The organism is Glaciecola sp. KUL10, from assembly GCF_003203515.1.
Classification (GTDB): Bacteria; Pseudomonadota; Gammaproteobacteria; order Enterobacterales; family Alteromonadaceae; genus Glaciecola.
Genome location: NZ_BGNG01000003.1, coordinates 288358 through 346028, shown reverse-complemented (window position 1 = coordinate 346028; position 57671 = coordinate 288358). Strand labels below are relative to the sequence as shown.

The following is a 57671-nucleotide window of genomic DNA, read 5'->3' as shown; positions in this document are numbered from 1 at the left end:
AGCCATGAGCAAATAATGATGTAACGCTTCTTTAACCATATCGCTCGGACATAGTCCAAGACCATATTAATGGTCTGTTGTAAATCTTGCATTAAAGTACGACTCTCTTAAAACCAGGCTTCTGGTATAATTACAATGTCGCCAGGCAACATATCGATATTCTCTTTTATATCGCCATCTTTAATCAAATCAGCAATGTTTATTTCAAAAACTTTTTGCTTGCCCTCAATCACCCTTACCAATTTTGCATTATTTCCGTTGGCAAACTCAGTTAATCCGCCAACAGCAATCATTAGATCTAAAAGGGTCATGTGTTGTGTATAATTTACTGCCCTGGGGTTTGTCGCTTCGCCAATAACTCGAACTTGCTCACTAAAAGGGCCAGCAAAGCCCGTGACGCTTACGGTGACTCTCGGGTTGTTGATATATGTTGAAAGTTGCTCTTCTAGTTCTCTAGCAAGCGTAGTGGGTGTTCTGCCTGCAACTTCAATGTCTTCGACCAATGAAGTGGTGACTTTACCATCTGGTCGCACAATAAAGCTCCCAGAGATTTCGGGGTTTCGCCATACAAAAATCGTAAGTTGGTCACCAGGCCCTATAAGATACTCGTATTTATCAACGTCAGTGGTGAGTGACGCTCTTGTTGTCGCTTGTGGAAGCGAATTGCTGCTACAAGCCCCAAGCGCAAATATTGCAACCAAACACGAAATACTGACACTGTAAAACCTTTTTATCATTCCCTAATTTCCTAACATCTACTAGATGATTTAACGAATAAAAGTATGAATATTAAAATCAAACGTTTACCCAACGCATATTCCAATTATAATATGTGCTCTTCCTTCTAAGTTTACTACTAAATTTGCGTGAAGGTATAGTGTAACAAGGCAGTTTTTCAGTTTATTAGGATACTTCAAAAAGCATGGCGAAAAGTAAACGACGACAAAGCAACAGATTAAACGCATTAGTTTTTGTGGAAAGTCTTTTAATAGCATACGTGTGTTACATCGCTAACTTCCTGCTAACAAACTTACAAGTTACCGCTAAGCCAAGCTCAGACACGCTTGTAGTCAACATTTTAATCATTACCGTTACCGCCTTAATTTGTGGCCTATCAGTGGGGCTTTATGAGTCGAAATTAAGAGAGACTTTTAGAGGAATTGTTAGGCGCTTATTTGTTAGCCTTGGTTTAACATGTTTGCTTGTTTTTATCATCAGCGGGTTCTTGTTTACCGATAGCGCGATGCCTGCTATCTATATTCCTCTATGTATTGCACTAAATCTGATTAGTTTGGTTTTATTTCGATATTTCATCGACCGTATTGGCATCGTCGGTATGGGCAAAACTCGAATTTTAGTATTGGGTGCTGGCACAAGAGCGTCGATAATTGAAACTCGCATGCGCAGAGACGTTGACCGAATTGCGTTTGAGTTAGTCGGGTTTGTTCCTATCGCTGGAGATGACCGCGAAAACGGAATTAAAAATGAAAGGATTATTCACGCTAAAATTGATGATTCTTTTCGTCAGTTTTTAATCGACAACGATATTGAAGAATTGGTTATCGCTTGTGACCAGCGCCGAGGAACGCTTCCCGTGTCCATTTTATTTGATTGTAGGTTAAAAGGCATTGAAGTGACCGACCTACTCGATTTTATGGAACGCGAAATAGGGCAAATTGTCGTCGAGTTAATGTACCCAAGTTGGGTGATCTACTCAAAAGGCTTTCATTCTCAGCATAGCATTAGAGAGTCACTTGATAACGTTTTGAACATTTCACTAAGCATGATTATTTTGTTTTTCACATGGCCAATAATGTTGGTGACCTCACTCATTATATACTTGGATGATGGTCGAAGAACCGGTGCGTCTGTATTCTACAAGCAAGAACGAGTTGGGAAGGATGGTAAGCTTTTCAATATATTAAAATTCAGAAGCATGAGGCCTGATGCTGAGAAAGATGGCGCAAAATGGGCAAGTAAAGACGATAATAGAGTAACTTCCATCGGCAACTTTATTCGCAAATACAGAATAGATGAGCTACCACAGCTATTTAACGTTTTGAAAGGTGAAATGTCATTTGTCGGTCCGAGGCCTGAGCGGCCTCAATTTGTTCAACAATTAGTGAAAGAAGTCCCTTATTACAATCAACGACATAATGTAAAGCCGGGACTCGCTGGATGGGCGCAATTAAATTACCCTTATGGCGCAAGTGTGAAGGATTCATTAGAAAAATTAAAATTTGATTTGTTTTACGTAAAGCATCAGAGTCTCTTGCTCGATATTTTGATTCTTATACGAACAGTTGAAATCGTATTATTTGGTAAGGGTCGATAATTAATGAGTTTTTTAGATGAGAGAATAAATGCAATGACGGTTGACGTTGAAGACTATTTTCACGTATCCGCATTCGAGTCGGTCTTTACTCCAAGCGATTATAAAACGTTGACGCCCCGCGTTGGTGATAATACCCATCGATTAATAGATCTATTCAACGAACACGGAGTAAAAGCGACCTTTTTTACACTAGGCTGGGTGGCTGAAAACTGTCCTGATGTTGTCAAAAGAATAGTTGATGAAGGGCACGAGCTCGGTAGTCATGGGTCTAATCATAAACGCACTAACACTATGACCTTCTCTGAAGTGAAGGAAGATATTAAACGGTCAAAAGATATTCTTGAAGAAGTTTCGGGAAAGCCCGTTAAAGGGTATCGAGCGCCTAGCTTTTCAGTCGATACATCTAATGAATGGGTGTTTGATATTTTGGTTGAACTTGGGTTTGAGTACTCATCTAGCACCTATCCTATTGAGCATGATTTATATGGTGTGCCTGATTGGCCTAGGTTTCCGCATGTGAGGAAAGAGGGAATATTTGAAATCCCTGTGCCTACTATTCAAGAAAAGGGCAAAAATATTGGTATTGGAGGCGGTGGTTATTTTAGACTTTATCCATATTGGTTGTCCTCCAGACGCATACAAAAATATATGATGGATACCGAACAACCCTACAACTTCTATTTCCATCCGTGGGAAATAGATCCTGAACAACCTCGTGTAAAAGGCGCGCCATTTAAGTCCAAATTGAGACATTATGTAAATTTAAACGTGATGGAAAAGAAACTTAAAAAACTATTAAAGGATTATAAATGGACCAGTATGCAAGAGCTTTATCTATCCAAATAGAAGTGTTCGCATAATATGATAGTAGATGCCAAAAAGGATGATTCGGTCGCATGGGACTCGTATGTAGATAGGCATATTCAAGGTTCATTTTGCCATCTATTTGGATGGCGAAATGTTATTGTTGATGCCATTGGGCACAAAGCGCATTATTTAAAAAGCGTTGATTCTGCGGGTAATATTAATGGCGTTCTTCCTTTGGTGGAGATGAAAAGTCGATTGTTTGGTCACACGCTAACATCTACACCATTTTGTATGTATGGTGGTGCGTTAGCTGACTCTGCTGAAGTGCAACGAGCATTAGAAAACAAAGCGAAAGAAATGGGCGCAAGCTTAGCGGTAGACTATGTAGAATTGCGTTACCAGACCCAACAGCAACAACTGATTGAAAATGGTTTTGTTGAAAAGTCTGTCCATAGTTATTTTGAGACGGATATTGCTAGTAATGAAGACGATATCCTGACTGCAATTAAGAAAAAACAACGTGCAGTAGTGCGTCATTCACTTAAGAATAACCTGTCTTGCAGAGTCAACCAAGATGTTGATTGTCTTTACCAGATTTATGCGACAAGCGTACGCAATTTGGGAACGCCTGTTTTCTCTAAATCATTGTTTAATGCATTGGTAAAAGAATTTGGCGAAAATGTAGATATATTGACGATTTACTCGGGTGATAAAGCTTTATCAAGTGTAATGAGTTTTTATTACAAAGATATGGTCATGCCATATTATGGTGGTGGATTAGCTGAAGCCCGCCAGGTGAAAAGTAACGATAATATGTACTATAAATTAATGTGTCACGCGGCTAAAAGAGATAAGAAACGCTTTGACTTTGGGCGCAGTAAAAACGACTCAGGTGCATTTAAGTATAAAAGAACATGGGGGATAGAGCCTAAGCCATTGTATCACTACTATCATTTAGTTAAGTCAGAGCAACTTCCTAACTTAAACCCTAATAACCCTAAATATCAGAAATTGATATCAATTTGGCAAAAGTTACCTCTCTGGGTTTCTAAATTAGTTGGTCCCTACCTTTCAAAATATTTGGGTTAAATGTGAAATCGTCAAAGCCATCGCTTTTATTGCTTATTCATCGGATTCCTTATCCTCCTAATAAGGGGGATAAAATTCGCTCTTTTAATATGCTGAAAGCTTTGAGCTCACATTACGAAGTCCATTTAGCGACTTTTATTGACGATCCTAGCGATGAGCAATACAAAGATGAGCTATCAAATTGGTGTGCGTCATTTAAAACAATAAAGCAAAATAAATCATGGTCTAAAATAAAAGGCCTTTTAGGCTTTTTGACTAATCAAGCCATTACTATCCCTTATTACTCTGATCACAACCTAAGTGCTTGGGTAAAACAAAAAGTGCAGGATGAAAATATTCAACGCTGTTTGGTTTTTTCAGGAGCAATGGCTCAATATGTTGAACCACTTAACGATATGCTCGCCAAAACAATTGTTGATTTCGTGGATGTGGATTCTGATAAATGGGCGCAGTATGCTAGAAACAAAACCGGAATAAAATCATGGTTTTACAATAGAGAAGCGAGACTGCTCGCAAAGTATGAGTGTTATATTGCAGAAAAATCCTTTGCAAGCTGCTTTGTATCAGACGATGAAGCACTAATGTTTAGAAGCATGCTACCAAATAGTACTCGCTCAAAGGTTTTTGGTATCAGAAATGGCGTAGATACAGAATATTTTGATGAAGAAACTGCTGTCAATAATGCGCTGATCATCAATAAAAAATCAATTGCCTTTACGGGGGCTATGGATTATTGGGCAAACGTCAATGCTGTTGTCTGGTTTGTTGAAAATGTTTGGTTACAGATCATTGAGCATCATCCTGATGCGGTTTTTTATGTGGTAGGTTCAAAGCCTTCCGCTGAGATTTTAAAATTGGACGGTCTCAATAATGTCGTGGTTACCGGAAGAGTTGAAGATGTGCGACCATATATCGCGAAAACAGCTTTGAGTGTTGCTCCTCTTCAAATCGCGCGAGGGATTCAAAATAAAGTACTAGAAGCCCTCTCCATGTCTAAGCCAATTGTACTTACAAGTATGGCTGCCGAAGGCGTAAAAAGCGAATCGCAAGAAGGATATTGGATCGAAGATTCTCCTGATAATATGGCAACGCGCATTTCTCAGACGCTCAATGGCGACTTCGCATTATGTTTTCCCAATAATCGTCAATATGTACAAGAACACTTTTCTTGGGAGACTGAAATGTCTAAGTTCAGGGATTTAATTGAACAGGGAGTTCAACAATGAACGCACTTATGGACAAAAAGAAGCAGATTTTGATTCAGTTTCTTATATTCGTTTCAATTTGGCTATTTGCGTTTTGGGGAGCTTTATCCAGTGCGGTAGATGTCTGGCTCTCCTCAGAAACATATAAACACTGCTTTTTTATTTTACCTCTTTCTCTTTACTTAGTTTACGAACGGCGAGAAGAACTGCGTTTGGTAAGTTTCGCGCCCAATTACCGAATGGCTATGCCTTTACTATTTGCTTTCTGTTTGAATCTTGTAGGAGAGCTTCTCGGTTTAAATTTGGTTACTCATGGAGCAGCATTCATAGGACTAGTGAGTATAATTTGGCTTTGCTTTGGCAATGACTTTGTAGGACGGTTTTGGTTCCCTGTTTTGTTTTTAGGATTTGCTGTCCCTTTTGGAGAGGAGTTAGTTCCCGCTTTGCAGGATATAACTGCATATATGACGGTAGAGCTAGTGCGTTTATTTGGGATCCCAATTTACCGAGACGGATTATATTTATACGTGCCAAATGGCACCTTTTTGGTGGCCGAGGCTTGCGCCGGAATCCGCTTTCTTATTGCGGCTTTTGCATTGGGAACACTGTTTTCCTATTTAAATTATAAAACAAAATGGAAATTTTATGGTTTTATAGCAGTGTCAATAATAGTACCAATAATAGCCAATGGTATTCGTGCTTTTGGTATTGTTGCAATCGGATATTCTACGAACATGGAACATGCTGTTGGTGCAGATCATTTAGTATACGGATGGTTCTTTTTCGCTTTTGTACTGCTTTTATTATTTGGGTTGGGGCAGTTAGGCCGTGAGAAAACATTGATCTCAGTTCACCCTGATGAAAAAGATGGTGAGCTTAGTACGATGTCGCTCAAACCTATATTTATGCTTGTCATAATATCTTTATGCTTTCCTATTTATACGCATATGATCAACAGTTATGAACGAACTGATGCCACTGATGTTTTATCGAATGCGATTAGCAAGTACCCAGACGCAAAACCAGAGTTAATGACATGGGCGCCAATGATGGCAAGCCCTCATGAAACATGGTCGGGTAAACTCAACGGGCACGATATCTACGTGGCTTATTATCATGCGGATAACAATGAGCATGAGTTGGTTAGTGGCCTTAATCGATATTTTAACATCGATATTTATACCCGAAAAAACGCCAGCGTAGAGCAAACTCCTTTTGGAAAGGTTAACCGCGTGAGCATAGTTGATGTGTCAGGGAAACAAGTAGAGCTCTTTTATTGGTTTAGTGTTGATGAAAAGCGGTTTTCAGGATCATTGTCTACCAAAATTGCTCAAGCGAAAAGTAAGTTGGCTGGTCACCGAGGCAGTGGTCACTTGATAGCTATCGCATCTGAGGATTTAGATGATATTAGTTCATTATTTGAATTCGAGAAACGCGGTGGCTTAGCTGATGTCAAATGATGTTAAATGTTCAAAGCCTTTGCATGTTACGCATGTTGTTTATAGATTTAGCGTGGGTGGGTTAGAGCAGATAATTAAAAATACAATTGCGACAATGCCAAGCGAAATAAAGCACTCGATTGTTTGTCTGACTTCAGCTGATAAAGAGTTTGTTAAGTCAATTTCAAAGCCTGTTGATATAATAGAGCTCAACAGGTTGGATGGCCAACGCATAAACACGTTCAAGAAAATGTATCATGCACTAAGGGCATTAAAGCCAGATGTTTTGCATACCTATAATTTAGCGACAATTGAATTTCAATTACTTGGCTTGTTACTGGGTATTCCAACGCGACTGCATGCAGAGCACGGCAGAGATCTTGCTGACCCGGATGGGACAAATAGCAAATATATTTGGTGGAGAAAGCTGTTTTCTCGTTTCACTCATTACCACGTTGGAGTAAGTAATGACTTGTTTCAATGGTTAGTGTCTTCTGTACAGATTCCCGATAGAAAAGCCAAGCTTATATATAACGGCATAAACACAGAGGTATTTTTGCCCCTGAAGAAAACTAACCCCGAGCCACTGAAAAGGTTTACCTTTGGGCATGTTGCGAGGTTGGATGGTATCAAAAATCAGGCCAATCTAATCAGGGCATTTGCCCGAGCATGTAAGTTATCTTCAGCATTTTCAAAGCACTGCCGCTTGGTACTTGTAGGAGACGGTGACGAAAAGCAGAGCTTATGCACTTTAATTAAAAATTCATCTGTGTCCGATAGTGTAGAGATGTGGGGGGCGCGTTCGGAGATGCCTTGCGTCTATCAACAATTCAACACTTTCGTATTATCGTCGGATGCCGAAGGAACACCTATGTCAATGCTTGAAGCAATGGCGACAGGTCTGCCTATATTATCGACAAATGTCGGTGGCATACCTGAGGTAGTTAACGATGATTGCGCTTATCTTGTTCCGCCCAATGATTCTGAAGCGCTTGCTAAGGGCTTTCTATATTTGTTCGAAAATAGACAAACATGTTTGCAGATGGGATGTGCTGCACGAGAACGTGTTATCGAGCGATTTAGTCAAGCAAAAATGAATAACGAATACCTTTCAATTTATAAAAGTAGAATTTAAAGATGTGTGGTTTAAGCGGTTATATTTTATTAAGCAAAAAAGCTAAAGCAACGCCTGAAATATTGAAGGAAATGAATGCGAAAATCGCACATCGAGGCCCGGACGCTGATGGTTTTTACTTTGACAATCAAGTTGGTTTGGCGCATCGACGACTATCGATCATAGATGTTAGCGCAGGGCAGCAGCCGATGCATAGCCAAGACAACCGTTACGTGGTGGTCTTTAATGGTGAAATATATAACTATTTAAGTGTCAATAAAACACTCGAAAAACGGGGTTATCAGTTCCAAACTCATAGTGATACCGAAACAATCCTGAATGCTTATGATGCGTGGGGTAAAGAGTGTTTAGAGCATTTAAACGGTATGTTTGCATTTGCAATATGGGACAAGCAGGAGCAAGTGCTATTTATCGCGAGAGACCGCATAGGTGAGAAACCACTTTTTTATACGATAATAGATGACACGCTGTTTTTTGCATCTGAACTAAAAGCGCTCAAAGCCCATCCGTCTTTTGATTTTGATATGTGCCCTAAGGCGATTGAAGATTATATGACGTTTGGTTATGTGCCAGAACCTAAGACCTTATACAGGCATTCAAATAAGTTATGTAGCGGCCACTATTTTTTAGTCGATTCAAGCACAAAAGAGATCAATCCAGTTGAGTATTGGGATGTACCTCATGGTGATGCAGAATTTGAAGCGCCAAGTGACGAAGAGACAATAAGCCGTTTGAAACAAGTGACAGACCTAAGAATGATGTCTGAAGTCCCTCTTGGGGCCTTTCTATCCGGCGGTGTTGATTCTAGCGCAGTCGTTGCGATGATGTCTCAATTACAAGATGAGCCAGTTAACTCAATTGCAATTGGGTTTGACGTTCCTGAAGTAAATGAATCTGAGTTTGCAGATATCGTTGCTAAACGTTATCAAACAAACCACACCTTAGAAGTTGTCGATCATGAAAGCTTTGAAATCGTTGATCGCCTTGCTGAAATGTATGATGAACCCTTCGCTGATAGTTCTGCTTTACCTACTTTTAAAGTATGTGAAGCCGCTAGAAAAAAAGTGACGGTTTGCTTGTCAGGCGATGGTGGCGACGAGCTATTTGTTGGTTACCGTCGATACCGCTTACATGCAAATGAATCGAAAGTAAGAGAAAAGCTTCCTCTGTGGTTGCGCAGAGTGATTTTTAAGCCACTTGCTTTTCTTTACCCCAAATTAGATTGGGCTCCTAGATTCCTTAGAGCAAAAACAACGTTTCAGTCACTCGCGTTAAGTCACAGTGAAGCGTATTTAAATAGTATTAGTAAGATTCGTTTAGACGAACGCAAATCACTATATTCCTCAAGTTTTAAACAAAAGCTCGGTGATTATTGCTCGGTGCAAGTATTCAAAGATCTTGTTAATGGGAAAAGCTTTTCAGATCCCATTAAAGAAGCACAATACTTAGATCTCAAAACATGGATGCCAGGGGATATATTAACCAAAGTAGACAGGGCTAGCATGGCAAATAGTTTGGAAGTCAGGGTGCCTATGCTAGACCATACCTTTATAGAATGGGCTTTTGCCTTGCCAACGACATTTTCACTAAAAGGCAAAAATGGTAAGGCAGGGCTAAAAAAAGCGCTGGAGCCGCACCTTTCTGAAGATAACCTGTATAGAGAAAAAATGGGCTTTAGTATTCCTCTGGCTGAATGGTTAAGAGAGCCTCTATATCAGAAGCTTCAATCTGCACTTAATGAGCCTGACTTTGTCAATCAGGCTTTGTTTGATGTCCAAAAAATTGATATTTTATTGGCTAATCACAAAAAGGGTAACCATGATCATTCAGATGCACTTTGGTCTTTATTCATGCTTTCTAACGTTATTTGCAGTGATGCAAAATTGAAAGCATCGCGCGCCTGAGTGTACTTTTGAATATCTTAACAATCTCCAGTCTGTATCCAAATAACGAAGATCCTAAACACGGTATTTTTGTAGAAAATAGACTTCGTCATTTACAAAAGCACTTTCCTGATATCCAAGCGACGGTTATTGCTCCAGTGCCTTGGTTTCCTCTCAAGTCTAAATGGTTTAAAGAGTATGCTAAGTTCGTCGATGTCAAACATGCTGAAGTTCGGCATGGCGTCAACATTTATCACCCGCGATATTTGGTGATTCCAAAAGTTGGCATGTTATTAACACCGTTTTTTATGGCAGTGTCATTGATTATTTGTTTAGCTAAACTTAAACGAAAGGGATTACAGCCAGATTTAATTGACGGGCATTACTTCTACCCAGACGGTGTTGCTATTGCAATCGTAGCGATGTTTTTTAAGTTGCCTTTTACTTGCACCTCACGCGGAACTGATATTAATTTAATCGCGGATATGGCTTTACCGCAAAAAATGATTAAGTGGGCAATTGGCCGAGCTGAGAAATCAATCGCGGTTTGCCAAGCCTTGACCGATAGGTTAAATGAGTTAGGCGCGAAGCAGCCGGTCACGCTTAGAAATGGAGTGGATTTAACATTCTTTTCTATAATAGACGAAGACAAACGAGCACAAGCAAGAAAACACCTAAACCTCGAAATAGGGCCAGATCAATATATTCTGTTGTCAGTAGGCTGGTTAATTGAAAGAAAAGGGCACTATTTAGTCATTGAATCGCTGAAGTATCTCCCTAATGCTGTCCTGTTTATCGCAGGAAATGGTCCAGATGAATACAAGTTACAAGCCAGTGTTGCAGCATTAGGGCTCGAAAATAGAGTTGTGTTTTTAGGGTCGCTCGACCAGACAACGTTGAGGCGGTATTATCAAATCAGTGATGCCTTAGTGCTTGCATCTAGCCGAGAGGGATGGGCTAATGTGTTATTAGAATCCATGGCATGTGGAACACCTGTCGTCGCGACGAATATTTGGGGCACACCTGAGGTGGTTCAAAGTAAAACTGCTGGTTTATTAGTGGAACGCTCTTCAAAAGCTATTGCAGAAGGTGTTAAGGCGCTCTTGGCCGAGTATCCAAGTCGGCAATGCACACGAGAATATGCAGAACAGTTTGACTGGTATTCAACTAGTAAGGGGCAACACACTATTTTTGAAGCAATAATGGCACAGAGAAAGTCTTGAAATGAAAATCTTATATCACCACCGCATTGCATCAAAAGATGGTCAATATGTGCACGTTGAGGAAATAATTAATGCCTTAAAGCTACAGGGACATGAAATCATTTTGGTGGCGCCAAAAGTAGCTGAAAACAGCGAGTTTGGCAGTGACGGTGGTTTTGTCGATACGCTGAAGTCTAAACTTCCACAATGGCTTTATGAGTTAGCGGAGTTCACGTACGCGTTTTACGCATTTATAAAATTAAGTATCGCAATTATCCGATATAAGCCAGATGCTATTTATGAACGTTATAATTTATTTTTGCCGGCAGGAATTTGGGCAAAAAATTTATTTGGCTTGCCATTCTTACTCGAAGTCAACGCGCCTATATACGAAGAACGTAAGAAATATGACGGCATTGCATTAGATGGGCTAGCCAAGTGGAGTCAAGCATATTGTTGGCGTCATGCTGACAAGATTTTACCAGTGACTGACGTGCTAGCTGATTATGCGAGAGAGCTTGATGTACCCGAATCACAAATAGTTGTGATCCCAAATGGGATTAACCATGAGCGTTTTTCTGACAGCCTATCAAAGCCTGATAATTATGATAAAGATGAAAGTATAGTCATTGGATTTGTGGGATTTGTGAGAGCATGGCACGGATTGGATCGAGTCTTAAGTTTAATGAAAGAGCTAGAAGAGGTTTCGTGCAAATTATTAATAGTGGGTGATGGACCCGAAGTCGAAAAGCTGGAAGCACAAGCTCAAACCTTAGGTATGCAGGAAAAACTCTACGTGTCAGGTATTGTTGAAAGAGATGAAATGTTCAAATGGCTAAACATCATTGATATTGCACTTCAACCAGATGTAACACACTACGCCTCCCCGCTGAAAATGCTTGAATATATGGCTACTGGTAAAGCAATCATTGCTCCTGACGCTCCTAACATCAAAGAGTTGCTCACAAATAATTACAATGCACTGCTTTTTAATAGTGATGATTCAGAGGCACTTCAACTTGCGATAAAAAGTCTCTGTAAAGATGAGAACTTGCGCAATGAATTGGGTTGCAACGCTGCGCTTACCATTGAGCAAAAGTCGCTTACTTGGCAAGCCAACGCTTCTCAAATTGTTTCCCTATTTGCGGAATGTGAATAATGATCAGGTTAGTCTCTATAACTACCTTTTTGCTTTTTAGCTTTTTACAAAGTCAGATGATTTTGCGCTTAAAAACAATCAAATTGTTGTAGATGGAAAAATTATAAACTCTCTCGAAGAAGTTGAAACTCACATCAAGCCCGGCAGCCGAATTTATTTGGGGCCTGGCCTGTATAGTGTTGGCATCATAATTAGACACGATAATGTCGTTTTATCTGGAATGGGGGCGCATTTTGTCGCAGCTACCAAAGAGGGAAAAGCCACCTTCGTGGTGAAAGGCAATAACGTATTAATTGAGGATGTAGAGTGCTCCCAAGTTAGAGTTAGAGACCAAAATGGCGCATGTATTAGACAAGAAGGACGTGACCTGACTCTAAACAATGTTTATTTCCACAACTCTGAACAGGGTGTCTTACAAGCTGGAAACACAGGTTCATTGACTATTCGAAATAGCAGATTTGAAGCGCTAGGTAATCGAGGTAGAGCGCACTCTGTGTATTCTAATGGAGAAATGCTAACAATAATAAACACGAAGATTATTGGCAGTAAAGATCAAGCACATGCTGTGAAAAGTCGTTCTAAAGTCACGCGTATTATAGATTCTATTATTAGCTCTGGTGACGCAGATGACAGCCGATTGTTTGATATTTCATCGGGTGGAGAGTTCGAAATTGTTGGATCGGTTTTGTATCAGGGGCGTAACACTGTTAATAGCCAATTGATTGGTTTTGGATTAGAGAATATTGGCAGACAAAGGCGCCAAATAATTAATGTTCGTAACAGTGTGATTCTTGCGGAGCGTCCGAATGGGAATATTTTACTTGGGATAAGAGATAACTTGCCTAATTTGTCTGTCGAAATAAATAATAACTTGATAATTGGCAGTTTTTGGGATGTGAATAGAATAAACAAAGAAGATAATTTTCATTTCGAATCCCGCAAATCTATTGGTCTAAAAGACGACGCCTTTCCTACCTTAGGTTTGTTACAAGCTGCTCATCTAGGGCTGTTTGAATGATCAAGCGTCTATTATTGATCTTTTCGATTTGCTTGTGTATCACCCTTTTTCTCGGGTGGCAATATCAACAAAATATTGCAAGGTTGCTTGTAGGTGGAGCAAAATACTTTGAACTAAATACCCCTAAACAAAGCGGATTTAGACACTCAATTTACTCGATAGTTAATGATGCTTTGAGGTCTGTTCCTTTTCTACCCGCTACATCAGTTGAAATTGTAGATAAACTCTATTCGAACTTTGAGAGATTGGAGCAAAGCTTTTCAGCTTTTGAACAAGTGAATGTCGCTACCGCCGAAGAGTTTTTAAATGCGTTGGACAATGCAAAAGCAGGTCAAAGTATCGTTGTGGCCCCTGGGGTTTATAAATTTGAAGGCCGCCCGATTGTGCTCAGCAGTCAGCGGTCCTCACTCCCAATTGTAATAACTGGGGTTAGAAGCGGCAATGTAGTGTTTGAACTAGACAAGATGGTTGGGTTCGAGATCAGAACTCAAAATTGGCATATTGACGCCATTATATTTAAAGGCATTTGCGATATCGATTCTCACTGTGAGCATGCCTTTCACCTTAAGGGCGATGCTGACAACGTCACGTTTACTAATAATGATTTTGTTAATTTTAATGCTGCTATAAAAAGTAATGGCGGTGTGATTGATAAAATTGGGACAACCAAGTTTCCTGATTTTGTGACCGTGCTAAACAACCGGTTTTACAACGAATGGCCAAGAAACACAGGCCTACCTGTTACTCCGCTCGATATTGTTGGCGGAGATTTTTGGAAGATAAAAGACAACTTTATAGCAGATTTTTCAAAAGAATTAGGCAATGGAGTAGCATATGGTGCGTTTTTAAAGGGCGGTGGGCGACTTGGCTCGTTCGAAGGAAATATAGTGGCATGCAGTTACAATGTTCCTATATATTCTATACGTGACACTCGGGTCGGGTTATCTTTTGGTGGCGGTGGAACCGGCGTCGACTTTTGCCAATCTGAACAGTGTGAATTCGAACACCAAAACGGCAACATGCACAATAACTTAATTATGAATTGTTTAACTGACGTATCTATTTACGTGAACAACTCCGATTCCATAACTATTAAAAACAACGTCCTATTGAACTCTTTAGGAGTGGATGTTGCTCTTGAAAGTGACAATATAGTGTTTGAAAATAATACATTACATGGAAGTATTAAAAACAAAACAAAAAATTCGCCTATCGAAGCAAATAATAATCAATTTCTTAACTTTTTTGAGTCGTTTTTAGAGGAGCGCTAATATGATCGACAATTTTGTGTTTTTAATTGTTTTTGTGCTCCTCCCTTATCTGTGTTGGCAAGCAATGAAATTAGACGATAAAGAACAAAAAGGAAAAGAAAAACATCAAGGTAAGACTACATCAAGAGTTGAAAAATAAAGATGCGTGATATAGTTCTTTTGATATTGCTTCCTTATCTGGTTTTTGCCGCGATTAGAAAGCCGTTTATAGGCTTGAGTTTGTGGCTTTTTACTTCATTAATACCAATTCAAACATGGACATATGGGTTCGCGACAAGTATTCGTTGGAATTTCCTATTTGCTTTATGCACTATGGGAGGGTATTTAATAATGAAAAACAAACCTGTAGTCAAGAAAGATTCGATTTACACCTTACTGGTTTTCTTTTTTTAATTGCGACCTTATCATCCATTTTTCACAACAGTCTCGATGTCTTGGTCCACGACGGTTACACTACTCTTTTTAAGTCACTGTTATTCTTAATTTTTGCTTCGCTGATTGTCAATTCAAAGCTTCACTTGCAGGCTCTAATGTGGGCTTGTGTTTTGTCCGTGGCTGCAACAGCCGCCAAACAGGGTATCAAAGTTGCGGTAAGCGGAGGAAACCACGTTGTCTACGGAATGAGTTCTACATTTAATGATAATAATCTTTCGGCTTTTGCTACATTGATGACTATTCCAATGTGCCTATATTTAATTTCTCAACACAAAAACTCTAAAATATTCGTGTTAGGTTTAATTGGTGCAATTTGTTCCAGCATTATCTTTGTATTGGGTAGTGACTCAAGGGGAGGGCTGCTGGGCTTGCTTGTGCTATTTGGTTTTTATTTTTTAAAAAGCAAGCATAAGTTCCTACTCTCAACAATTGCATTAATTCTTGGTGTTTTCGCACTTGGATTATTGGATGACGAATGGTTTGACAGGATGCAAACAATCACAGAAGCGAATGAAGATAGCTCATTCCAAGGGCGACTTATCGCTTGGAAACTAAGTATTTTACTTGCAATACAATCTCCCATATGGGGAGCTGGATTTGACTCTGTCGCATATGGGCCTGTATGGCAGGGTGTTATGGGATATTGGAACCTTGTGAGTTTTATTCCATCTCCGTACCCTACAAAGGGGCATGTTGCGCACAGTATATATTTTCAAGTTTTGGGCGATTTGGGTTTTGTTGGCTTTTTTCCTCTTTTTTTGGCATAATAATGACGGCCTACCGGCGATTTAAGTCTTATACGAAACTTTCAATACCAAATAACAAATCCGATTGGCTATCTGAAGCCAGTGTTTATCTCCGGCTTGCGCTTGTGTGTTATTTAGTTTCAGGAGCAGCGTTAAGTGTTGCTTATAACGAAATGACACTTCTTTTAATTGCACTAGCAATACGCTTCAACGCAATCAAAGAGCCTTTTGCTGCGCATGTCAAACCCATTAAAGGTGGAACGCGTGTTTAAAATTGTCAATGATGCACTAACCAATATTAGACAAAAGCAGTTTAGATTTAATAGTAGAAAAATTGAAAAGTGCAAATTTGAACTTGGAAATTTATCGAAAGTTGATTTCGACGTAACTGTTGTCTCACAACTTCATCATTCTGCAATATATATGGGAGTGATGGCGCTTGTAAGCTTTATAGAATCGATTGGCCTTAAGGTTAAGTTGGAGCTTTTAGATGACGGCTCTTTAACTGAAAAAGATAAAGCACTTTTAAATAGAACTTTTGACAACCCAAACCTCACTCACATAAACAAAATTAATCTTGAGGGTTGTCCTAGTGGGGGAACATGGGAACGTCTGTGTCATATTCTCGAGTTATGTGCAAACTCATACGTTGTTCAAGTTGATAGTGACACCTTTAGCTCTGGGGGGTTAAAGCAAGTACGTGAAAACATCCTACACAATAAGGCGTTTACAATTGTTGGAGAGCATTGGCAGAAGCCAATTAGTCCTGTAGAAATGTCAAACCTTGCTCGCAGTTGGAATGGAGAGCATGTTCAAGTAATGGCTGAATCACTCTTTGATCAATTGCGAAGCATAAAAATGAATAAATATATAAGAGGGTGCTCTGCCTTTGCTGGATTTCCGAAGGGGTGTAATTTAAGAGAAAGCCTTTCATCTTTTTCACATGAAATGGAATCGAATCTTGGCGAGAATAAATGGCGGCAGTGGGGATCCGAACAGCTCTCTAGCAACGTGATGATTTCTTTGTGCGACCCAAGTGAAGCTCTACCATGGCCTGAGTATCAAAATTTTGGTTTCCCGTGGATCAAAGGGTTCAACCAGAGTAGCTATGAATTAATTCACTTTATAGGCAGTAATCGTTATGCCAAGGGGGTTTACAGCCGTCGTCTTAAGCAGTTTTTAGCGACTCACCAAGTTGGTTTAAAGTAATGGCATATATTTATATTATTATTCCCGTTTTCAACAATTTAGAAACTACTCAGAGGTGTTTTGATGCGCTTGATAAATATAGACAGCAAAATCCCCTTTTTAAAGTAGTCTGTGTCAATGATGGAAGTGACAATGAAACAAGTGATTATTTAAGGTCAAAGACTTCGTACATTCTAATAGAAAATAATAGCAATCAAGGTTATTTAGACTCTACCAATAAGGGCTTATCTTTTGCTATTAGTCAAGATGATTGCGATAGTATTTTATTATTTAATAATGATGTGTATGTTAACGGGAAGTGGTTGCATCGGTTAAATCAACTTCTTTCTAAAGTTGAAATTGTTGGTTATTTTGGTCCTAGCGAAATGCCAGAGGGACGAAGTGAGTATCAGTTAGTTAAACGGCTTGAGTTTTCTTGCGCGTTGTTTAGCAGAGAAACAGCAAAGGCAATAGGTCTTTTAGACCCATCTTTTTCCAATGGTTACTATAGTGACGATGATTATTGTCTAAGGGCCTTACTACTTGGGTTTAAGCTTGGTCAAGCCAGAAATACTGATAAAATCGAGCATCTATGCGGCTCTACTATTGGTAAGAAAAGAACTGAAAAACTAGTACAAGGTGCCAAGGTCTTTAAAGCGAAGTGGAGTGCAGAGCAAAACGAAATCACGCAAGCTTTTTTAAAAGATACGTTTTTTGATTATTCTGAAGTGGAATTAAGTGTGAGGCAGAACAGAGTTAAATCGCACTGGTTGTATACTTACCTGCGTGATAAAAAAGATTTTATCAAAACATGGTTAGATGTTAAACGAAGCGTAATAAGACTTAATATTCCTCAAACTATAATTGAAAAGAAAATTATTTTTATTCACGTACCGAGAACGGCAGGGAGCAGTATGGTACAGAGTGGCTTTGAGGAAGTCTTTGGTCATGTTCCATATACTTGGTATTTGAAACGTGATTATGCATTTTCAAAAAGAGCCTTTTCATTTGCTTTCGTTCGAAATCCTTGGGATCGAGTTTATTCTGCTTACCAATATTTGTCTGGTGAGAACTTAAACGGTGTTGATAGAGTTTTCTTTGATAAATACGTCAAACAATTTAATGGCTTTGAGGACTTTGTGTTAAACGGTCTGCAGCAAGGCGTAATTCAAGAGTTTATGCACTTTATACCTCAATATAAATTTTTGGTAGATGCTGAGGGTAATTTGGGCGTTACTTATGTGGGACGGTTTGAAACTTTGAATGATGATTTTCAAACAGTCTGTAATAAATTAAATATAGACTGTACACTCAAGAAGGTGAATGCTTCAAATAAAGGGAGTTATCGACTGGCATACTCGCCTGACGCGAGAGATAAAGTTTTGCATATTTACCATAAAGATATAGAGATGTTTAACTATGAATTTTGAGTTTATCTTCAAACTGCATAGATACGCTCCCTTCACCTTATAGCGGAATTAAAGGGTCTAAAATAGTGAAAATTTCTTGTGTGTTCTTAACAAATACAGTTAATGATGACATTCATACCATGACGCAAGAGGCTGTAAATAGTTTGAAAGAAACTTGCTCTGCTGAGTTTGAGTTGAGTATCGTTGTCGTTGAGAGTAATCAAAACTCGGAGTATTTTTACGAAGGGGTGACAAAATTACTATGCCCCCAAAGCCCTTTTAATTTTAATAAGTTTTTGAATTTAGCTATAAAAGTAATAGACGCAGATTGGTATTTATTGTGTAACAATGACGTACTGTTTAACAAAGGTTGGATGGAGAACTTGTTTGGTCTAGTTAGAGCAAACCCATCAATTCATAGCTGGAGCCCATCCTGTGAATCGTGTAATAGTCAAAATTACTTGAAGGATAAGTATCCAAATAAATCACTCCTGATGGGATACACGCCGAGACAAGCCTTGTCCGGCTGGTGTATTTTAGTAAACAGTGCAGCTATGAAAAAGATTTATCCATTAGACGAGCGTTTTGACTTTTATTTTGCGGACAATGATTACGCGATGACCTTGCGAGCTCATTCTATCAAACATGCGCTAGCCTTTGATTCACACGTTACTCATTTAGAGCACAAAAAGGTTTCTAAAAAAGTTACACTTGCTTCACATAATTTGTCCAGAGATAAATTACCTTGGTACCTAAGAAGTAAACAGCACACTTGGCTATTCGAAAACCCAAAAATGATCGATGGATATACAGTGTTCTCTCAAAAATGGGGCTTGTGGTATATATTGAAATTGAAGTGTTTGATTAATGATTTTCTATTTTTGAAACTTAATATTGATGTTTTTTCGAAAATCTTTTTTCGTCCCAAAGCCAATTAGCCTTGAGAAAGCAGAAGAAGATAAGAGAGTAAATTATGGAAGATAACCAAGATCCCTTGTACCGAAGTTCAGAAAGAATTGAAATGAACTCTTTCATTCCTGATAAGGTAGCAACCGTATTAGAAATAGGCTGTGGTGAAGGAGCATTCGGTGCACTTTTCTTAACTAATGCAGAAAAGTGGGGAATTGAACCTAATGAAAAGTCAGCGTTGCGAGCAAGATCAAAGTATGACCACGTTTTTTGTGGTTTTTATGACGATTTTAATGAAAGCCTACCGAACCAGTATTTTGATTTGGTAGTTTGTAATGATGTCATTGAGCACATGGTAGATCACGATCAATTTTTTGATGATATCAAGAAGAAAATTAAACCAAATGGATGTCTCATCGGTTCAATCCCTAATGTAATGTATTTTAATAGCTACATGAAGCTCGTAGCTTTAAAAGATTGGCAATATGAGAACAGTGGTGTTTTGGATCGTACGCATCTGAGGTTTTTTACTTTTAAATCGTTGTTTCGAACATTAAAGGAACATCAATTTAAGATCGAAAAGTTTGAAGGAATCAATAGTCTTTTTAATTCGAATAACCGTTTTCTATCGAAAATTCTTGCTTTTCTCTCTATTGTTTTGAGCTTTGGTTATTACAATGAGGTTAAATATAAACAGATTGGTTTTCGTATCTCCTTACCTAAAAATATCGATAGTCAAAGTTGAAACTCATTATGAAAAAAGATACACAAATAATCGCTTTTTACTTACCTCAATTCCATAGTATTCCAGAAAATGACAAGTGGTGGGGAGAGGGGTTTACAGAGTGGACAAATACAACAAAAGCAAAACGATTATTTCCCAAGCATCATCAACCTAGAACTCCTCTAAACAATAATTTTTATAATTTGCTTGAGCCTGAAACTTTGCGCTGGCAAGCTTCTTTGGCAAAAAATTATGGGGTCTCTGGTTTTTGTTTTTATCACTACTGGTTTAATGGAAAGCTTTTACTCGAAAAGCCCGCTGAGCTTCTATTATCAAATCCTGATATAGATATGCCATTTAGTTTTTGTTGGGCAAACGAACCTTGGACAAGAGCGTGGACTGGTGGTGACAAAGATGTGTTGATTGAACAGAATTATGGTAGTTATGATGAATGGGATGCTCACCTCGAATATCTCATGCCATTTTTTTTAGACCCAAGATATACAAAACTCGAGAGTAAACCGATATTCACAGTGTATAGCACCTCTACAATTCCCAACTGTGACATAATGCTAGAATACATGAACAAACAAGCGATTGAAAAATATGGTTTAAAAGGAATTTATTTTATTGAAATGATGAATACCTATCAAAACCGCCCTTGTTCAAACGAAACGAGTGCCGTGATAGAGTTTGAACCTATGAATACAATACGTTGGGAGAAATCAGTCTTCAATCGAGGCGTTGGGAGTATACTCAAGCTGTTTTTTCCTAAGTCTAAACCCAACCTCCTTAGCTATGATTCAATTTGGAGAAAGATAATAGATAAAAAGCCGAGAGGGGACAAAAAGACGTTCCCAGGTGCTTTTATCGATTGGGATAACTCTGCTAGAAAAGCAAATAATGCAACAATTTTATTGGGTGGTTCTGTACGAAAGTTCTCTAAATATTTTGATATCAAACTGTCGAAGGCCAGAAATGAATACGAGGCGGAGTACATTTTTATTAACGCTTGGAATGAATGGGCAGAAGGTACCTATTTAGAACCAGACGATAAAAATCATTTAAGTGTTCTAGAAGCAATCAATTCTATTGTTAAAAATAAAAAGTAGAGATTAGCCTTACACAGTTACAAAGTGCTCATCACTACAAAAATACTTTAGTTGCGCAACACTTTTGCGGCAATGAGAGTGTGACTCATTAGAAGTCTCACTGCCCTTAATTAATTACACTAAAATACTCCAAAGCTTCCTAATTAGTTTCTCAAAACGATTAGCTATAAAGATTCTAGCGTTGGCGCCCTTCAAATAATTATGCTGCTCCATCCACTTAAGGTTTGAATAGCTATAAGCAGCGTTGTTGCGAACTCTAAAAAGGTTTACATTATCAGGTAAGCCCTCTTGTAGGCTTCCATCATATTTATGAAGATATTTGCTATCTACTATATACGACCTCCAATTCTTGCCTGTTATATGTCCCCAATTTCCTGAATGTTTATTGTTTTTTATCCTTGTATCTATTCGTAACTGGGTTTGTTCGGCAGAGCGAAACTGAAAGTGCATAACCGCTAATAATTGCTCTGCTTGCTTTAAATAAGGTGGGTTTGATTTGACGTAATCTGCTGAAAGACGTTTTTTATGCTCAAACCGAAAAACTCTTGGCTCTCCATAGTTGATTAAATAGTAATTGCGCTGCTGCGTGGCTGGAAGTTTGGGATTAAAAGCAAATGATTCTTCGTTGTCTGAGAAGTAAAATTGCGCAGATTTGGTCGCAATCATATTACTACCATGTTGAATCGCGCTTTCAATAATAGGAAGTAAAGGCTCAGCATACAGCTCATCAGCGTCTAGAATGGCAAACCAATCTCCGGTTTCAAAGCACTTTGAAAATTCATATACCGTTTCGTATTTTAAGTTGTCAGAAAAAGGCTTTTCCAATTTGTTGACAGAGACCATCGACGATTCGAGACTTTTAGCTAATTCATATGTGCCATCAGTTGAACCGTTATCAAAAATGTAAACGTGCTCAAAAGAACCAAACTTTAGTAGAGACTCAAGAGTATTTTGAAGTATATCAACTTCGTTTTTTACTAGCATGAAGCCATATATTCGCATTCTAATTCCTATCGTGAAGCTCTCTTTTTACTGTTGAATAACTTGCTGATACGACTAAGTTTAAAGTTTAGAAGTAAATCATGCGCTTTGTTTGGAAGTAACCTAGCAGAAAAACTTGCTGGGCTCACCTGTACTATTGACCAAAACAGGAGGCCGCTAGTGACTACATAAAATGAAGCGCCGATCATCACCTCTAAGCCGAATTGTAAATAAATATTATCATTGCTAATTGGTATAGCAAACAAGCCGACAAAAATTACACTCGATAATAAGCAAGGTAGAAACGTCGCCGTGAGTAGCTTAATAATGTCTATTGGTAGTATTCTACAAATCATCAAATAACTTAAGGTCAGTGTGATGGCTCCAACGCCAATTCTCAAAATCACAAATGTGTAAATATCTACAATATCAAGGGTGATGTAGCCAACAACTAATAAAACAATACTGACAAGATCGATTATCATAGAAAGAAATATTTTATTTGCTGCGTCATATAAGATTAAAAATATTGGTTGCACTGCAAATGGAAACATCAAGAAACCGAGTAAGCCAATATACTCGCTCAATGACATCCACTTTTCACCTAGTACAACCGTAGTGAAACTTTCAGAAATGGCCATTAGACCAACAAAAAATGGTGTTAGAATCATGTAGATAAAAAATATCGATTGATATGTTTTAGCTTCCAGTTCTGTTGGTTTCTCTTTTAGCTGAGATAAATAAGAAAATATCGGCCCCATCGCAGGTTGGAGAACTTCTCCCATGGGCATAATCGCGAAACGTTTCGCAACCGAAAAGTTACCTGCTCCAGTATCACCAAAGAGCTTGGTTATTAATAACAAGTCTAGTTGAGAACGAGTAAAAGAGATTATATTACGGATAAACATTTTATATGAAAATGCAAACATTTCCTTTTTGATTTTGAAATTAAAACTAGGTCTGTAATCAACCAAAATATAACTTAAGCAAGTAGAAAACGCGCCATTAATGATGGTTCCTATCACTAGCGCGTAATAGTTTTGAAATGTAACGGCGCAAATTATAGTGACAATGGCTGAAATAACCTTAGCAAGAACCGCAATTTGGTTGGTCTTGTTATAATCAATCTTCTTTTCAAGCTTGACGGTACCGATGTTATAAAATTGTACGATAAATTCGTTAATGCATAAAAAGATTAAGACTACGGCTAAATCTGGTTTTTCTAGTTTTAATGAAATGAAATATGAAGACAGGAGTAATATAAAAATGACAGAGCTTCGTAGCATTAGCTGTAGCGTCCAAGCGCTGTCGTAATCTTCTTTTTTGGGGTTGCTATGTAAGATCAGGTATCGTTTAACTCCAGATTCTGACAAAACATTAAAAAAGCCAAGAATTAAAAAACCAATGGCAACAATTCCAAAGTCATTTGGGCTTAAGTACCTAACTAAAATGAGGGTACTAATGGTTCCTAGGGCAGTTATTGCAAACTTTGAAACTAAGTTGATGGCGTAGGCAGAGATGAATAAAGCGTTCCTTGACTTGGTTTTACTCACTGGTTTTATCCATTTTAGGTTCTTTTCCTTATTTTACTATTTGGTTGATGTGGGAGCTTGTGCTTGTTTTCGAACGCTATTTAGACAAGGAAGAATTTTGAGCTATTCGCCGATTATATAGCAGTATTTTCCTACCGCAATGTATCAATAAATGAAATAGGATCACGCTTTAGCTTGCTAGAAATTGTCGACATGCATATTTTGTTAGTTTTAGAAATGGACTTCACTCTCGTATCATAAATAATATCGTGAAGCTTCCACAAAAAAGGAAGGTTTTTTAACCAAGAAATTCTCTTAATGATAGCATCATTTGAGATTTGGTAGTAAAACTTGGGCTCCCTTGAGGTAGCTCCCATGTGAAAAATTGAATCACCATAAATGCCAGCCATCAAAAAATGGATATTAGCACTATTAGACCTTTGCAAGCGCACCCAATCGAGCCGGTTTTTACTCAATTGATACGCAATGGTTATTCCTGTATCTATACGTTGATTGGTATCTAGCAAAAAGTGTTGGAAATGCAAATCAGAGATATGTGTTGAGTTAGGATAAAAATCCAAATTATTTTCTTGTACAAATGACTTTTTTAAAACACAAAAGCTGGGATGAGTTAGACTTGAATCGCCATTTTCAACTCTATCAATGGCAGCAACAGGTTGCCTATCATTTAATAGAATACTCAAATTCTCCAACCAATTTTCTTTAATTGGAAATGCGTCCATATCGAGGGTTACAAAATAATCATATTCCTTTTGTTTCGCAGCGTTTAAAAGTATCTTAAGGGAGTCGCCATGCTGCTTTGATGGGTTTGAATCGGTAGAGTGGTCTTCAATTAACTTCACAAATGAGTATTGTCCAAGCAGCGGTTCTACTATTTCTCTGCCGCCTGTAATAGATGCATAAAGCGTAATGTTATACTTTTTTGAGCACAACTGAAGCATGTCAAGCTGCATTTTTGCAACCCAAAGTGTTCTTGCTTGTACGTAATACACCGATAATATCGCAATATTCATATTCTTTTTTCAGTCAAATGTTGTAGTTAAATTCTAGATTGCTTTACGATCCGAACAATCGGATTAATGATTGATTTACTCAACTCTATAAGTGCAAGTGTTTTAGAGTTGAAATTATTAAAGTTCTTTAAGCATACAACTAATGAGCCAGTGTAAGGATAAACTATTCGAGCACCGCTAACATGCCATCTTAGAAATCGGTCGTTAGCCTCTTGTAAAACCAGTCTTTTACTTTCATTCGTTATGTTGTATTCATCTGATAGTAATTTGTTAATTGCAGAAAAGCGAGCAAGACCGTCGTAGTAACTAGCTCCGGGTGATCTTTGAAGAGAGTTCTCAAATTGCCTAGAAAAATACATTTCATTCTCAACTCTCCTGAATACCGAGTCTTTTGCTGCTAAATATAAATGCAGCCAGTAATCTTCTCCACATGTATGGTTTGTAAACCGCGCAGACTCAGAAAATAATCTTGCTCGAATCAACGATGATGCAGGGTGGTAGTTGAAATTTTTGTTACATAGCATTTCAAACAAATTCGAAATCACGTTGTGTTTAATTGTATTGACATCATAAAAAGGCAAGCAGTTTGGCTCATAATTAGAAGCAACGTATTTTTCACCCGTCACAACAACGTCTGTATTTGGACTGGAAGACATAACTGACATTTGGATTTCAAATTTTTGAGGGTGCGCAAAATCATCAGCGTCACAAAAGCCAATGTACTCAGCACCATTTTGCTTCGCCTTTTGAATACCTAGGTTTCTCGCCTCGCCGGCACCACCATTTGATTTTGTGATTACTTTTACTCGTTTATTGCTTTCAAACTGCTCTAGGACAAGCAGGGTATTATCAGTCGAGCCATCATTAATTATCCAAATAAAAAGGTCTTTGTATGTTTGATTTAAGAGAGACTCGATTGTAGCTAGTATTGTTGATTCATTATTGAACGTTGGCACGATAATATGTAGCTTTGCATGCATAATATTTGGTTTCCTGCGCCACACACTTTTAGTGATTTAAGTGTGTGTTAAGCAACGGTAGTAAGTTAAGTTACTGCTATCGCAAAACTATTCATAAATTCCTTACCACGCTGACAACAAAAATTGTATATTAGCGTCTAGTGTTAGTGAGAATCAAGGCGTTCATGTGATTAGAACGCTTTGTGACAAATCAACTCATGTAAAAAATAGGAAGCTACAGGAATGGAACATGCCATTTGTGCCGTTTTTGCTCACAATGAAGAGCGCGACATAGAAACATGCCTTGATAGTATAACAAGGCAATTCCAGGGAAAAATTTTCGTTTTAATTAATGGTTGTACTGACAATACATTTGATGTCGTTACTCGTTATTCTAAAATACACAATACAGTTGTACCTGTTGATATTAAAGTGGGGGATAAGTCAAATGCCTGGAATGTTTTCGTACATGAAATAAATATTGAAGCCGAGCATTATTTTTTTGTGGACGGAGATTGTACAGTTGAAGATTCAGCATTTAATTTGGCATTGAGTAAATTTGAAAAGTTGCGTGAGAGCAAGTTAAATGGAATTGCCTGTACCCCTAAAGAAACGACAAAAAATAGAGTCAAGCAAACGCATGAGATGATAAAAGAGGGGCAATTGGCGGGTAACTTTTATGCGCTTACAAATCATTTCATTAAGCGAGTTCGCTGCCATAACATTTATTTGCCGATAGGTACAATTGGAGAGGATGGACTAGTTGGTGCCTTAGCCTTTTGGGATTTAAAGCCTTTTTCAAAATGGGATTTAGAGAAGGTTCATGTCGCTAAGGATATAAAATTTGACTATCGCACACTGTCAATTTTTAACAGCCACGACCTAAAGCTTTACTACCGACGAAAAATTAGGTACAGCGAACGCTTCTTTCAAAATAAGATAATAACAGAGTGTTTTCGTGACAAAGGTTTAAGTTGGCTTAGTGGCCGAATATCTGACTTATATGAACATTATGAACCACTTTTAAAAGTAAGATTTAGAGGGGTTAATACTTACTTTGATTGGATTGCACTGCGAGCTCTTAAACGACAATTTAAGTAGCTCTATAGCGATTAATGGTCATATCAGTAAGAGAACTTTAACTATAAACCTTTGAATCATTGTCGGTTTCATGTGGCTTTCGAACCTACCCGTTTTACCGCTCAACCCATGACAAAACCCTAAGGTTAATGCTTTATATTGTTCACTACCCAATTGAGAACCGTGCTTAAAAGCTTTAATACGATCTAAAAGCCAATAAATTGACTGAAATAATTGCTTCTTACTACGGTGGTGGCGCTTCCAAAACAAGATCCCGTTTCTAGTTGTGTAGTAGTAGTAATGGGGCGGTCTATTCGAAGGGTGCGCCTGGTGATATACAATTGCCTTAGCAGTGAATCGATTGTGGTAGCCAGATTCAATTGCTCTTAGGCACAAGTCAAAATCTTCTAAATATGCAAATAGTCGATCATCAAATTCACCGATATGCGTGATAACTTTACGGCTTACTAGCATCGCTGTACCCCACACTAAAATTTGCTCAGGCGTATCTTGTTGCCATGTTTCAGCAATCTTAATTTCACTGGTTTCTTCAATTGAAGGGTGCAAGCGAGAGTACTTACTGCAAGCATGCTGTATTTTTTTCTCTTCAGTGTTATCAACAATGACTGGAGAAAGGCATCCAGTGCTTGGATGTTGAATATACTCCGAGACGAGGGTGGAAAGAGTAGTCTGTTCGACTTCGACATCATTGTTAACCAGCCAAATGAGATCTTCTTTTTGATCAATTGCAATCTTAAAGCCTTGGTTACAGGCACCAGTGAAACCAAGATTAGTTGAATTAGCAAGTAGTTTGATACCGTCGATTTTACTTAGTTTTTCAGGTGAGTTATCTTTTGAGCCGTTGTCTATAACAGCGATTTTTAAATTTGAATAATTACTAGCCTTAACACTATCGATACATCTTTTAGTTGTATCATAGTCATTCCAGTTTATGATTATTACAAAGACTGACGGCATTTTTTTTGGTTCTTCTACGACATTCATTTATAGCCCATTTGGTTTTGCAAGCCTTCTTATCAACTTGCGTGAGGGAATTTCAATTGACTTCAAGGAAATATGCGCCATCACAATAGAGATTGTACAAAGCGCTATAGCATAAAAGTGGTTTTGTAAGCTATTTTCTGCTGATAGCAATTTGGTTGAAACAGACCAATTAAATACTTGAATGATTAGCCAATGCCACATGTACAAAGAAAACGAAATTTCTCCTAGATAAGTGAATGGCTTCTTTTCAAAATAATTCGATAGTTTTGTTTTAAATAGGCTTAAATGCAGAATAAACAAAGAAATAGTAGGAACAAAAAGTATCCACGCTTTTTCAACAAAGAAGGAAACTAATATTAAAATACATAATATGCATAGTGATACATTAGTGTGGTCCTTAAAGGCTATATGAAATCCTTTTACTCAAAAAGTAAATATGAAAACCTATTAAGAATTCAAAAAACACCCTGACCATACCACCTATGGACATCCCACCATAGTTGCTCCACCCGAATGAGAAAATAATTAAGTAGTGAGCGAGTAAAAGCACTAATATTATAATAACGGTGTACTCGACCTTGTTAAATATCGAGCGTGAAATCAGAAAAAAAGGGAACAATAAATACATAAAGAATTCAGCGCTGATTGACCAAGAAACGGTATTCCAAGATATATCTATAAATCCCCAGTTTTGTATCAAAAGTAAGTTCGATATAAATGATATGTCTGAAAAATACTTGGGGTAACGCTCATAAAATCCTGGCAGAAATATGACTAAGCCTAAGGTGAACAATAATGTACATAGGTGAAGTGGATAAATTCTAGCCAATCTGTTTATTATGAATTGTTTGTAAAAACTGATAAACGTCTTCTGTGTTGGCTCACTTTGGTGATAAACGTGAGCTAAAATAAAACCACTTAAAACAAAGAATAAATCGACACCTAACCAACCATTTTTAAAAAGGTTAAAAAAGGTCAATTCAAAGTTAAACGTTTGTGCCACATGCAAGAATAAAACAACTAGCGCTGCAACACCTCTTATACTAGTGAGTGAGTCTATCCGCTGAATTTGAAAATGTGTTCCGCTCGGCAAGCCAAATTCTCCTATTTTGCTTGCCGAAAAAACGACAAACAAAAATCATAACAATATTTCACAAGGGACAAAGATGGCGATAATTGAAACCCTTTTAACGCGAGCACTATAGACCTTGATCTTTTCTCATTAATCAAAAGGTAAGCCAACTCGTAGGTCAAATAAGACTGTCGTTTATTGCATAGCTTGATCAATTTTTTGTGTGTTGCTGAAGAGGCTATTTTGGACATTGAGTAAATTTGCATATTTAACTTACTCACTTTTTCTAAACTGGTTGATGCGTTTGTCTTATTTTTGTTATTTGGAATGACGTGCCTAGAGACATTGTGGCTATTATAAATGACCGTTTCTGCTTGGTCGATTGCTCTGTAGTAAAAGTCTCTGTCTTCCTCATATCTGATTGCCTCATCAAAACCATCTAGCTGCTCGAAAAACACCTTTGATATTATCGTACAATTAAGGTGAGCAAATGAGTTTGATGAGAGTAGCTTTTCTTTATCGACATTTCCAATAAACGGAACCTCTAATTCAGGGAATAATATTTTTAGATCTTCAATCCAAATTGATTTATCAACTATTTCAGTTTCATTCAGCACGGCATCTTGATTAGATAAAAACAAAGACCTGTTATTTTTTGCAAATAGATGAGAGTGTGCAGTCGCTAAAAGCGTATCGTCTGTCCAATAATCATCATCATCTAAAAAGCATAGATACTCACCCTGAGCTAACTGCGCGCCACGGTTTCTAGCATGGCTTGGGCCGTGTCCTTGTCGTGAATACTCTAAATATTTATATGAAGTCTTGAGATTTAGTCTTGTTAACAAAGATAAATTTATTTCTTTGTGCTCAACGCTCGAACCATCATCAACAAGCACTATTTCATGATTAAAGGTACCGCAAGGCTTCTGTTTAGCAATAGATTCAAGCGCACGTGATAACAAATCACTTCTGTTTCTGGTAGTAACAATAACCGAAAAAAAAGTATCAGGATTCATCTATCACAAGGCTCTTTACGCTGTTTGGGATTGACTTTAAAAATGCTAGGTTGTTAGTCAAAAAATGCGTATGTGTTTTTTCGTTTTTTGAATACGGTGAGCAATTTAACTTACTGGTTGATGAATGAAAAGAATAAATAAAGTGTTTTACACCTACACGTGATAATGATTGAAATAGTAAATCCATTTGCTTAGGAGAAAAACCCTCTGCCGATAATCTGACACGTTGAACCCCCAAAAGCTTTAACAGCACTTTTCCAAAAATGTTTTTGTTAAAACGTTGAAGGTTTTGTGGGGCGACATTTAACCAATCAGAAAAACCATCAAGTCGGCTTATATATCCCGCGTTATGCGTCAGGCAAGTTACACCTGAAATCGTCTGAGGCAAGTTGTCATAATCAGAAAAATCAGGTCCATCTTGATAGGAATAGTCTGTAAAAGGAGTAATACTCAAGTCTATTGAATAACCAAGTGATGATAATATTTCATGAGTATTTTGGCCGACCCCATATCTTCCTGCTAAGTAAACAACCGGACGAACACCGGTTACTTCTGTTATTTTTTCAGTTAATACCGATAGCTTGTTATACTCTATTTCTCTACTTAAGTTCCCAGGGTAAGACAGCCTTTCTTCAATGAATTCGTTGTCTTCATGTTGTAACGGTGGGGTGACCCAAGGATGCAAGTGAGCCGCGAACTCTATATCGTTTGGGTATTGTTTTTTAATCCTTTCAATAAACCATTGACCCTGTTCAGAATCCACGAATGCATAGTCCAGCGCGAATGTGATTTTACAACCAATTGCAAACATATCCTCGCACATTGCAAAGAGTTCTTTTGCATGAGTCACCTGATTGTTTTTAGCACTAAAGCCACCAGACCAATCAAACTCTTCTTCGGTGTGAATAACGATCGACAACTTTACTTCATTCATAGCGTTTTAATCTTTAAGTATTCTTCAAATATCAACTTTACAGCTTCTACTACTAATAAATAACAATAGGCGGTGGCTGCATTGCCCTTTCCATATGGGTCTTCAATCTCATTGTGTCGACCAAGCCCAGAGGGAACAAACCATGCTAGGTTAAAAACACTTTCGACTTTGTAATATCTAGCTAGTTTGTCCATGTTTTTGTCATCAAACACAAAGATGATAGTGTTTTCAATGTCGATATTGCTTTGTCTAAGACATTTAGAACGATGCTCGGATAAGTCTATACCGAGTTTGGCCGCTTCCTCAATGCATTCATCAGGACTTTTTCTGTTTTCATTTTGATGAAATCCATAAGAGTCGATATCCCAACCTAATTTCGCTTGATTAGTAAGTAAGCGTAAACTTTCTTTTGCCATTGGGCTTCGCATTATGTTGCCATAGCAAACAAACTTGATTGATGGTGTGCGAGCAGCATAAATAGCGGTGAGTAGCTTACGTAGCTTTTCTTGTTGGATTACATTGGATCTGCGTTTTAGCTTATCGGCCAAAGTGGAATCGAAAAATTGTTTACATTCAGCGACAAACGGTTGACGATCTGATGGGTCGTAACTATCGATTTTTTCACTCGTCAGCAGACGTGTATATGACAAAAGTCGTCGGCTAAGATTATTGAGTGCAGCCGCAGAACCAATATTAGCTCTGTCATATTCAAACTCTGCTTTACTATCAAATAGGTCGCTACTCAAACTTCTTGCATACGCTTGTTGGTTATATGATGTATTGACGCCTTTTTCCATGTGTTGGCCTTGTAATAAGCTATTTACATATAAGGCAGGGAAGTCGATGCCGGCATGAATTGCCAAGGGGAGGGAGCCCCAAAAGCGAGCATTAACTTCAATGAGTATCCATTTGCCGGTTTCTATATTTGTCTTAAACTCAAACATACCAACACCATGATATCGGGTCGCTTCACAAAGCTTTTTACAAGCGTCTAATTTTCCATTATCTACTGGTATCGCTTTTCGATAAGAAGAGCCTCCTCCTGAACGTGGTTCGCTGACTCTGGTGTGTGCAAAGGCATGATTAACTTGTCCATCGAATGCAAGCAGTGATAAGCCATCTCCTTTACCTGTGAAGTATTCTTCTACTAAAAACTCATCTGAGTCAGAAATGTACTTTGTGTAACGATCAAAATCTATTTGAGAACTAATAACTCCAACGGTTTGTCTCGTAGCCAAATTATCTGATTCAAAAGATAAAGTGGGTTTTACGACAAATTGACTCCCAAATTTGGCTTTTAATTTATCGTAGCCCATTGGTTTTATCGAAAGTATTTCGCCTTTTGCCACGGGGATGTTTAACTTTTCTGCAAGTGCTTTTGTTGTGCTCTTATCAAACAAATGTTTAATAACCATTTGATTAGGTATGGCTAGAACAGTTGTGTCTGGAAAACGCTTTTTATTTTCATTTAATGGAAATATAGAGCGCTCGTCACAAGGTACGATAGCTGAGTAATTTTGCTCCTCAACGATACTTATTAGATTTTCGAGCCACTCGGTTTGAGTGTAGGCTTGATAATTCAGTAGAAATACATTCTTGATGTATTTTGATTTAAGGCTGGGGCTACTTGCATCAAAACAGACTACATCAACCTGATAGCCTTGTTTAGCAAGGCTTCTGATCACAGATAAGAAACTTCTAGTGTCTTCTCCTAAAATTAGTACTTTTTTACTCATCTATGTACTACTCTTATGAATACCGAAGATAGCATCCATTCCCAGTTGACTTGTGTCGATGTCCCAGATTACTTGTCGTTTAAATATGTCCACTAATAGTAATCTGGCATGTGAATGTTGTTTACTAAATCGGCGTTTTTTGGATTGCCGATACTTTGAAATACCCACAACTGCTAGGTTTGTTGCAATTGGTAATATGCCCCTGCACCAGCCATTGAGATTAGGAACAAAGTCTTTAAGGTCAACTAAGTGCTTGAGCATGAGCGTGTGTGTGTCGAAAACCCTTATCTGACCATCGACGCAGGTAAAGTACACATTATTTTTGAAGACAACTCCGTCGTGAACAAGGTTTCCACCAATTTCAATTCGTTTATTGGAGTCTAAAGAAACAGCGTCCATCAGATCACAACGTGTAACCCATAATTCGTCTTGTAATGAAAACAAATAATTCGGATGTGTAAAGTGGGGTTTTGTACATGCTATCTTACGATAGTCTACATCTGGTTTGAGCCTTGACATTCCCGAATCATCGGTAATAAATTTTTGGGACAGTTCGTCAGTTATGGGGCGATATTCGCAGACTGAGTCTAGCCCAGTGTTTGCTACTAAATAACGACCATCCTCTTTTATTACATGATGGAGATCATTGAAACCCTTATGGCTGATGACTTCTTCAATGGCCAATGTGTGTTCAGATAATTCTAAGATTTCAGTTTCCGTTACCGTGACTATGCGCGAGCCAGATTGCGACGAAGACTTAAAAGTAACATTAGTTGCGGTAGCGCAATGAGCCGGAGGCGACTGATAATGAGTTGAATGGAGTACTTTAATTCCAGACTGGCTAATATTGAGTTTAAGTGCTATCGCTTCATTGTAGTTTCTATCGCCGCTTATTGACTCTTTTCCACCGGTCAATATTAGGGTTAACTCAGGTATATTGTTAATAAATTTATAGGGTTCGAAGATAAATTGCTTTAGTTTGCGCAAATAAGTTTCTGTTTGACTCGCAATGTTTGCTCTTTTAAAGCTTGAGAGACTTACTTGAGAAATAGATGATGACAGGGAACGTTTGTACTGAGACTCTCCCGCCATAAAGTCATAGACATCATAACCCGCTTTTAGGTAGTGATTAATTGCCAAGTAATGAGCAATGAGACCTGGCTTCAAATTTTTATCGCCATTGTTAAAGTTAGTAGCGGCTAAATAAAATTTAATCTCATGAGGTTCAACGAAATTATATAAAAAGCCCACCACTCTTGCGCCTGCAATTATTTTAATTAAATGAATCTTTCCATCATCAAAACTATGTTTTATCAGTTGTTTATGAAACTGCACAAACTGAGGGTTTGTATAACCACTGCCAACACTGGTTTTGTACCACCTCTGAATATGAAGTGGACCAGCATCTTCAAACCACTGGATAGCTTGCTCTACTGTCGATGCAAATTGAAGTTCGATGCCGCCACATTTTTCGTAAATTCTTAAGCTTCGTTTAATTTGGTATCGAGTATTTTTTGAAAGTGTATTTATATATTCAAGGTGATTATCGCGAATGAACGCCAGATCAGTTCTATAGCTTAGGCTTTTCCATATATCTCTGCGGCTCAGGTTGTTGAGTAAATATGGCGCAAACGCTTTATGCTCGCTAGCACCCACTATCATTTCATCCCAATGCATTTTAGTTGTGATGTATTTCACAAAGGCAAGCCTAGTTGCGTTTGCATATTCCTCAATCACTAAAAAATCGTTGTACTCGATCCAAGCTTGGTCGTGCAGTTCATTACCTGTTTTGTGTAATAAAAGCTGTTGTCGTTTAATGGCTTTAAATTGTTTGACTTGGCGTTGGCATAACATTGCGATACCAACAGGACGGTGATTTTGTCTGGCTAGTAAGACTGTAGGAGAATCATCCAGGCTGTTATACCAAGTTGACATCCAATGCCAAGAAAGGAAAAAATTTGGAGTCGCTTGCTCATAGATCAATTCCCACAAATCCCGAAGTTCGGTTCCATGCGGTTCGAAAATTTCTATGGTGATTTGAGTCATTGGCAAACTATTTCCAATCTCTTCCATGAATTAGCTGTGAAGCATAAATTAATACGCTAATTTGAACAATCAAAACATGAGCGTAAAACTGCGCTTTGGGTCTAATTCAAGTTTAAAATGCTATTCAAAGCTGAATACATGTGCAAAAACCGCCAAATATTCGTACAAAGCACGTTCTACGATATCGACAGAATAACTTGCTGGGATGTTGAATGAAAATTCTGTATCACGCGTTATTAGATGGTCAACTGGCACCAGTAGTGAAGTCAAGTCGCCTTGAGATGTATTCAAAAAACGGTCGAACTTACTAATCCTGTTCATATGAGTGGATGTGCTAACGATAGCCACTTGTCCGTGCGGTAACAAGGGATAAACTGCTGCCATTTCCTCCATAGTGTTTGTTCCCTCGGGGACCAACACTATGTGCTCTTCTTTAACACCAAGGTTCAGCAACAACTCATTGGCAAAGTCTGTATAGCTTGGTTCGTTTACAGATAAGAAATCACCACCGCTGACATAAATTGGAACGGGGTTTTTGTTATATAAAATTACTGCTTGCACTAGCCTTTGTAAAGAACACTCATGCCAACCACTCACAATAGGAAGTTTTTTTTGTTTGTCTAAAAAACAAGCAAGCACAAAAATGCTGTTATTACTTTGAATAACAGGGTCACTTGCTTTCACGATAGGAGCAAAGTTATCTAATGGTGCTATTAACCAAGTGCTAAAGAATGACTGTGAGCATAGCAATAGCCAACTAGATCCAATAAGTATCGAGGCTTTGTTTAGTATTTTCCACGATGGTTTTATGCATGTAACTACCCAGATGCACAATACAAACACTAGAGTATGATTGATGGGCGATACTAAAAAATGTCCTAAGGGCCGAAGCGAATAAATGTCCATACAATAAAAAGTTCGTTATCATCTAAGTCGGTTTATTGTTGAGAGTTTAGCGAGATGAAGACATTGTTGAAACTATTTTGTGTAAGCGTGTGTACTATTTATTGTGTTTTTGTCTACGCAAATGAGTTACCTCTGCAGATTAAACAAACTAAACCGTCAGTTGTAGGTATTGCTCTCTTCACGCCTTTAGAGTCCCGGGCAGCCAGTATTCTGGGAACTGGCTTTGTGATAGGCGATGGAAAACACATAGTGACAAATTATCATGTGGTTTCAAAGGACTTAGATCCGACGATCGTCCAATATTATGTTGCGCTCTCTGGTTCCGGACCTAACCCAACTATGCATAGAATGACGGTGCTTGAAATCGATCCTGTACATGATTTGGCTCTTTTATCGATTGATACTCAGTTACCTGCACTCAAACTTGCTCAGGATGAGTTTATAGATGAAGGCAGTGCCTTATATTTTACAGGATTCCCTATTGGTGCAGTATTAGGGCTCTATCCTGCAACTCATATTGGGATACTTTCTGCTATTGCGCCAGATATTAACCCTGCTAGAAATGCGAATGATTTGACCAAACAAATGCTCTCTAGGCTCAAATCACCTTTTATGATTTACCAGTTAGACGCAACAGCATACCCTGGAAATAGTGGGAGTCCTGTTTTTAACAGAAAAAACAATAACGTAATCGGCGTTATAAACAAAGTATTTGTATCAGCTGGCAAAGAATCCGCATTAACCAACCCAAGTGGGATCAGTTACGCTATTCCTGTGAAACATGTAAGGGCGTTGGCAAAGCGAATCGACTTATTATTATAAACGGTGCTAGTTCAAAGTAGAGCATGCTTTGCGTGTTCTTAACAAGCGTTGTTTCCTTTATTAATGTTCGTAACGCTTCATTTAAAAATAAAGTCACCGAATAACTTTTTTGTCAGGCTTCGACTTGCCTTGTAGATAATGTGCTTAATAAACAATCTAAATGGCATTTTATTTAGGTGGCCTTTGATGTAAACCAAGAGTCTGAGGGCGCGGTATGTCTTCGTTTGTAACTCCAGCATAGCTGGAAAAATAGACTTGTAATAGGCGTTACACCAAAATGCTAACATGTAAGAGGGTGAGGTTGACGGCAGTTTATATCGACAATCAAAGCATTTATTTAATAACTCAATCAATAAATCAAATTCAAATTCAAAACCAGATCGGCAAAACACAGCTTTGAGTCTCTCAAGGTCTTCATCTTCCATGTACTCTATAATAAGTAAGTTGATATCTAATAAATCCCTAAACCCCTTCTCAACGTCCTCGTTAAGCAGAAGGTGGATAGCACTATGCAAGATCAAATATGCATGGTTTGGAACGCTGAAGCCGGAATTAAGCTTTAACTCATTCCGCCAAAGGTCTTCTATATCGACTCTGTAGTGAGAGACTGTGGGTAGCAAGGTATGGTGAATATCTAGTGATACACCTGTCGCTAAATGCGTAAAGGGCGGGAGTTCATGTGACCATTCGCGGTAATATTTATCGTCGTAGTCGTTGAGTTCTTTACTCTTCCAACCGTTAGCGTTTAGGTAAGATTCTAAGGTATTTAAATCTTCAACTTTTACCAATATATCAATATCAGAAAATAAGCGGCCCCGCGAGTTTTGGGTTTGTCTTAGGCAATATGCAGCACCTTTTAGAAAAAGTAGTTCAATTCCCAAATCATCCGCAGCTTTTTTTATCAATGCACATGCGCTAAAAACTTGCCGAGTTTGCGCGTCAGAAAATACCTTAGATGCATTAACATGAGTCTGCATGTAAACGGGTAAAACTTCTTGATTTTCATGGGTTTTTGTTAAAAAACCAAAGCTACTAACAAGATCGGTTTGCCGAAGTATTCTTAGCAATGCGTCGTAACCTTGTTCATTGAGCGATGCGAGTACTTGACTGTCGAGCAGTATTTGCAGAAATAATTTTTTATCCATCTACCGAGCCATTTACAAGTTCAGCTAAGAACAAGGCCAAGTCTTGCATGTTTGAGTATGTCACTTCAAAAAACCTTACGGAATTAGATAATTCGACCATGCTATCAAATGCACTGGAACCTATGACGCTATAGTTGAAGGCATTCAGAAGCATAGATGACATACCCACCGCTTTGTCTAATTCAACTATCTCAGTATTACAACCTTGCCTATAGCTTATTGATATTACTGCGCAGGGCTTACATGGGCTTAATGACTGATAGATTTTTCGTGTGTGGGGCATAACGTGAGCAATAGCGCCTTTGTGCGTTTCAACAGTGACGTCAGACATATTGATAGGCTTTTTAAGGCCTGCAATAATATTGATCGATTCATTCTTAAGAGAGCTCGGGCGAAAAATAGGTATAGTCTTTTGACTCTTTAGGTCGATGACCGCCATTTCATCATAAAACAAGTGCCATCCATTAAGCGCTAAATAGGTTGAAAGCGTTGATTTTCCTGAACCAGATTGAGCCGGAAAGATGATGCTCTTGTTGTTTCTTTCAACAACTGAAGCATGAATTAAAAGATGATTGTGTTCGTAGGCAGCCACGCACCAATTCATTGCCCACTCGATAGAAGGTAGCAATTTCTCAGGGGGAACGGGATTGAATGGTTGCTGGCCTTCAATTTCAATCGATACTTGTGGCTTTAAAAATTTTCGCAAGCCATTTCGATTAAGTCTAATCTGAAAATCCGCAAATTTTCGTTCGTCAGTTCTTCCATAAAGCTCAACTAGCGCTTTTTTTATATGTTCTGGGGCGCCTAAAATTCGAAATGAGTGCAAACCAGAATCAATTATCATTGTTTTTCCAACAAAGCTAAGAGGCCACTTTTTTTTAGTGAATCGGGATTGTCTAAGGTTGAGTCGCAAAGGGAATCGAATACATCGTCAATCGTTTGATTCGGGGTGGCGAGTAGGGGCTTTAGCGACTCACGATCTATAAAGTAGGTTTTGTCTGTGTCGATATTGTATGCGCATATGGCGGAGTTGTCGTTGAGTTTTTTAACGCGCCACATGCGTTTTTTCAAACTATGATTATTAGCTTCAGTTCTTTTATAGCCCAAGGCCTGCTCTTAACTTGTTTTCCGTTGTATCAACTGTTCGGTATCGGGCATTCAAGTCACTAATAAAATTATTAACGTGCATACTCATGCCCCAATAATGATCTAAAAGAAAGGAAATCCCTTGGTTAGTTTGATATTCAAACGTCACTTCTGAATACCCAAACAAATTATTCAAATAGATCGCAGCAAGGTGCGCTTGAATTGTATTTGGAGCATGTTTGATTGCATTATACGCGTTAATTTCGGCGATTTGCTCTTTGCCGTCAGTATCACGCGATTTAACAGTGAATGTTAAGTGGCTGATTACATCGGCTACCGCATGGTAATAATAATAGCGTTTCTGGTTACCTATCCAACTATCATTTGGAGCATTGTGGGCATTAAACACTTCTGTATCAGAGTGAATGTCACTGACTGACCAATTGACAATATTTTTGTCGCTGCCAGTGGGATGGTCCTTTAACCATTTAGCCCAAAAGTCAGGATTACGACCTTCTAAATATGTAGGCATTGCACAAGAGGAGCTTGTATCCTGTGAACCGCCAGAAATCCCAGATGCGTTGCATGCTCCCCAAACAGACGAGGGAGCTAGCGTAGCAATACCCGCAGCAACACTTGCTTTTTTTATAAAAAAACGTTTGCTTTTATCGGCTGAGTTTCGCTGAGTTAGACCTGTTGTCTTTTCGTTGTCCATCCACATCCTTTGATTACTGCTAGACTAATATTTACCTTGGGGTCATATGCAAAAATTAAGCCGATCCCACCTATCTGATTCTAAAGTCTTTTTTGCACGTTAGCTTTTCAACTGTAAATAATTTAGACATCTTTACATAGCGCTATCTTATAACGCTTCCTGCTGAGTGACAAATAATATGTGGGAATCATGGTGATTTATCATTGAAGTTAGCGAATACTAACTCAAGCACATGCCTAAATTTTGTTTTTCCATTGAGGATGAAAAAAGCCTGACACAAATTTTCATTCGCATCAGGCCTAGACATGTAAGTTATTACACTATTTTTTAACTTTACAAGTTAGCTAAGACTTACTTTTATGAAACGCTCTGTTCACACGGTCTTTAAGAAACGCTTTATGCACCTTGGTTGCCTGATTGCCACGGCTACTCTTAACCATATCAAGTACTCGACCAAGCTCATATGTCGCTGCCGCTTGCGCAAAGTTATCGTGCTTGCTGGCTTTTTCCAGACCTGACATTGCAACCAAGCGTTCGACGTACTCAACTTGCAAGTTACGACGATACGAATTGACGTCTTTTTTGATATCAGCTTTAAAAATACCATCAGTTAAACGGCCCATCATTGTTTCGATGCTCATCTCATTTCCGAATAAAGCAGTGTCGGTAATGCGCATCGTCACGTTAGGGTGCATAAGGTGGTTTAGCACATTTTTTTGTGCACCTAGAAGCATATCGTGAATTTTAGGTGACTCGTCACGTCCCCAGCCACTAAACCCTCGACGTTGACGCTGAAGGTAAGCAAACAAAGGTTCCATTTCTTCAATCGCATCAGGTGCAAATAAGAAAGCAGACAGGGTGTTCAATGCTTTTTGTTGTTCTTCAAGTGGTACAGGTGTCAGTGGTTGAGTATAACCCTCTTGCCCTACATAAGCGCGGTTGAGGTAAACACCACCCACGTAGCGAGAAACAACAGCGGCTTGACGCGCCATTTCACCAAACAGGACATTCGCGCCTACAACTAAGTCATTGTGTGAACGACCATCTTGTAAAAGCTTATCTTTTATTTTGCCCGCCATATCTTTAATCAACACAAATCTGTCTTGTGCGTAATCAATCGCGTCACTCGACATATCAAAAATATTGATTCGCGGATCAACATGGCGACCCGGTGCACGCATATCGTCTGCGTCATTACCAAAGGCAAGTTCTGGCTCAGCTGAGCGATTAAGAATTGCATTTAAGCGCTTTTCCTCTGCCGCATCGTCATCTAATGCAACTGAGTAGCCGTACTGAATTACCCAATCATCATAGGGACCTGGTTTTTCGCTATAAAAGTCACCTTGCTCAACGCCTAATGGTGCATAGTTAACAGAAGGGTAATCCATGACAGAACCCGCCAAAATACCTTGAGTAATTTCCGGGTTGTGTGCATCGTCATGATTGTGAAGTTGTGTTGCCATCATGTTGTGGTTTAAGCCTAGCGTGTGTCCAACTTCGTGAAGGATTAGGTAAGCCATTGATTGACGCAACAGTTTATCTTTTTCGATGTCGCCCATACCGTCAGCTAATCCAGCAACTTTGCCAAACATCATGCCCATGTTTAATTCATGGCCTAATGAGCAAGTGAGTTCAGCCTGTTCACCGTAGTTTTTATCAAGCAAATTAGCACCGTCGGTAAACATTTCGCTGGCGACCCATCTGCCTTTCATAAAGCTGTATTCGAGCATAATATCCGCTGCTACGATTTGCCCTGTTAACGGGTGTGCCAAGCTTGGACCATAGCCGCCGAAAGGTGGGCGAGGTGATGACGTCCAACGCAAAACATTGTAGCGCACATCATCGGCGCTCCAGTCTGCATCATCAGGTTGCACGCGCACTTCGATAGCGTTACTGATGCCTGCTTTTTCAAACGAGCTGTTCCACGCCAGTGTTGCGTTTTTGATAGTTTCGCGCCATTCCATGGGGGTAGTATTTTCAATCCACCAAACGATAGGTTCAACAGGATCAGATACTTGTGCACTTGGATCTTTTTTCTCTAAGTGCCAACGATTAATCACATCGCGGTAGTTTGCGGTTTGATCTGAGGTTAAATCATCAAACTGTTGAGAGAAAAAGCCAACTCGTGGGTCGTCTTTTCTCGGTTTGAAGTTATTCTCAGGCGCTTTGATAAAGGCATGTTGAATAGAAAGCTTGGTGTATCGCTGATCAGAAATATCAGGGCCACCATACACTTTTGGTGTATCGTTTTCATAAACATAATCAACGATTACGTGAGTATTTTCAGGGAAGTTGTTTATCTCGCTGATACTGGTTTTATCTTTAGAAAGCTTGCCAGGTTTAAAGCGATTTTTATCTGCTTTGGGGTCTGATGCAGGCATGGGTGCAACGCGGTGCATGGCTTCGCCTTTAAAGACGTCGTCAAGTGAGATCGCGATTTTACCATCTTCTTCGTGTTCTATTTTAGTAGATACCAAAATGGCTTCGCTGATGTTAGCGGAGGCTGCGCGGCTAACTGCATTTTCGGGATCGAAGTAAAATCTGGGTGTTTTTGAAACAATTTCGATACGGTCAAAGTTGCGTCTAAACTCTAATAGTCTCGTTTCTCTAAACTGACCTCGAAAGGTACCTGCTGAAACGACACCGTCGACTGTTGATACGAAATACAGGAAAGGAGTATTTAGTTGAGATTCATCAAAAACAATTAGGCCTGAGCCATCTTTTTTGTCGCGATAAATATCAACGAAGCCATCGAACTCCGCCTTTTTCTCTAAAATTTCAACAAGCGTTTCTTTTTCTTCTTTGTCTTTTTCATGATCGTCAGCCGCTGCACTTAAGGCAAGGCTTGAGAGCATCAAAGCGACAAGTGTTTTTTTCTTGAAGTTTATGAACATAATGCTTTCCGAGCTAGTTATACGATACCTTTTCTGTCGAAAGGTGCTTTGTGGTCCCTTTATTGGGACGGTCATATTACTACTACTGAAAAGTGATTTAAGTTTTGAAACGTGGATATTTATGACTTAATTGTTACAAAGTTTTACCGATGCTTTTTACACGACATTCTCTCATTTGTGCTAACTCAACTGCAATTCAACAAATTCCTTGTACACTGTATTCGACATTAATAGCGTATCATGCGTACCTTGTGCAATCAGTTCACCTTGTTGCATGACCAGTATTTTATCTGCATTGAGTACGGTCGAAAGCCGATGCGCGATAATCAAGGTTGTTGTCTCTTGCATCAGTGAATCTAAAGCAAGTTTTACATAGCGTTCACTGCTCGCATCTAAAGCACTGGTTGCTTCATCGAGCAGCAAAATAGGGCGCTTGGCAAGTATGGCTCTGGCAATCGCAATACGCTGTTTTTGACCGCCAGATAACTTTACACCTCTTTCACCTAATTCTGTTTGATAACCTTGACTGAAGCCCTGAATAAATTCATCTGCATAGGCTAGTTTGGCAGCAGCTACTATTTCATCATCAGTGGCGTTTGGTTTTGATAAGCGAATATTGTCACTTACTGATAACGCAAAAATCACCGCATCTTGAGGAACAAGTGCAAACTGCTTTCGTAAGTCTTCGATACTCAATGCTTTTTGTGGGATACCGGCGATTTTGATGTCACCCTGATTTAATTCATAGAAGCGCATAAGCAAATCAAACAAGGTCGATTTTCCCGCACCACTGTGCCCAACAATTGCAATCTTTTGTCCTCTTTGAGCATTGAAGCTAACGTTTTTAATAACCTCTTTATCAGGTGCACTCGGGTATGCAAATGTGATTTCTTTTGCTTCTATGATAGCCGCGCTTTCATTAAATTGTGGGTGCTTGTCTAGATGGCTTTTATCTTTCGCGGCTTGTGAGTTGGTGATTTCAGGTGCGGTATTTAAAAGTTCAACGATACGCTCACTTGCACCTACTGCTTTTTGTAAGTCTCCAATAACCTCACTGATAGTAGCAATAGAGCCACCTGCAAGCACGGCATAAAAGACAAAAGCAGTGAGTTCACCTGCACTGATATTGCCCGCAATCACTTCGCGTGCGCCAATCCATCCCACTATAAAGATAGAAGACAAGCTGATAAACATAATGAGTGCAATTAACAGGGCGCGATAATGAATGCGTTGACTGGCACTTGCCATCACTTTATCAATACTGCTATTGAAGTTATTAACACTTGCTTGTTCGTGGTTATAAGACTGAAGCGTATGGATTTCGTGTAGGCTTTCGTCAATCAAAGTGCCCATGCTGGCAACGTCGTCCTGACTTTGCTTTGCGTAAAACCTGACTTGTTTGCCAAGGGCTTTAATTGGCAACAGAATTAATGGTACCGCAATAAACACGTAGAGCGTTAGTTGCCAAGAGGTTATCAGCATCAAGACTAAGGCACCTATTAACATGACAGCAGATCGCAAAGACATTGAAACACCAGTGCCAACCACGGATTGAAGCAGTGTGGTATCACTGGTAAATCTTGAAATAACTTCGCCAGTGCGCGTTTCTGCAAAAAAATTAGGGCTCAACGTGACTAAATGGGCGAATAAAGAGGCGCGAATATCTGCACAGACTTTTTCGCCCAACCACACCATTAAGTAGAATCGAAAGTAGGTCGCTAAACTGCCAATTAACACAATCGCTAAGACGATGATCAGTGCAATGGTGAGCATATTTTCATCGCCAGCGACAAAGCCTTGGTCAACCACTAACTTAACACCTTGCCCAAGCACTAACCACGCTAAAGCACCTATCAACAATGCGATAAGTGCTAAAACAACTTTAAATTTATAGGGCAATAAGTGAGAAAACAACCAAGCAATGATGCGTTTGGAACTCTGGTTTTTTGCTTGGCTTTTTTCAGTCATTATTGAATATATTCATTGTTAATAGTTTCTCGGCTTTAACCTAAAGGTAAATCTCATTTGCAAGCTAATTAACATCAAACCAATTAACCAAAACAAAGAACCGCCAGATGAATTTGACGGTGGTTCTGGGGTAGGCGCCGGTGCTGGTGTGGTTGCGGGTGGTGGAGCCGGCGGTTCTGCTACAACCACATCAACGGATGCAGTGCTCACTTTTTCAAAATCATCAGTGACACTTACCGTAAAACTGATCGTTTGAGCTGTTTCTGGGGCGGCAAATGAGATGCTTGCATCATTACGCCCTGTTAGGCTAACTGAATCGCCTGCGGTTTGCGCCCATTGATAGTCTATTTCAGCACCTTCTGGATCATTGCCAACGGCAGTTATGGTAACCGTTTGTCTGGTATTCACATTTATTGTGTCAGACTCAAGTGTCACTGTTGGGGGAGCATTAGATTCATCATCGATTATACTGACTGTTATAGAAGATGATGAAAGCTCAACGTTTTCTTGGTTACTAGACAAAACAATCGTGAAGCTTTCTTCGCTCTCAGTTTGTTCGTCATTAATGATGTTTACCATTACCGTTTTGGCACTGATATCGTTTTCTTCCCAAGAAAGTGTGTCGGTGAGCAGTTCATAATCGCTGCTTGAACTACTGATGTCTTGCAAGCTCACGTTCAGAGTCAATGCCGCGTTTGATGTGCCACTTCGATTGACATCAACGCTTATTTGACCGTCAATTTCTTTGACTTCTAGTTCAGCAATGTCAAAGGCAAAGACTGAGCTAGGTGCCTCAAGTGACTCGATTTCAACAGCAGTGATATATCGACCTTTTATTTCCGCATCTGCACTTGGGTTTATTAAACGCACAAATAGGGTTTCTGAATTCTCGCTGGTGCCATCTTCAAGGGCTTCTATGGTAATTGTCTTGCTGGTGTCATCATCAATAGACCATTCAAGCGTGCCACGCGTTTCGACTTGGGCATCTTCGTTTTGTGTTGAACCCAAGATAATCTCGTAGTCTATGCTTGCAGCTTGTGGGCCTGATTTCGTTACTGTTAATTCAACGCTTTCACCTTCTAAAACTTGGTAAGAATTGGCTTCAAATGAGATGTTGGCCTTGTCGTCGGCATCTGTTTCGTCTTTCACTACATATAAGCCACCTTGGATATCACTGACCAAAATAGAGCCGCTTGGAAGATAAGGGTACACGCCCCATGCGCCATTGAAGGAAGTATTGTCTGAACTAGGGAAGGTATCAAAGTGACCGATTTCTTGAGGCGAACTTGGTGAAGAGATATCTAGAATCGTTAAGCCTCTTTCATAGTTAGACATGTAGTATTTGTTGCCCAACACAAAGCCATTGTGATCAATGGCGCCCGTTGGCCCCTTCCATGTGCCCGCTAGTGTTGGGTTACTCAAGTCAGAAATATCAAAAATATGAACTGTAGTAGGTAAGCTAAAATCTCGCTCGTCCAATTCATCGTGTAACAAGACATATTGCTTATCTTCTGTCCACCAACCGGAATGCGCGTAAGACGTGTTGGGGTAAAAGCTCTCAGATAATTCGCTTGAGCTTGATTCAAGTGTATGGTCCCAAAGCCTTAGTGAGTTTTCATTAAAATCAAGCATGACCAAACAACCATTTTCGTCGCCGTTCACGCAATCGCGTGTTGCCCGAACATCATTAATCAGAACAGATGAGGCGTCATGCGTGTAATCAGCTCTTGATGCACCCGTTAGGTTATATGTATTTTGTAAATCACGCGGGTTGGATAAAGAATAGCTTTTAAGCGAACCGCCACGAGATTGTGCGCCCAAGATATGAACACGAGGTTCAACTGAGGTATTAGCAATGTTTAGACTGTAGTCAACACCCGATATATAAATGTTATGTGCCGACGGATCGTCTCGCTGACGCGTCACCAAACCAATGCCTGAATCTAAGCTGTTTAGGTCAATGATGGTTAAACCTTCGGAAGAGCTATCTGCAGTTGCATAGGCAAACGCCTGCCATTTATTGAGCGTTTCAGAGTAAAATTGATAAACCTTGATGTCTCGCCAAGTTGTGCTGTTACCTGAAACCGACCCAACAAAATTAGGTTGAGTAGGTTCTGTTACATCGATTACGACAATTCCACGACGCATGCCAAGCAGCGCGTATTCCTTCATCGTATTTAGGTCAACGTGCCCCCAAATATCGTTTGCTGTGGTTGATGATGTAGGTAGGTCTGCGCGTGGAACATGGGCAAGTAGGGATACGTTATTACAAGGAAATACGCCAGCTAAACCCGCATCGCAATCTGTTTGTGATTGAGACTGATTCATTGCATTGACCTTTTCTAGGTCTAAATTAAGCGCGTCAGCTTGCTCACTTGCCAAGCCCTTGGTATCAGAAATAACGTTGAACCCTCGGGTATAGAGTATTTGAGCATATTCTGGCGGAATACCGACTAACGTGGTTGGAAATTGATTAGGGTTTTGCACTTGGTAGTTATCAAGTGGTTGAAAGCCGCCATAGGCCGGTACGATATCACTGACTAAATGAAAAATATCGCTTGTGCTTTCGATGGTATAAGTGCCGTGAGCAAACAAAAGCACATCGCCTTTGTCGGCCTGCTTTGCGGCAAAGCTGATACTCGCGCAAGGGCGAAAACGGTTCTTACAATCACCTCGATCAATGCCGTCGGGGGCAATAAATCGAGCGCGGTCATGGTCCATATGCGCATTTACCTTTACGGCAAATACCAATGAAAGCGTAGTAATCATGACTAAACTTGATAAACTCTTTATTCCTTGTTTCATTTTGAAACTCACTTTTTTGTATGAGTGCTTTAAATGACCGCGGCTTAGATTGATTAACGCCGGTATAAATGCACTTTGTCGGTCTATTTTAATTAGATAAAACGTCTTCGCGATTTTATGGATAACATGCGCACTTACTTTAGATATACGCTAACTATTGTCACACTTATGCTGGTCTACGCTTGTGCGCCGGTTAATGACGATTCATTGATGACTGAATCGGGTAGTGGAACACACAAGCTTAATTTACGGTTTAGCATAATGCATGATGGCTACTTAGTAAAATGTAAGGCCGGTCGTTTGGGATTTACGAATATTGGGGAAACCAAGCAAGACCCGGTGTCGATTGAAACCTTCGCGTTTTATTTGCATCAATTGCGTTTAAGGTTTACTGGCACCAGCGAGCCCATACTATTTAATATGCTAAATAACTACTGGCAATATGATGGCACGGCACTGATAAGTGCGGCTAATGTTTGCGATGAAAAAAATATAGAAAAAAGTGCTGAAAGTACAAGTGATATGGGTGAGAAATCTTTATCAAATTATGTCGTCTCAAGCATGATTGATGAGCATGCGTTTAGCACGCTTAGTAATCGAATGAGTACAGCAAAATCTCAAACAGAGCAAGAAACAAGTCGTACTTCTTTAAACTTTTTAATCGGTGTCCCTTTTCTTCAAAATCACGCAAATCCATTAACACAATCGTCACCGCTAAATATCGCTTCGATGTTTTGGTCTTGGCAGATGGGGTATAAGTTTATGCGAGTAGACTTGCGTTCATCGACGGACAGCTTTGCTTTTCACTTAGGCAGCACTGGCTGTCAATCTGCTTCTCGTGTAAGAGCACCTGCAAGTGAATGTGAGCAGCCAAATAGAGTGCCGATTTCTCTTGATTTAAAACCTGAGCATATAGGCATAACGGAGAATGAAGTCACGATAAATATCGCTATCCAAGTAGACCAACTGCTAAACGGAATCACAATCTCACGTGAAAACGCATGCATGTTTGCCGGTATTGACCAACAAAAACAGTGTGCTCACTTTTTGCAGTCGTTAGCTCACCAAAAGGTCTTTAAAGCAATATGAAGATATTTTGGTGTGGTCTCCTAGTTGTCTGTGCTTTGATGATGGGCAGTTGTCAAAAAGCACCTGAGCCTTACCAATGGAATATCCCCGAAGCGTTCCCAAAGCCCTTTGTGCCAGAAGATAATCCAATGACTCAAGCAAAAGTCGAACTAGGCGAGAAGTTGTTTTTTGACTTCCGTTTGTCTGGTAATCAAGTTCAAGCCTGCGCAAGTTGTCACATTCCACAGTTTGCGTTTTCGCAACCAGTCGCTAAATCGACAGGCAGTACTGGCGGTGAATTAAAACGCAATGCGCTCGCTTTGGTCAACGTTGCATACAATGGCACATTCAATTGGGCGCACAATGGTTTAACTCAACTTGAATCGCAAATTGTACTTCCGCTATTTAACGAAGAACCAATCGAAATGGGCGCGACGGGAAACGAAGCAGAAATACTTAATCGTTTGGGGGATTATCAAGCACAATTTAAACAAGCATTTGGAAGTAAAGAAATCACCTTTGATAGGATCGTGAAAGCCTTGGCATCTTACGTAAGGAGCTTAAATTTTTTTGATTCAGCGTTTGATCGCTATGCTTATCAAATGCAAGACGATGCGCTAACAGAACAGCAAATAGAGGGCTTAAACCTCTTCTTTTCAGAAAAGTTTGAGTGTTTTCATTGTCACGGCGGGTTTAACTTTTCACAATCAAGTAAACATGCGTTTCAAACTCTAGATCTCGTGCCTTTTCATAACACGGGCTTATATATGGAAGATGAGTTGGGTAGCTACGCTAATGATGACCAAGGTTTGGCTGATTTAACTTATCGCGATCAAGACAGGGGCAAGTTTAGAGCACCGACATTGCGCAATATTGCATTAACTGCACCTTACATGCACGACGGCAGTGTGGCTTCCCTAGAGGAGGTTATCGATTTATATGTGGCAGGTGGACGAGGTAGGGGAATCAATAATCCCAATAAATCTATTTTTGTACGTGGAATCAATGCGACCGAGGAAGAGAAGCTAGCTTTGCTTTCATTTTTAGAGTCATTGACTGATGAGGCGTTTATTAGCGGTAAATTTTCGTCGGCGCAATCTGAGTAAATTCGCAAATAAGAGCGTTGATACTACTTAAATGTTTTCCAATTGATATTGGTCGATAGCAGTAGTTCACGAAGTGTTAAGGTTCTGGGTGAACGTCGACCTTTACTATTCCAAGTATGGCCGCCGCATGCTGCACTCAAGATAGACTTTGTCGGTTTTACAATTCTTAAGATTTTATGGGTGGCCAAGTCTTCTAAGCAATCACCGTTACGCTCAAACCAGCCAAATTTATTTAAATGAATATGACTTGTATCGTTCGGTAGCATATCGATTGAATCTAGCTCTATGTGCTCTTCACCAAAATCACTCACATAAACACAAACTACATACCCATGACGAGCATACTTATTGAACCAATCTAGGTTTTTGGCTTTTGACGTGTTTAAATCTTTGAAAACAGCTGGGCATTTTGTCGATTGCTTGGCTTTCCAAGTACCGTTATGAACATCGACTTCAAGCGGCGATTCACCATTTAATAGGAACTGAGCAGCGTTTTTAATATGGTAGCTAAGGCCGGTGAGTTTGCGCTTAAGCAATAAGGGATCTGAAATTTCGCTGGCTGCTAAATTGGCCAACTCTCGCTCATACAAAGCATTACATAATTCAGCAACGTTAGGAAAACGCTGCGCTAAGTGAAATATGTTGGTTTGTATATTGTCTGACATAAAAACAAGTGCTTATTTTGATTGCTTGTGAGCATGATACGTTAGCTTATCACAGAAGTTTATTGGTGCAATCTTAGGATGAACGGATTTAAGTTTAGTTGTAAAGGTGTGGCTTATTGGCTAATTCCCATCTTCGTTTATTAGGGGCGGTGTTAATTAGTGACGGTGTTGATTGCTTTAAATTCAATTTAAACGCTAAGCGAAGATAAAAAACATAAAAAAAGAGCGCACAATGTGCACTCTTTCAAATCATTAAACTAAAACAGAACAAACTTTTTTTGAAGTTTATTGACCTTTTATTTCGCTACGACCATTGAAAACAGCTTTGTCACCAAGCTCACCTTCGATACGTAATAATTGGTTGTACTTAGCAACGCGATCAGAGCGGCAAAGTGAACCTGTCTTAATTTGACCCGCTGCTGTACCCACTGCTAAATCAGCAATCGTGGCATCTTCAGTCTCACCAGAACGGTGAGAGATAACAGCCGTGAAGCCCGCGTCTTTAGCCATTTTGATTGCATTAAGCGTTTCTGTTAACGAACCGATTTGGTTGAACTTAATTAGGATTGAGTTACCAACACCGTTTTCGATACCGCGAGATAAAATTTTAGTGTTTGTGACAAACAAATCATCGCCGACTAGCTGTGCTTTATCGCCTAAGATCTTAGTTTGATATGCCCAACCGTCCCAGTCACTTTCATCTAAGCCATCTTCGATAGACACGATAGGATATTGTTCGGTAAGGTCTGCTAAGTAATCACTGAAACCTTCTGAACTGAAAGACTTACTTTCGCCACTTAACACATATTGGCCGTCTTTATAAAACTCAGAAGCCGCACAATCTAGCGCTAGTGTAATGTCTTCATTCATTTTGTAGCCAGCGTTTTCAATTGCTTCAACGATGACCGCTAATGCTTCAGCGTTAGATGTTAAGTTAGGAGCAAAGCCACCTTCATCACCAACAGCTGTGTTTAAGCCTTTTGCACTGAGTACTTTTTTAAGTGCGTGGAAAATTTCAGCACCCATTCTTAAGGCTTCTTTAAAGCTTTTTGCACCAACAGGCTGCACCATGAACTCTTGTATGTCTACGTTGTTGTCAGCATGCTCACCGCCGTTAATGATGTTCATCATTGGTAAAGGAAGAGAGTATTGACCCGATGTGCCATTTAAGTTTGCGATATGAACGTAAAGCGGGATGCCTAGGCTGATTGCTTCTGCTTTAGCGACTGCCAAAGATACTGCTAAGATTGCGTTTGCACCCAATACTTCTTTGTTTTCTGTGCCGTCTAAATCGATCATCAATTGGTCGATCGCAGTTTGGTCGGCGGCGTCTTTACCCGCTAGGGCAGGTGCAATTTTATCGTTAATCGCAGCCACTGCTTTGAGGACACCTTTACCAAGATAGCGCGCTTTGTCGCCGTCGCGTAACTCTAGTGCTTCGCGAGAACCAGTTGATGCGCCAGATGGAGCAGCTGCTCTACCCATCGCACCACAGCTTAAATACACATCTGCTTCAACCGTTGGGTTACCACGAGAATCCAATATCTCGCGACCTACAATGCGACTAATATTCGCCATTTTTATTCCTTTTATCTTGTTCAATTATAAGTTTGTTTACGACTCAAGTACTTAGCAAGTGTCTGTATCTTATTTGTTTTTCATATATTCGCCGGCAGCAGCAATGAAGCCGGTAAATAATGGATGTCCGTCTCTAGGTGTTGAGTTAAACTCAGGGTGAAATTGCCCCGCCACAAACCAAGGGTGGTCTTCTAACTCAATGACTTCAACCAAGCGTTTGTCTGTAGACAATCCGCTGACTTTTAAACCTGCATTTTCAATTTCTTGACGAAGGTTGTTGTTCACTTCATAACGATGTCTATGACGCTCGTGAATCTCTGTTGAACCATAAAGGCTGGCAACAAGTGAACCTTCTTGCAAATGACAAAGTTGGCTGCCCAAACGCATAGTACCACCTAAATCGGTATTAGCATCTCGGATCTCTTTGTCACCGTCTTTATCCAACCACTCTGTGATCAAACCAACCACTGGGTGTTTGGTGTCTGGATCGAACTCAGTACTGTTAGCATCATCCATGCCCGCCACGTTTCTTGCAAATTCAATATACGCGACTTGCATGCCTAAGCAGATACCTAAATACGGCACGTCATTTTCACGAGCGTATTTTGCAGCGGCTATTTTACCTTCAATGCCGCGTTCACCAAATCCACCCGGGACGATGATTGCGTCTAAGTCATGAAGTAAGCTTGCGCCTTTGCTTTCGATATCTTGTGAATCGATGTATTTGATATTCACCGCAAGGCGTGTTTTTAAGCCCGCGTGCTTAAGGGCTTCGTTAACTGACTTGTATGCGTCAGGTAATTCAACGTATTTACCGACCATGCCGATATTGACTTCGCCCGTTGGGTTTGACTCTTCATAAAGTACCTGTTCCCATTCGCTCAAATCTGCTTCTGGGCAATCTAGGCCAAAACGCTCAACGACTAGTTTATCCATGCCTTGTGCTTTTAATGCAGCAGGGATCTTGTAAATACTGTCCGCGTCTCTTAACGAGATAACAGCTTTTTCGTTCACATTGGTAAACAGCGCTATTTTTGAACGTTCATTGGCTGGCAAAGGCACTTCAGAGCGACAAACTAGAATATCAGGTTGGATACCGACTGAACGCAACTCTTTTACCGAGTGCTGTGTTGGCTTAGTTTTGGTTTCACCTGATGCAGCTAGGTAGGGCACAAGCGTTAAATGCATAAACATCGCGTGTTCACGACCGACTTCAGTGCCTAATTGGCGAATCGCTTCGATAAACGGTTGAGACTCGATATCACCTACCGTGCCGCCAATCTCAACGATAGCCACATCATTACCTTGGCCGCCGGCAATCACGCGTCGTTTAATTTCATTAGTGATGTGAGGGATGACTTGAATAGTAGCGCCTAAGTAATCACCTCTGCGTTCTCGCTTAAGCACTTCTTCATACACGCGGCCGGTAGTGAAATTATTGCGCTTTGTCATTCTGGTGCGAATAAAACGCTCATAGTGGCCGAGGTCTAAGTCGGTTTCGGCGCCATCGTCTGTGACAAACACCTCACCGTGTTGAATCGGGCTCATTGTGCCAGGATCAACGTTAATATAAGGATCAAGTTTGAGCATAGTCACGCTTAAACCGCGTGCTTCTAATATTGCCGCAAGTGAGGCTGCTGCAATACCTTTACCTAATGATGAAACCACACCACCGGTGACAAAAATATAATTAGTCATGAAAACCCTAAGGTACTAAAGTTGAATCTATACATGATAAATAAGCGGATTTAGCTATTTATCTGCATGCTAATGTCGTGCTTTCAATCTCATATCCAAACCTAAGCTACAGCCTCGATAAAACTGACATTGAAAATTCGATGCCGATTTTGGGGTTGTATTGGTTTAATTATGCAGCTGAAAGTCAGGCACGTTTGTAGTGCTTCGATGGGCGTGTAGTATACTTAAATTATGCCTTAAAAGTAAATGAATATTAGATGATTCTTATTTTACTAACTAAGGCGTTTGCTTCTGTACTTCCTTACGCCATTGATACACCAATGCTTGCACCTCTCTGGGACTCAAATCATCAAGCTGGACCTGCAACAATTTTTGCTCCAACCAATGTGGCGTGTCATCCATTGGAATACTTAACTGGGTGTCAGTTTTATTATTAACTGAAGGTGCTACAGTCTCGTTGGCGCTAGATTCAAGTTGTTTCAACTTAGCCTGAGCAATACTCAAAACTGATTTGGGAACACCTGCAAGTTTAGCTACTTGCAAACCGTAACTCTTACTTGCGGGCCCTTGTTGGACTTGATGCATAAACCTAATTTGCTCATCGTGTTCAACTGCATTTAAGTGTACGTTTTGAATGGTGTCAAAGCTATCTTGCAGGGATGTTAGTTCGAAGTAGTGCGTGGCAAACAAGGTATATGAATTTAATTTAGACGCCAGTGATTGAGCACATGCCCATGCTAACGATAGTCCGTCGTATGTGCTTGTGCCGCGACCAATTTCGTCCATTAAGACTAGGCTTTTTTCACTCGCATTATTTAGAATATTAGCGGTTTCGGTCATTTCAACCATAAACGTTGACCGACCTGAAGCCAAGTCGTCTGCTGCACCAATACGCGTGAATATTCTGTCAACTGGGCCGATTTGAGCTTTGCTAGCAGGCACAAAACAACCAATATAAGTAAGTAACACGATTAAAGCGGTTTGGCGCATATACGTGCTTTTACCGCCCATGTTAGGCCCTGTAATCATTAACATGCGCACTTTGTCATCGATTAATAAGGGGTTTGCAATAAAGGGTGTTTGCATGACCTCCTCAACAACAATGTGGCGACCTTCGCTGTATTCGATTTTGTTTTTGGTCACTATTTCAGGGCAGCAAAGGTTTAAAGAGTCGGCGCGCTCTGCAAAGGTGTTTAATACGTCTAGTCTGGCTAACTGACTGGCGCTTTCTAGCATTTGATTTAAATCAGGTGCGAGTGAAGCAAACAAAGACTGGTATAGGCTTTTTTCTAGCGCAAGTGCTCTGCTTTGACTTGTGAGCACATTGTCTTCGTGTGCCTTAAGTTCAGGGATAATAAAGCGCTCGTTGTTTTTAAGCGTTTGTCGTCGAATATAATCGGCGGGCACATTGTCTGAATGCGCGCGTGAAACTTCGATGTAAAACCCGTGTACTTTATTATAAGCAACTTTAAGAGTGGGAATACCTGTGCGCTTTTTTTCACGCTCTTCTAATTCATTTAAAAAATCTGTTGCGCCTTGTGACAAGGCTCTTAACTCGTCGAGCTCTTCGCTAAAACCGGGTGCAATGACGCCACCATCTCTGAGTACTACGGGTGGGTTGTCTACAATTGCTTGTGCCAAGAGATATTGTGCGTCGTCATATTGGCCGACCAAGTTGGCAAGTTCAATGAGACAAGGTTGTTCACTATCGATAAGTGTTTGTTTTAAATCGGGCAATACCAATAGCGCATCTCTAAGGCGAGAAAAGTCGCGAGGCCGCGCTGTTCCCAATGATACACGTGCTAATATGCGTTCAATATCACCGATATTTTTCAAATGTTGATGTACTTCAACATAGCAGGTATCAAGCAGGGATTGCACACACGATTGTCTATTTTTAAGCTCATTAGTATCAGTAATTGGTCGGTGTAACCAACGCTGAAGCAATCGGCTACCCATAGCAGTTGCTGTTTGGTCTAGTACAGAAAATAAGGTGTTTTCGACCTTACCAGACAGTGTACGAGTGAGTTCTAGATTGCGCTGAGATGCTGCATCCATCAAAACTGCGTCATTTTCACGTTGTTGAGTGATCTTTCTTAAGTGGGGTAATGCCGTGCGTTGTGTATCTTGAACATATTGCAGAATACAGCCGGCTGCGCCAATTGAAACCATGTTTTCATCAACACCAAAGCCTTCAAGCGATTGGCTAGCAAATTGTGCTTTTAATTTGTTGAGTGCGGTGTCTTCATCAAACTCCCAAATTGGACGGCGTCTAAGCCCCTTATATCTCTCAATCAGCGGGAAAAAGCTTGCTTGTTCAGGGTAGAGTAATTCTGCTGGTTGCAGCCTTTCAAGCAGGGCCTCTAATCCTTCATCAGAGTAGCAATCTTCAACGACAAATCGGCCGTTGGTAATGTCGATGTAGGCGACACCGTAGTGTCCTTTGATTTGCTTGACCGCGACTAATAAACTTTCGCTTTTTTCTTCGAGTAATGCTTCATCTGAAATAGTGCCTGGGGTCACAATACGTTGAACCTGACGTTCTACCGGGCCTTTGCTGGTGGCGGGATCGCCAATTTGTTCGCAGATCGCAACAGACTCCCCCATTTTCACCAATCGCGCTAGGTAGTTTTCAGCGGCATGATAGGGCACGCCAGCCATAGGGATTGGATCGCCCCCTGATTTACCACGCGCAGTCAGTGATATATTTAATAAGTCAGCTGCACGTATTGCGTCATCAAAAAACAGCTCGTAAAAATCACCCATTCGATAGAACAAAAGAATGTCAGCGTGCTCAGCTTTAATTTTAAGGTACTGAGCGATCATGGGGGTGTGTTCAGATTTGGCGCTTTTGGGCATTTGTTATTTTTGTCCGATTGTTTTCTGTGGAGACTAGCGTTGTGTATCGAGTTTTTATTCTAATTATATGTGTTATTGCTCGAGGCATAAAAGTGTTGAAGCAAACTCAATCCTAATAGCATTATGTAAGTTTAATGAATTGCTTCTGCAATTACATCCGAAAATTAAAATTCTCTTTGCCTTGGTTTACTCACATTTGGTTTTTCAGTAACCTAAGATTGCAATGATGCTTATTGCAAACTTGAAGTCAGTACAGGAAATATATTGAGCCGTTTATTCAACAAATCCATCGAAGCGCTTTCTGCACATTTAGGTGATGTCTTGTTACAGCAAGAAAAATATGTGACTACTGCCGAATCATGCAGCGGCGGTGGGATAGCATGTGCAATTACCGATACAGCAGGCTCAAGTGCTTGGTTTGAAAAGGCTTGGATTACTTACTCAAATCAAGCAAAAGCTGATGAAGTAGGTGTAAGTGATTCCGTTTTGCAAAAGCATGGTGCTGTTTCAGAAGAAGTCGTGATACAAATGGCAACAGGCGCTTTGTCTAAAAGTGGTGCTGATATTAGTGTGGCAGTGAGTGGTATCGCCGGGCCTGGCGGTGGAACAGATACTAAACCTGTGGGGCTTGTGTGGTTTGCGATTGCTGATAATCACGGTACCATTAGCTTTTCACGTTGCTTTTCGGGTAATCGAAAACAAGTCCGTGAACAAACCATCAAGCTTGCTTTACAAGAACTGATCGCGCGCCTAGTGGCGTAAACTTTTCCAATTATATACTGTATAAAGCGTTGGTTTTATACAGTGTTCTCGTCTGTAATTGTTGTTTAATAGCATAATTAATTAAAAAAATACTTTATAAACAGTTGCTTATAAAAAATAGATATTTTCTATTGAAACTGTATGGTTATACAGTATACTTCCGATATAAATGATTACTTGTGTTTATCTTAGCTTCATCAAAAGCACAACATCGATAGACTACTTGCCAATCTTGGCAGCTTGAGGATAAAAAATTGAACGATAATAAATCAAAAGCACTAGATGCAGCCCTAGGTCAAATTGAGAAGCAATTTGGTAAAGGTTCGATAATGAAGTTAGGTGATAACCAAGCAATGGATATCGAGTCTATTTCTACCGGTTCATTAAGTATTGATATCGCGTTAGGTATTGGCGGTTTGCCATGTGGTCGAGTGGTTGAAATATACGGGCCCGAGTCATCAGGTAAAACAACATTAACATTGCAAGTAATTGCAGAAGCGCAAAAGAAAGGCAAAACCTGTGCATTTGTGGATGCCGAGCACGCGCTTGATCCAGTATACGCTGAGAAGTTAGGCGTCAATATTGATGAGTTACTTGTTTCACAACCCGATACGGGTGAGCAAGCACTTGAAATCTGCGACATGCTAGTGCGCTCGGGCGCAGTTGATGTCGTTATCGTTGACTCGGTTGCAGCCTTAACACCTAAAGCTGAAATTGAAGGTGACATGGGTGATACTCACGTTGGTTTGCAGGCACGATTAATGTCACAAGCATTGCGTAAGCTAACCGCTAATATCAAGCGCTCAAACACACTGTGTATCTTTATCAACCAAATTCGTATGAAAATTGGTGTGATGTTTGGTAACCCAGAAACCACAACGGGTGGTAATGCGCTTAAGTTTTACTCGTCAGTGCGTCTAGATATTCGCCGTATCGGTGCAATTAAGGATGGTGATGAAGTTGTGGGTAACGAAACGCGCGTAAAAGTGGTTAAAAACAAAGTCGCACCTCCGTTTAAACAAGCTGAATTCCAGATTATGTATGGCGCGGGTATCAGTAAAGAAGCTGAGTTAATTGATTTAGGTGTTAAACTCAAATTAATTGAAAAAGCCGGTGCATGGTACAGCTGTAAT

At 39.7% G+C, this 57671-nt stretch carries 49 protein-coding genes (2 of these 49 only partly in view); 25 read left to right on the top strand and 24 right to left on the bottom strand.

From position 1 onward, the window contains the following. Both KUL10_RS07755 and KUL10_RS07750 read right to left on the bottom strand, forming a co-directional pair. A protein-coding gene (locus KUL10_RS07755) for an XrtA system polysaccharide chain length determinant (RefSeq protein ID WP_110428338.1) crosses the window boundary here: on the bottom strand, positions 1-92 show its 5' end (the start). The gene continues 1489 nt to the left of window position 1, outside the view; only the first 92 of its 1581 coding nucleotides appear in the window; its start codon is at positions 90-92; the stop codon falls past the left edge of the window. A gap of 15 nt (positions 93-107) precedes the next feature. Further along, complete coding sequence (locus KUL10_RS07750; RefSeq protein ID WP_110428337.1) at positions 108-737, bottom strand: XrtA/PEP-CTERM system exopolysaccharide export protein; 630 nt, start codon at positions 735-737, stop codon at positions 108-110. 185 nt (positions 738-922) lie between these two features. Here KUL10_RS07750 and KUL10_RS07745 point away from each other — a divergent pair, with 185 nt between their 5' ends. From KUL10_RS07745 to KUL10_RS07660, 19 genes are all read left to right on the top strand, one after another. Further along, positions 923-2335: a TIGR03013 family XrtA/PEP-CTERM system glycosyltransferase gene (locus KUL10_RS07745; RefSeq protein WP_110428336.1), complete on the top strand. Its 1413-nt coding sequence runs from the start codon at positions 923-925 to the stop codon at positions 2333-2335. A 3-nt stretch (positions 2336-2338) separates the two neighbouring features. Continuing rightward, the gene (locus KUL10_RS07740; protein WP_110428335.1) at positions 2339-3181 is read left to right on the top strand and encodes an XrtA system polysaccharide deacetylase; all 843 of its coding nucleotides are present in this window, start codon (positions 2339-2341) and stop codon (positions 3179-3181) included. A gap of 15 nt (positions 3182-3196) precedes the next feature. Next, positions 3197-4231, top strand: a complete 1035-nt coding sequence (locus KUL10_RS07735; RefSeq protein ID WP_110428334.1) for a FemAB family XrtA/PEP-CTERM system-associated protein — start codon at positions 3197-3199, stop codon at positions 4229-4231. A 2-nt stretch (positions 4232-4233) separates the two neighbouring features. Then, positions 4234-5457 carry a TIGR03087 family PEP-CTERM/XrtA system glycosyltransferase gene (locus KUL10_RS07730; RefSeq protein WP_110428333.1) on the top strand — a complete coding sequence of 408 codons (1224 nt, stop codon included), beginning with the start codon at positions 4234-4236 and terminating at the stop codon, positions 5455-5457. Continuing rightward, positions 5454-6896: an exosortase A gene (xrtA, locus tag KUL10_RS07725; protein WP_110428332.1), complete on the top strand. Its 1443-nt coding sequence runs from the start codon at positions 5454-5456 to the stop codon at positions 6894-6896. Before KUL10_RS07730 ends, xrtA begins: the two co-directional genes overlap by 4 nt. Then, positions 6886-8010 (top strand): glycosyltransferase, encoded by a 1125-nt coding sequence (locus tag KUL10_RS07720; protein ID WP_110428331.1) that lies wholly within the window; start codon positions 6886-6888, stop codon positions 8008-8010. Before xrtA ends, KUL10_RS07720 begins: the two co-directional genes overlap by 11 nt. Before the next feature lie 2 nt (positions 8011-8012). After that, positions 8013-9914 (top strand): XrtA/PEP-CTERM system amidotransferase, encoded by a 1902-nt coding sequence (locus KUL10_RS07715; RefSeq protein WP_110428330.1) that lies wholly within the window; start codon positions 8013-8015, stop codon positions 9912-9914. Between the two features lie 8 nt (positions 9915-9922). After that, a complete protein-coding gene (locus KUL10_RS07710) occupies positions 9923-11116 on the top strand; it encodes a glycosyltransferase family 4 protein (protein WP_110428329.1) in 1194 nt (397 codons plus the stop codon). A gap of 1 nt (position 11117) precedes the next feature. Next, positions 11118-12254 carry a glycosyltransferase family 4 protein gene (locus KUL10_RS07705; RefSeq protein WP_110428328.1) on the top strand — a complete coding sequence of 379 codons (1137 nt, stop codon included), beginning with the start codon at positions 11118-11120 and terminating at the stop codon, positions 12252-12254. A 157-nt stretch (positions 12255-12411) separates the two neighbouring features. Continuing rightward, positions 12412-13272, top strand: coding sequence for a hypothetical protein (locus KUL10_RS07700; protein WP_110428327.1), 861 nt, complete (start codon positions 12412-12414; stop codon positions 13270-13272). Further along, a complete protein-coding gene (locus tag KUL10_RS07695; protein WP_110428326.1) occupies positions 13269-14543 on the top strand; it encodes a hypothetical protein in 1275 nt (424 codons plus the stop codon). Before KUL10_RS07700 ends, KUL10_RS07695 begins: the two co-directional genes overlap by 4 nt. Before the next feature lies 1 nt (position 14544). After that, a complete protein-coding gene (locus KUL10_RS18610; protein WP_158525342.1) occupies positions 14545-14682 on the top strand; it encodes a hypothetical protein in 138 nt (45 codons plus the stop codon). A gap of 82 nt (positions 14683-14764) precedes the next feature. After that, entirely contained in the window at positions 14765-15745 is a 981-nt protein-coding gene (locus KUL10_RS07690; RefSeq protein ID WP_110428325.1) for a putative O-glycosylation ligase, exosortase A system-associated, read from the top strand. 2 nt (positions 15746-15747) lie between these two features. Further along, on the top strand, positions 15748-15996 hold the full coding sequence (locus KUL10_RS07685; protein WP_110428324.1) for a hypothetical protein: 249 nt from the start codon (positions 15748-15750) through the stop codon (positions 15994-15996). Continuing rightward, positions 15989-16933, top strand: a complete 945-nt coding sequence (locus KUL10_RS07680) for a hypothetical protein (protein WP_110428323.1) — start codon at positions 15989-15991, stop codon at positions 16931-16933. Before KUL10_RS07685 ends, KUL10_RS07680 begins: the two co-directional genes overlap by 8 nt. Further along, positions 16933-18342 carry a sulfotransferase family 2 domain-containing protein gene (locus KUL10_RS07675; RefSeq protein WP_110428322.1) on the top strand — a complete coding sequence of 470 codons (1410 nt, stop codon included), beginning with the start codon at positions 16933-16935 and terminating at the stop codon, positions 18340-18342. Before KUL10_RS07680 ends, KUL10_RS07675 begins: the two co-directional genes overlap by 1 nt. Positions 18343-18407: 65 nt before the next feature. After that, positions 18408-19259: a glycosyltransferase family 2 protein gene (locus KUL10_RS07670; protein ID WP_110428321.1), complete on the top strand. Its 852-nt coding sequence runs from the start codon at positions 18408-18410 to the stop codon at positions 19257-19259. Positions 19260-19294: 35 nt separating this feature from the next. After that, the gene (locus tag KUL10_RS07665) at positions 19295-19975 is read left to right on the top strand and encodes a bifunctional 2-polyprenyl-6-hydroxyphenol methylase/3-demethylubiquinol 3-O-methyltransferase UbiG (RefSeq protein ID WP_110428320.1); all 681 of its coding nucleotides are present in this window, start codon (positions 19295-19297) and stop codon (positions 19973-19975) included. An 8-nt stretch (positions 19976-19983) separates the two neighbouring features. Then, positions 19984-21066, top strand: coding sequence for a glycoside hydrolase family 99-like domain-containing protein (locus tag KUL10_RS07660; RefSeq protein ID WP_110428319.1), 1083 nt, complete (start codon positions 19984-19986; stop codon positions 21064-21066). 114 nt (positions 21067-21180) lie between these two features. Here KUL10_RS07660 and KUL10_RS07655 read toward each other — a convergent pair whose 3' ends face one another. From KUL10_RS07655 to KUL10_RS07640, 4 genes are all read right to left on the bottom strand, one after another. Next, positions 21181-22068 carry a glycosyltransferase family 2 protein gene (locus KUL10_RS07655; protein WP_110428318.1) on the bottom strand — a complete coding sequence of 296 codons (888 nt, stop codon included), beginning with the start codon at positions 22066-22068 and terminating at the stop codon, positions 21181-21183. 8 nt (positions 22069-22076) lie between these two features. Then, positions 22077-23600, bottom strand: coding sequence for an oligosaccharide flippase family protein (locus KUL10_RS07650; protein WP_158525341.1), 1524 nt, complete (start codon positions 23598-23600; stop codon positions 22077-22079). A 131-nt stretch (positions 23601-23731) separates the two neighbouring features. Continuing rightward, positions 23732-24613 carry a hypothetical protein gene (locus KUL10_RS07645; RefSeq protein ID WP_110428316.1) on the bottom strand — a complete coding sequence of 294 codons (882 nt, stop codon included), beginning with the start codon at positions 24611-24613 and terminating at the stop codon, positions 23732-23734. 26 nt (positions 24614-24639) lie between these two features. Continuing rightward, complete coding sequence (locus KUL10_RS07640; RefSeq protein ID WP_110428315.1) at positions 24640-25593, bottom strand: glycosyltransferase family A protein; 954 nt, start codon at positions 25591-25593, stop codon at positions 24640-24642. Positions 25594-25815: 222 nt separating this feature from the next. Here KUL10_RS07640 and KUL10_RS07635 point away from each other — a divergent pair, with 222 nt between their 5' ends. Further along, positions 25816-26673, top strand: coding sequence for a glycosyltransferase family 2 protein (locus tag KUL10_RS07635; protein WP_110428314.1), 858 nt, complete (start codon positions 25816-25818; stop codon positions 26671-26673). 18 nt (positions 26674-26691) lie between these two features. On the opposite strand, the gene KUL10_RS07630 is transcribed toward KUL10_RS07635, so the two are convergent. From KUL10_RS07630 to KUL10_RS07595, 7 genes are all read right to left on the bottom strand, one after another. Continuing rightward, positions 26692-27657, bottom strand: coding sequence for a glycosyltransferase family 2 protein (locus KUL10_RS07630; RefSeq protein WP_110428313.1), 966 nt, complete (start codon positions 27655-27657; stop codon positions 26692-26694). 397 nt (positions 27658-28054) lie between these two features. Beyond that, entirely contained in the window at positions 28055-28750 is a 696-nt protein-coding gene (locus KUL10_RS18995) for an acyltransferase (protein WP_158525340.1), read from the bottom strand. Positions 28751-28761: 11 nt separating this feature from the next. Continuing rightward, positions 28762-29745: a glycosyltransferase family 2 protein gene (locus KUL10_RS07615; protein ID WP_110428310.1), complete on the bottom strand. Its 984-nt coding sequence runs from the start codon at positions 29743-29745 to the stop codon at positions 28762-28764. Then, positions 29735-30679, bottom strand: coding sequence for a hypothetical protein (locus KUL10_RS07610; RefSeq protein WP_110428309.1), 945 nt, complete (start codon positions 30677-30679; stop codon positions 29735-29737). The genes KUL10_RS07615 and KUL10_RS07610 overlap by 11 nt, the downstream gene beginning before the upstream one ends. Beyond that, positions 30676-32415, bottom strand: coding sequence for an ATP-grasp domain-containing protein (locus KUL10_RS07605; RefSeq protein ID WP_110428308.1), 1740 nt, complete (start codon positions 32413-32415; stop codon positions 30676-30678). The genes KUL10_RS07610 and KUL10_RS07605 overlap by 4 nt, the downstream gene beginning before the upstream one ends. After that, a complete protein-coding gene (locus KUL10_RS07600) occupies positions 32416-34461 on the bottom strand; it encodes a GNAT family N-acetyltransferase (RefSeq protein WP_158525339.1) in 2046 nt (681 codons plus the stop codon). A 120-nt stretch (positions 34462-34581) separates the two neighbouring features. Beyond that, positions 34582-35211, bottom strand: a complete 630-nt coding sequence (locus tag KUL10_RS07595) for a YdcF family protein (RefSeq protein WP_158525338.1) — start codon at positions 35209-35211, stop codon at positions 34582-34584. A gap of 210 nt (positions 35212-35421) precedes the next feature. Between KUL10_RS07595 and KUL10_RS07590 the strand changes: the two genes are divergently transcribed. Continuing rightward, a complete protein-coding gene (locus tag KUL10_RS07590; protein ID WP_110428305.1) occupies positions 35422-36189 on the top strand; it encodes a serine protease in 768 nt (255 codons plus the stop codon). Positions 36190-36266: 77 nt separating this feature from the next. Here KUL10_RS07590 and KUL10_RS07585 read toward each other — a convergent pair whose 3' ends face one another. The 7 genes from KUL10_RS07585 to KUL10_RS07555 form a co-directional block, all read right to left on the bottom strand. After that, entirely contained in the window at positions 36267-37334 is a 1068-nt protein-coding gene (locus tag KUL10_RS07585; RefSeq protein WP_110428304.1) for a nucleotidyltransferase family protein, read from the bottom strand. Further along, the gene (locus KUL10_RS07580) at positions 37327-38178 is read right to left on the bottom strand and encodes an HprK-related kinase A (protein WP_110428303.1); all 852 of its coding nucleotides are present in this window, start codon (positions 38176-38178) and stop codon (positions 37327-37329) included. The genes KUL10_RS07585 and KUL10_RS07580 overlap by 8 nt, the downstream gene beginning before the upstream one ends. Continuing rightward, positions 38175-38441: a hypothetical protein gene (locus KUL10_RS07575; protein WP_110428302.1), complete on the bottom strand. Its 267-nt coding sequence runs from the start codon at positions 38439-38441 to the stop codon at positions 38175-38177. The genes KUL10_RS07580 and KUL10_RS07575 overlap by 4 nt, the downstream gene beginning before the upstream one ends. Next, a complete protein-coding gene (locus tag KUL10_RS07570) occupies positions 38431-39135 on the bottom strand; it encodes a hypothetical protein (RefSeq protein ID WP_110428301.1) in 705 nt (234 codons plus the stop codon). Before KUL10_RS07570 ends, KUL10_RS07575 begins: the two co-directional genes overlap by 11 nt. A 344-nt stretch (positions 39136-39479) precedes the next feature. Then, positions 39480-42029, bottom strand: coding sequence for a zinc-dependent metalloprotease (locus tag KUL10_RS07565; RefSeq protein ID WP_110428300.1), 2550 nt, complete (start codon positions 42027-42029; stop codon positions 39480-39482). A gap of 180 nt (positions 42030-42209) precedes the next feature. Next, positions 42210-43997: an ABC transporter transmembrane domain-containing protein gene (locus tag KUL10_RS07560; protein WP_110428299.1), complete on the bottom strand. Its 1788-nt coding sequence runs from the start codon at positions 43995-43997 to the stop codon at positions 42210-42212. An 18-nt stretch (positions 43998-44015) separates the two neighbouring features. Beyond that, the gene (locus KUL10_RS07555; RefSeq protein ID WP_110428298.1) at positions 44016-46802 is read right to left on the bottom strand and encodes a choice-of-anchor B family protein; all 2787 of its coding nucleotides are present in this window, start codon (positions 46800-46802) and stop codon (positions 44016-44018) included. A 126-nt stretch (positions 46803-46928) separates the two neighbouring features. Between KUL10_RS07555 and KUL10_RS07550 the strand changes: the two genes are divergently transcribed. Then, entirely contained in the window at positions 46929-47891 is a 963-nt protein-coding gene (locus KUL10_RS07550; RefSeq protein WP_199509204.1) for an MbnP family copper-binding protein, read from the top strand. Next, positions 47888-48976, top strand: coding sequence for an MbnH family di-heme enzyme (locus KUL10_RS07545; protein ID WP_199509203.1), 1089 nt, complete (start codon positions 47888-47890; stop codon positions 48974-48976). The genes KUL10_RS07550 and KUL10_RS07545 overlap by 4 nt, the downstream gene beginning before the upstream one ends. A 23-nt stretch (positions 48977-48999) precedes the next feature. On the opposite strand, the gene KUL10_RS07540 is transcribed toward KUL10_RS07545, so the two are convergent. The 4 genes from KUL10_RS07540 to mutS form a co-directional block, all read right to left on the bottom strand. Continuing rightward, positions 49000-49641 (bottom strand): hypothetical protein, encoded by a 642-nt coding sequence (locus KUL10_RS07540; protein ID WP_110428297.1) that lies wholly within the window; start codon positions 49639-49641, stop codon positions 49000-49002. A gap of 285 nt (positions 49642-49926) precedes the next feature. Continuing rightward, the gene (eno, locus tag KUL10_RS07535; RefSeq protein WP_110428296.1) at positions 49927-51219 is read right to left on the bottom strand and encodes a phosphopyruvate hydratase; all 1293 of its coding nucleotides are present in this window, start codon (positions 51217-51219) and stop codon (positions 49927-49929) included. Positions 51220-51288: 69 nt separating this feature from the next. Continuing rightward, positions 51289-52917, bottom strand: a complete 1629-nt coding sequence (locus tag KUL10_RS07530) for a CTP synthase (protein WP_110428295.1) — start codon at positions 52915-52917, stop codon at positions 51289-51291. A gap of 276 nt (positions 52918-53193) precedes the next feature. Next, on the bottom strand, positions 53194-55776 hold the full coding sequence (gene mutS, locus KUL10_RS07525) for a DNA mismatch repair protein MutS (RefSeq protein WP_233499744.1): 2583 nt from the start codon (positions 55774-55776) through the stop codon (positions 53194-53196). A 264-nt stretch (positions 55777-56040) separates the two neighbouring features. Between mutS and KUL10_RS07520 the strand changes: the two genes are divergently transcribed. Together KUL10_RS07520 and recA are read left to right on the top strand one after the other, a co-directional pair. Then, complete coding sequence (locus tag KUL10_RS07520) at positions 56041-56538, top strand: CinA family protein (RefSeq protein WP_306305327.1); 498 nt, start codon at positions 56041-56043, stop codon at positions 56536-56538. 254 nt (positions 56539-56792) lie between these two features. Next, positions 56793-57671: the 5' portion of a recombinase RecA gene (gene recA, locus KUL10_RS07515; RefSeq protein WP_110428293.1), read on the top strand. It continues 153 nt past the right edge of the window; the window shows 879 of its 1032 coding nt (coding positions 1-879); its start codon is at positions 56793-56795; the stop codon falls past the right edge of the window.

Coding starts and splice junctions, on each gene's coding strand:
- KUL10_RS07750 (WP_110428337.1), bottom strand. CDS start 737: ATGATAAAAAGGTTTTACAGTGTCAGTATTTCGTGTTTGGTTGCAATA.
- KUL10_RS07745 (WP_110428336.1), top strand. CDS start 923: ATGGCGAAAAGTAAACGACGACAAAGCAACAGATTAAACGCATTAGTT.
- KUL10_RS07740 (WP_110428335.1), top strand. CDS start 2,339: ATGAGTTTTTTAGATGAGAGAATAAATGCAATGACGGTTGACGTTGAA.
- KUL10_RS07735 (WP_110428334.1), top strand. CDS start 3,197: ATGATAGTAGATGCCAAAAAGGATGATTCGGTCGCATGGGACTCGTAT.
- xrtA (WP_110428332.1), top strand. CDS start 5,454: ATGAACGCACTTATGGACAAAAAGAAGCAGATTTTGATTCAGTTTCTT.
- KUL10_RS07720 (WP_110428331.1), top strand. CDS start 6,886: ATGTCAAATGATGTTAAATGTTCAAAGCCTTTGCATGTTACGCATGTT.
- KUL10_RS07715 (WP_110428330.1), top strand. CDS start 8,013: ATGTGTGGTTTAAGCGGTTATATTTTATTAAGCAAAAAAGCTAAAGCA.
- KUL10_RS07705 (WP_110428328.1), top strand. CDS start 11,118: ATGAAAATCTTATATCACCACCGCATTGCATCAAAAGATGGTCAATAT.
- KUL10_RS07695 (WP_110428326.1), top strand. CDS start 13,269: ATGATCAAGCGTCTATTATTGATCTTTTCGATTTGCTTGTGTATCACC.
- KUL10_RS18610 (WP_158525342.1), top strand. CDS start 14,545: ATGATCGACAATTTTGTGTTTTTAATTGTTTTTGTGCTCCTCCCTTAT.
- KUL10_RS07685 (WP_110428324.1), top strand. CDS start 15,748: ATGACGGCCTACCGGCGATTTAAGTCTTATACGAAACTTTCAATACCA.
- KUL10_RS07675 (WP_110428322.1), top strand. CDS start 16,933: ATGGCATATATTTATATTATTATTCCCGTTTTCAACAATTTAGAAACT.
- KUL10_RS07665 (WP_110428320.1), top strand. CDS start 19,295: ATGGAAGATAACCAAGATCCCTTGTACCGAAGTTCAGAAAGAATTGAA.
- KUL10_RS07660 (WP_110428319.1), top strand. CDS start 19,984: ATGAAAAAAGATACACAAATAATCGCTTTTTACTTACCTCAATTCCAT.
- KUL10_RS07655 (WP_110428318.1), bottom strand. CDS start 22,068: ATGCGAATATATGGCTTCATGCTAGTAAAAAACGAAGTTGATATACTT.
- KUL10_RS07645 (WP_110428316.1), bottom strand. CDS start 24,613: ATGAATATTGCGATATTATCGGTGTATTACGTACAAGCAAGAACACTT.
- KUL10_RS07640 (WP_110428315.1), bottom strand. CDS start 25,593: ATGCATGCAAAGCTACATATTATCGTGCCAACGTTCAATAATGAATCA.
- KUL10_RS07635 (WP_110428314.1), top strand. CDS start 25,816: ATGGAACATGCCATTTGTGCCGTTTTTGCTCACAATGAAGAGCGCGAC.
- KUL10_RS07630 (WP_110428313.1), bottom strand. CDS start 27,657: ATGAATGTCGTAGAAGAACCAAAAAAAATGCCGTCAGTCTTTGTAATA.
- KUL10_RS07615 (WP_110428310.1), bottom strand. CDS start 29,745: ATGAATCCTGATACTTTTTTTTCGGTTATTGTTACTACCAGAAACAGA.
- KUL10_RS07610 (WP_110428309.1), bottom strand. CDS start 30,679: ATGAATGAAGTAAAGTTGTCGATCGTTATTCACACCGAAGAAGAGTTT.
- KUL10_RS07605 (WP_110428308.1), bottom strand. CDS start 32,415: ATGAGTAAAAAAGTACTAATTTTAGGAGAAGACACTAGAAGTTTCTTA.
- KUL10_RS07600 (WP_158525339.1), bottom strand. CDS start 34,461: ATGACTCAAATCACCATAGAAATTTTCGAACCGCATGGAACCGAACTT.
- KUL10_RS07590 (WP_110428305.1), top strand. CDS start 35,422: ATGAAGACATTGTTGAAACTATTTTGTGTAAGCGTGTGTACTATTTAT.
- KUL10_RS07585 (WP_110428304.1), bottom strand. CDS start 37,334: ATGGATAAAAAATTATTTCTGCAAATACTGCTCGACAGTCAAGTACTC.
- KUL10_RS07580 (WP_110428303.1), bottom strand. CDS start 38,178: ATGATAATTGATTCTGGTTTGCACTCATTTCGAATTTTAGGCGCCCCA.
- KUL10_RS07570 (WP_110428301.1), bottom strand. CDS start 39,135: ATGGACAACGAAAAGACAACAGGTCTAACTCAGCGAAACTCAGCCGAT.
- KUL10_RS07565 (WP_110428300.1), bottom strand. CDS start 42,029: ATGTTCATAAACTTCAAGAAAAAAACACTTGTCGCTTTGATGCTCTCA.
- KUL10_RS07560 (WP_110428299.1), bottom strand. CDS start 43,997: ATGACTGAAAAAAGCCAAGCAAAAAACCAGAGTTCCAAACGCATCATT.
- KUL10_RS07555 (WP_110428298.1), bottom strand. CDS start 46,802: ATGAAACAAGGAATAAAGAGTTTATCAAGTTTAGTCATGATTACTACG.
- KUL10_RS07550 (WP_199509204.1), top strand. CDS start 46,929: ATGCGCACTTACTTTAGATATACGCTAACTATTGTCACACTTATGCTG.
- KUL10_RS07545 (WP_199509203.1), top strand. CDS start 47,888: ATGAAGATATTTTGGTGTGGTCTCCTAGTTGTCTGTGCTTTGATGATG.
- KUL10_RS07540 (WP_110428297.1), bottom strand. CDS start 49,641: ATGTCAGACAATATACAAACCAACATATTTCACTTAGCGCAGCGTTTT.
- eno (WP_110428296.1), bottom strand. CDS start 51,219: ATGGCGAATATTAGTCGCATTGTAGGTCGCGAGATATTGGATTCTCGT.
- KUL10_RS07530 (WP_110428295.1), bottom strand. CDS start 52,917: ATGACTAATTATATTTTTGTCACCGGTGGTGTGGTTTCATCATTAGGT.
- mutS (WP_233499744.1), bottom strand. CDS start 55,776: ATGCCCAAAAGCGCCAAATCTGAACACACCCCCATGATCGCTCAGTAC.